Raw genomic sequence first — 57,671 nt, 5'->3', positions numbered from 1 at the left:
CACCGCGCCCATCGAGTTCTCCGGCAGCCCCGCGAGCTCCTCCCGGGTCAGCACACCGTAGGACAGGGTGGACACCGCCACCAGAAGAAACAGCACCGACAGGAAACCGACCACGGTGGCGCGGCCGACGTCGCGGCGCGTCTTCGACTGCTTCGAGTACACCGAGGCACCCTCGATACCGATGAACACCCACACCGTAAACAACATGATGCCCTGCAGCTGCTGGCTCAACGCGATACCGGAGTTCTCCCCCCAGAAGTCCAGAGTGAACCTGTCCCAGGAGAAGCCGAGGAACGCCACCAGCACGATGAAGCTGATGATCGGGACGAGCTTGGCGATCGTGGTGACCAGGTTCATCACCGCCGCCTGCCGGATCCCGCGCGACAGCCCGGCGAAGATCAGCCACGTCAGCATCGACACCGCCACCGCCAGCACCCACTGGTTGTGCAGCACCGGAACGTAGTAGCCCAACGTGCGGAAAAACAGGGTGGCATAACCCACCTGCGCCATCACCGAGCCCAGCCAGTAGCCCCACCCCGAGGTGAAACCGATGAAGTCACCCAAACCGGCGCGCACGTAGGAATACACACCCGAATCCAGGTGCGGCTCACGCCGGGCCAGCACCTGGAAGACGAACGCAATGGAGAGCATGCCCACACCCGCGATCACCCAGCCGACGAGCATCGCGCCCGGGCTGGCCACCGAGGCGATGTTCTGCGGCAACGCGAAAATGCCCGACCCGATCGTCGAGCCGATAATCAGCGACACCAACGTCCACATGGTCACCGTGTGCTTTTTATGTACGGTCGTCATGAGATCAGTTCCATCGGATCGGTGCAGGTTTGAGCGGCGCTTCGGTGACACCCGGGATTCCTTCGTCAAACTCGTAGCTCACGCTCGACGCGGTATCTTCCGGGGCCGCCCCTGTATCCACCACTCCGACAGCGCCCCGTGCGTAGGGGTAACCCACTTCCAGCATGCTCTCGGTGGTCGGAAGCTTCGATATGTCCGGAATGCCGCAGGCGTTGTCCGCCCCGCCGACGAGGGACTTCGCTACCGCTCCATCGAAATTCGCGGGCACCATTGTGGGCGGAGTGACCGCAGTGTTCACGACGTCGGGCACCCCTTTCAGAACCATGGGGTCGTAAATGGGCTTCGACACTGCCCCCAGGAACGTGATGTCGTAGGCGTAGCAGAAGAAGTGGCTGACGTTGACGGCGCGCTCTGGTTCGAGAAGCTCCACATTCTCGCGCGGCACAAAAACCCCGTCATGCGCGACGATCGACCAGACGAGCAGGCGGCCTTCAGTGTCTGAGGTCGCTACTGTGGCGGGTTCACCGAACGGGATGACCGTCCCCGGGGCAGTGAGGGCCACTTCAAAGCCGTTGGGGTACAAAAAGGTGGGCAGGGGAACCACCGGCGGGGGAGGACTCTGCTCAATTTGGGGAGCATCGGAAGGTTCTTCGCTTTCGCTGAGGGCATCGAAGTCTTCAACCTCGTCCGGTTCGGTCTTTTTCGTCAGGGCGAGCGTCGAAGGCTTGGGCCGGAACCCCTCGGTTTCGACCTCACCGCACGCTGTCGTGCTGAGCACCACCGCCAGAGCCAGGCCGACGGTTCCCAGCGATCGCGCCGTGGATCGGCGTGACGGACATGTGTTCATGGGTACATCACTCCTTTGGTATTTTTCCTTTTCACGAACACGGCTTACTGGTCCGCTTCCTGCTTTACGACGACCGGCTCCGGCGGTTCCGGAACGAACACGTAGCCGGCACGCTTGCAGAACCTCGAGACGAGAGCCTCCAGCGGGCCCCTTCCCCGCGCCAGCTGCCAGGCGCTGGCAAACATGACAGCCACGATCACCTGCGCGAAAAACCAGGTGACAGGGTAGGTATCTACCGAGTCCGCAAAGGCGGAGTAGACGATCAGGTGCGCCACGTACAGCGTCAACGTCATCGACCCTGCGGCGATCAACGGGTAGAGCAGGTCATTGAGCATCCTCGTCACCACCAGGAGGGCGCCGATGGCGAACATCGCCAAACCTATCGACGTGAGCAGGTCCGCGGTGGTGTCCGTGTGCGGGCCGTTTACGGCCAGCCACCACAGAGTGTCGGTGGGCAGGTGGCCGTCCGGGCCGTAATCGAGGACGTCGACAATGTCCTCGGCCTCGAACCCGTCGGTGTAGTAGTACAGTTCCGCGAACCCCCCGAGGTAGTCGATGAGAATCGTTGAGAGGAAGGAGCCGAGGAATGCGAGTCCCGCACCGAAGACGATGAGCCGAACGTGTGTCAGCAGCCACCGCAGGTTCAGGCGCCCAATTGCGATCCCGACGCACAGGTAGCTCATCCAGGTGACCAGAGGGTAAGTCCCGCCGACCAGCAAGGTCAGCAGGGTGTCCGCCGGCATGGAGAACAACGAAGTGAAATTCGGGTTGTACGTCGTCGTGTAGTCGATCCTCGCGTTGGTGAAAAACACTGCCACAGGGCCGAACACGATGAAGGCGGCTGCCCACGCGAGCAGGGTGCGGATGCGCGCACCCGTCAGCGGGATGGCCGCGAGGAACATCAACCCGTAATAGGGGAGAATGTCATAAACCGGAAACGCCAGTTCGTCGATGGCCAGGCCGATGAGAAGGATCAGCACCGCGCGCGCGGCGAGCGACACCCGCGCCCGCCGCATCTTACGCCCGGAATAGGGGTTGTTGGAGCCCGTGACGAGTGCGACAGTGACGCCGGCGAGCACCGCGAAAAGCGCTGCGGCGTGCCCGGCGACCATTTGCCACACGAAAGTGGGGCGTCCCGTGTACTCGTTGTACGGCGGCAGCACGTGGACGGCAATCATGCCGAGCAGCGCACAGCCGCGCGCGGCGTCCAAACCAGTGATCCGCTTCGGATTGCGTGCCGGACCGAATGCGAGGTCCTTGCTCCACTGCGAAGCGGTCGGTTCCGGCGGCGGTGTGTACACCGGCGGCGGCGCGGCCTTCTCGCCGTCCCAGATGGGGCGGACGCCTGCCGGGCCCGGGGCGGGCCTGGTTGTCTCGATGTGCGGGCCAGATGTGGGCGATTCCATTTTTATCCTTTCACTGGAACTCGGCGGGGCGGGTTGTTCACGTAGGCAACCGGGTTTCCGGACCACACGGTGTCTGCGGGGATCGCGTCCTGCCGCAGGACGAGCGAGCCCGGGTGCACCGTTGTCCTTTCGCCGAGGGAGGAGCCGGGGAGCATGAAACTGTTCGGGCCGAGTGTGGCTCCAGCTTCCGCAGTGACCGGTTCGAGGGCCATGACTCTGTCATGGAAGAGGTGCGTCTGCATCACGGTGCCGCGGTTGATCGTGGCCCGGTCTGCGATTTTGATCAGATCGAATTCAGGCAGCCACCATGTCTCACACCAGACGCTCCGCCCGATCGATGTTCCCATCATCCGGGCCCACAGGTTATACATCGGCGAACCGAGGGACATACGGATGAGCGAAGGCACTGCGAGCAGTTCCGTGAAGTTGTCCACGAGTTCCCCGCGCCACACGAAGGTGGAGAACAGGGTGTGGTTTCCTGCCTTGAAACGCCCAATGATGAGCCATTTCAGAAGGATCGGGATCAGGCTGGCGATGATGCCCGCCGCGAGAACGATGGGGAACGACCAGAGGAACACGGCTTTCATCCCGCTCCAGCCGAGACCGTGGCGCATGTAGACGGTCGTGCCGGCCCAGACGATGAAGAGGTCGAGGTAGGCGACGATGATAACGGGGACAAGGCGGAGAGCTTCGACGAAGGCGCGCGCAAGCTGGAGGTAGCTCGGCGGATTGAACGTGTGCCTGATGTCGGCGTCGACATGGGTGCGGGGGATCTGCCGCGTGGATCGCCCGAGCCACGACGTCCCTTTTCCGGGGCGCTCCGGGGTCGAGGACAAAACTGCGATGAGGGAGTCTTCCGGCAGGTCGTGATCTGGTCCCACGATTCCGGAATTGCCGACGAAGGAACCGTCGCCGATCACCGTTGTACCCAGGTGGACCCACCCGCCGCGGAAACGGGCGGCAGCGCAGAGAGAGTGATCCGCCAGAAAGCATCGATCACCGATCGAGGTGAGGTGGGGGATCGTCTCTACTGTCGAGATTTCCGTGTCATTGCCCACCCGGGCACCCAACAGCCTGAGGAACGCAGGGGTCATCCCTCCCGCGTACATGAAATACGTTGAGGTGAGGGTCTTTTGCAGCATCGTGTGAGTCATCCACACTGCCCACCCCGTCGATGATTGCGTGGGGAAATAACCCGGCCGGATGAGCGTGGCGCAGAAGCGGACCGTGAGGATGACCAGGGTGAGCCACGTCACCACCGTCAGGACGCTGAACAGCGGAACCCACGCAGCAAGAATGGGGAAGACTTCCTGGTACCGCGAGCGGGCGATGACGCGCGGCAGGACAATTGCGATGCCCGGCAGGAGGGCCAAGACGGGTAACAGGGTGCCCCAGGCCCGCCCGACCAGGAAGAGAGACTTGAACTGGAAGGACCCGAGGGCGTTCACGCTTCCTGCTGCTGTCGCCGCTTCCGGTGTTTCACAGGGCCAGGTCGTGCCTGCCTCGCCGCGATGCACGAGCGGTGAACCGCCGAAGCGCTGTCCGTTGGGGATGCTGCCCGTCACGCACGAGCCGGGGAGGATTTCCGCGTCATCACCGATGCGCGCCCCCGGAGAAACGAAGGTCCTCAGTCCGATACGCACCCGGTCGCCGACGAGGATGTGGCCCACGTGGAACGTGTCGCCGTCAATCCAGTGGCCGTTGATGTCCACTTCCTGCTCCAGCGCGGCCCTTTCACCGATCGTCGCCAGGCCAGTGACGGGCGGCATCGTCGCTAGCTCCGCATCGCGTCCCACCCGGCAGCCGAACAATCTGTAAAGCAAGGGCGTCGTCGGGGTGCCGAGCACGGATTCGAGCCGGAGATACGTCACATACCGCTCGGCCGCCCACACCCGCAGGTGCGTCCACCCTCCGCGCAGATACTGGCCCGGGCGGACACCTGCAGTCAGGAGACGCACCACGAGTGTCGCCTGGAAGATCTTGCCCGGCACGGAAAAGAGAAGGAACCAGCCGGCCAGCAGTGGCCAGAACGGCACAGCCGGGACCCAGCCCGCGTCGAAGAAGAACCCGAGCGCCCACACAACCAGAAGTGAGCCGACAATGTAGCGCGCTGCGTTCACGACATAGATGCCGCACACGGTGAGGAACTGGAAGATACCGGACCACCAGGGGATTTTCGCGGGAGTCGGGCGGTGCGCCCGTTCCTCGGTGAGTGTGTCCACATACTCGGCCATCGCGGCGAGCGTCGGGTTATCGTACAGCGCGCCGATGTCCAACGCCGGGTGGGAGGCTCGCAGCTCTACCGCAAGCTTGGCGATCGCCACCGAGGATCCTCCCAGCTCGAAGAAGTTGGACTCCGGCTCGAACGGGATCGGTCCAAGCTGGTCGGCCCATTTTCCGGCGAGCCAGTGCAGGTCCTCGGGGAGGGCGGCGAGGGACTCGCCTGAATCCGGCAGTGGCCACGGGAGGGCTTTGCGGTCGACCTTGCCCGATGTCTTCATCGGCAGTTCATCGACGACGCACAGCGTCGGTGCGATGCCACCGGGAAGGACTGTGGAAAGGTGACTGCGGACGTCGGCAAGCTCGAGCGGACCTTCTGCGACGATGTAGCCGACAATGACGTCGGAACCGGCCACCGTTTTCTGCTTGGCAGCGGCGGCGGCGGACACGCCGGGAGTGCTGGCCAGGGCGCGGTCAATCTCGCCGAGCTCCATGCGTCGCCCGCCGAACTTGATCTGGTCATCGGTTCTGCCGGAAAAGATCAGGCCCTCTCGCTCGGCGACGACCAGGTCACCCGTCCGGTACGCTCGCTCCCAGCCCAGGGCTGGCAGAGACGCATAAGCTTCCGCGTCCTTCGCCGCGTCGAGGTAGCGGCCGAGACCGACGCCCGTGACGATCAGCTCGCCGGTTTCTCCCCAGCAGACCGGTTCCCCGGACTCGGGGTCGACGACGGCGAGTTGCCAGCCCGGCGTCGCCCGTCCGATCCGGACAGGATCCTCGTCGCCCAACGGCTGCATCAGCTGCCCGGAGCAGATGACGGTGGTTTCGGTCGGCCCGTACGTGTTCCACAACTCGCGGCCGGGCGCCGCCAACCGGTTGATCAGGCCCTTCGGCAGGGCCTCTCCGCCGAAGATGAGCAGCCGGACGGCGCTCAGCGATTCCGTCGGCCAGAAGGAGGCCAGCGTCGGCACCGTTGACACGGCCGTGATCCGTTGCTCAGTGATCCATTTGCCGAGCTCGTCGGCGGAACGAACGATCTCGCGGGGCGCAGCGATGAGGGCCGCACCGTAGCGCCAGGCCAGCCACATCTCTTCGCAGGACGCGTCGAAGGCAACGGAAAGACCCGCCATGACACGGTCGCCGGGGCCAAGCGGCTGGTCCACAAGGTACATGCGCGACTCGGCGTCGACAAGCGCCGCCGCGGACCTGTGGGTGATCGCGACTCCCTTGGGTTTTCCTGTCGACCCCGAGGTGAAAATGATCCAGGCATCGTCCGTGAGCTCCGGTTCCGCCTCGGCCACAGGATCCCTGTGTGCACCCCGCGTGCCTATGGAGAGGTCTTCGCCGTAGACGGCGGCGACGTCCGCTTCCTCCCACACGGTCTCGGCGCGGCTGTCCGGGTCATCCCAGTCGACGGGAACATAGGCTGCTCCGGCACAGATGGTGGAGAGGATCGCAACATAGAGGTCGGTGGTGCCCGACGGAACCCGAATCCCGATCCGGTCGCCTTTCCCGATGCCAAGCTGCGCGAGGCGCCCCACTTCGGCATGAATGCGTTCCGCTAGTTCTCGGTAAGTGAGTGTCCCGTTTGATCCTTCGAGCGCCAGAGCATCCGGGAATTCCTCAACCGTTGCTGAGAAAATGTCAACAAGCGTGCGGGGCGGCGGCACGTCGTCGACTCCGAAAATCGCATAAGTTTCGTCATCGTGTCTCTTCGGAGAAATAATGGAATCCATTGCTACTTGTTTCTTCTAGGAGATGGGGACCGCTTTCCTGCGCTTCTCCCGGTCCGCCCAAGCAGTGCTTGGCCTAGGCGACGGGGGTCCCGTGGCAAAGCATAAAGATCGTATAACGATTAGATTTCAAAGAAACCTTTTTGGCTTTTTCTTCGCATTCCTCAACAATGGTTCCGGCCGACGTCCGTTTGCCCCCCGATCGTAAGGCACTCCCACCTTTCGCACAGGTTTCACCCAAACTCATCTTTGTGCCTGATGAGCATATGTTTATAGGGCGGCCAGATTTCCCTCAGCTTACGCCACTCTCATTAAGTGAATGAGACGTTCTCTTCACTGGCGCGTTCCTATGAAATCGGTCACCTCTGCGCTCCTGCCGCCTGCTCCGGGAGCGTGCCCTCAGCATCGCTTCTGAGTCACGCGTGCCCAAGCCCGGGAGAATCGAGACGCTTCTTGTCACCCCAGCGAGCCCACGGTCCACCGCATGGCTGCGGTCCCCGGGGTGGTGCCGGACTGAGACCCTGCCGTTCATTCTGCGCGCTGCTTGTGGCGCCCCTGGATACGAAAAAGCTGCACGAGCCCTTCCGGACTGTGCAGCTTGAGAGTGCGGATGAGGTGGGCGGAGCCCTGCTCACCGTGGGAGTTGCTTCTAGGCCTCCGCGGGAACCGGGCCGCCGGAGACCTGGCGGTAGGCGTACGCCTGGGCCAGGGTCGAGGCCGGGACGACCACCACGAGGCCGAGGCCGAACAGGAGCGCGCCGACGACGGTGACAACGACGCCGATCAGCGAGAACAGCAGCAGCTGGCCGTAGTTGCGCGCGCCGGCGGAGATGCCCTCCTTCAGGGAGCCGCCGAAGTCCGCCGCGTTGTCCGCCGCGTACCACACCGGGAAAACGAAGAACGGCGCGAGGAAGAACATGATCAGCCCGGTCAGGCCGATGACCTTCATCATGGAGAGGATCAGCGGCATCATCTCCTCGATGTCGCCGGATTCCAGGGCAGCCTGGTCGAGGGTGCCGGCGGTGTCCATGATCGGCTGGCCGAAGACGGCGAGCGCGATGAGCAGGACGATGACGCCGATGAGCATGGCAATGAGGCTGATCACCACGAGCACGCCGAGGGAGAGCCCGTAGCGCGGCGCGTTGAGGCCGTTGAACTTCCAGTGCTTGGCCAGGGTGCTCATCAGGGCGAAGGAGTAAATCACCGGGTAGACGAAGAGCATCGCGAAGGAGAGCAGGTTGCCCACCACCGGGACGACGTAGCTCAGGGCGAAGATGCCCACGGTAGCGAGCAGGCCGTAGGTGATCCAGACCTGCCAGTTGGCAAAGGTCGCCTTGAAGCCGAAGCCCCACGCCTCCACCGCGTTCATCTTGCCGGTGCCGCGGCGGTGCACCCAGCCGTTCGTCGCCGGGTCGTTGATGGGGTGGAGCTGCTGGCCGTCGCCGTAGGTGCCGTCGACAAGCGTGGTGCCGTGGTGGCGCAGGGCGCCGTGGCTCGCGTTCACGTCGAAGGCGTCGGCGCTGTAATCACCCGTGCCGTAGTCACCTGTTCCGTAGTCGTCGTTGGGGTAGTTGGCACCCCCGTTGTAGGAAGTAGTCATAGATCACACTTTCTCGCGACAGCATGGACCCCCGCGACGCTAGCAGAAGCCGCGCCGTCCTTCCTGCCGTGTTACCGGATCGATACGGCTCAATACACCTTCTTTACCCTGCCGGGGTCGCCGAGCCGCTCGCCCGCGAGCGCCAGTCCGAGGAACACAAGCGCGACCGCGTAGCCGAGGCCCACCCACAGCGGGTGAAACCTGGGGCCAAACAGCTTCGCGACGCCAACCCCGACCGCAGCCCCGAGCGTGTTCATGATCAGGTCGTCGATGTCCGTCAGCCCGAGGGCGAAGACGTACTGGCCCGCCTCCATCGCCAGGCTGAGCGCCGCCCCGAAGGCGACGGCTTTCCAGGCCCGCCCGAACACCACGTAGGCGAGAACTCCCACCGGGACGAAGAAGGCGATGTTGCCGCCGTAGCCGAAGAGGGGAGCGAAGAGGGACTGGGCGTCGGAAAGCTCGCCGAGGGGGACCAGGGACAGCCCCCGGCGCGACTGGTTCGCCGGATCCCACAGGTAGCCGATCCGGTAGAAGGACTTGAGCATGGTCAGGGCCACGACCACGCAACAGTAGGCTGCCAGCGAACCCGCGCGCACTACTTCACCACGAGGTTGACCATGCGGCCCGGCACGGCGATGACCTTGACCACGTTCTTGCCCTCGATGAGCTCGGCGATGCGGCCATCGGACAGAGCAGCCGCCTCCATGTCCTCGCGCGAGGCGTCGGCGGCGACGCGGACGCGGGCGCGGACCTTGCCGTTGATCTGCACCGGGATCTCCACGGTGTCGTCGACAAGCAGTGCCTCGTCGAAGGTGGGGAAGGGCTCGAAGGTGATCGTGCCGGGGTGGCCGAGCTTGGACCACAGCTCCTCCGCGATGTGCGGGGCGAGCGGGGAGACCATCTGTACCAGGGGCTCGACCGCGGCGCGGGGCACCTCGTTCGGGTACGTCTTGGTGAGGTAGTTGACGTACTCGATGAGCTTGGCCACCACGGTGTTGTCGCGCAGGTGGCCGTAGTCCTCGCGCACACCCGCGATGGTGCGGTGGAGCTGCTTGGCGTCGTCCTCGGTCAGCTCAGTGTTGCGGGCGAGCACCTCGCCGGTCTCCTCGTCGACCACCAGGCGCCACAGGCGCTGGAGGAAGCGGTGCGAACCGACGACGTCCTTCGTCGCCCACGGCCGGGAGGTGTCCAGCGGGCCCATCGCCATCTCGTAGACGCGCAGGGTGTCGGCGCCGAAGTCGCGGGCGATGTCGTCGGGGGCGACGGCGTTCTTCAGCGACTTGCCCATCTTGCCGTACTCCTGGTTGACCTCCTCTCCGTTGTAGAAGAAGCGGCCGTCCTTCTCCTCCACCTCGGCGGCCGGGACGTACACGCCGCGGGCGTCGGTGTAGGCGTAGGCCTGGATGTAGCCCTGGTTGTAGAGGCGGCGGTAGGGCTCGCGCGAGGTGACGAAGCCCAGGTCATAAAGCACCTTGTGCCAGAAGCGGGAGTAGAGCAGGTGCAGCACGGCGTGCTCGACGCCGCCGACGTAGAGGTCCACGCCGCCCGGGTCGTTCTCGCCGCGCGGGCCCGTCCAGTAGCGCTCGTTCTCGATGTTGCAGAACTCCTCGGAGTTCGTCGGGTCGATGTAGCGCAGCTGGTACCAGGAGGAACCGGCCCACTGGGGCATGACGTTGGTGTCGCGGCGGTACTTCTGCTTGCCGTGGCCCAGGTCGAGCTCGACCTCCACCCAGTCGGTGGCCTTGGCCAGCGGGGGAGCGGGCTCGGAGTCGGCGTCGTCCGGGTCGAAGGAGACGGGGTTGTAGTCCTCGATCTGCGGCAGCTCCACCGGGAGCATCTCCTCGGGCAGGGAGTGCGCCTGGCCGTTTTCGTCGTAGACGATGGGGAAGGGCTCGCCCCAGTAACGCTGGCGGGCGAACAGCCAGTCGCGCAGCTTGTACTGGATCTTTTCCTCGCCGACGCCCTTGTCCTGCAGCCAGGCGATCGCCTTCTCGATCGCCTCGCCCTTGCCCAGGCCGTTAAGGTCCAGCCCGTCGTCGTTGGCGGAGTTGATGTGGGCGCCGTCGCCGGTGAACGCTTCCTCCGTCACGTCCCCGCCCTCGAGCACCGGCAGGATGGGCAGGCCGAATGTGCTGGCGAACTCGTGGTCGCGCTCGTCGTGGGCCGGCACCGCCATGATGGCGCCGGTGCCGTAGCCGGTCAGGACGTAGTCGGCGATGAACACCGGCACCTGCTCCCCGCTGACGGGGTTCGTGGCGTACGTGCCGAGGAAGACACCGGTCTTGTCTTTGTTCTCCTGGCGTTCCACGTCGGACTTCGCCGCGATCGCCTGCCTGTAGGCGGCCACAGCCTCCGCCGGGCTGTTCTCACCAAATGTCCAGCGCTTGTCGACGCCACCTTCGTACGCGTCGGCGGTGAGGGCGTCGACAAGCTCGTGCTCGGGGGCGAGCACCATGTAGCTCGCGCCGAAGAGCGTGTCCGGGCGGGTGGTGAACACCTCGATCGGGCCTTCGGGGGAGGCGAACGCCACCTGGGCGCCGCGGGAGCGGCCGATCCAGTTGCGCTGCATGGACTTGACCTTCTCGGGCCAGTCCAAAAGCTCCAGGTCCTCGAGGAGGCGGTCCGAGTAGGCGGTGATGCGCATCATCCACTGGCGCAGGCGCTTGCGGAAGACCGGGTAGTTGCCGCGCTCCGAGCGCCCGTCCGCGGTGACCTCCTCGTTGGCCAGCACCGTGCCCAGGCCGGGGCACCAGTTGACCATGGAGTCGGAGAGGTAGACCAGGCGGAACTCGTCGATCGCCTTGTGCTTCTCCTCGGTGGTCAAAGAGAGGAACTCGCGGCCGTCCTTGCAGGTCCGCGCGCCCGTCATGAGGTCGCGCACCAGGTCCTCGATCGGGCGGGCCTTCTGCTGCTCCTCGTCGAACCAGGCGTTGTAGATCTGCAGGAAGATCCACTGCGTCCAGCGGTAGAACTCCGGGTCCGTCGTGGCCACGGAGCGGCGGCGGTCGTGGCCCAGGCCCAGCGCGTCGAGCTGGCGGGTCATGTTGGCGATGTTCGCCTCCGTCGTCGTCCGCGGGTGTGTGCCCGTCTGGATCGCGTACTGCTCCGCCGGCAGGCCGAAGGAGTCGTAACCGAGGGTGTGCAGCACGTTCTTGCCCAGCATGCGGTTGTAGCGGGCGTAGACGTCGGTGGCGATGTAGCCCAGCGGGTGGCCCACGTGCAGGCCCGCACCCGAGGGGTAGGGGAACATGTCCTGGACGTTGAGCTTGTCCTCCGGAAGCACCTCACCGGTGGCGAGGTCACCCACCGGGTTCGGCGCGTTGAACGTGCCGTTGTCCACCCAGTAGCGCTGCCACTTCTGCTCGATCTCATTCGCCAGCCCCGCCGTGTAGCGGAAGGCGGGCCCCTCGGTCGCGTTAGTCATGCTTAGACAGTGTAGTGGGTGGCCACCGGGTCCTCGGACCCGAGGAGCCAGGTCACCACGATCGCGCCGGGGTCCGGCACGTCCTTCGTGGACTCGCCGAGGTAGGAGGCGCGGCCCTTCTTCGCCGAGATCTCGCGGGTGTGCGCCACGCCCTCGACGGCCGCCTCGCGGGCGGCGGCCATGGCCTCCTCGAGCGGGGTGCCGGGGTCGATCTCCGCCAGCGCGCGGGCAGCCGGGTAGAGGGCGTCCACCATCGTCTTGTCACCGTACTCCGCCCCGCCGAGCTCGTGGATGGCCTCGTACGCGCTGCTCAGCCCGGCCGCGAGCGACTCCGTGGTGAGGCGGTCCTCCACGGCGTGGGAGAGCTCGGTGAACAGGGTGCCGAAGACGGCGCCCGAGGTTCCCCCGGAGCGCACGAGGCAGCGGTGGGCGAGGCCCTCGAGGATGTCGCCGTCGCGGCCGCGCAGGGGCAGCTCGATGTCGCCGAAGGCGGCGTCGATATTGGCGCCGAAGTCGCCGTCGCCGGCAATGCGGTCCAGCTCGGTGAGGTCGTCCACGCCCGCCTGGGCCCGCTCGATGAAGCCCGTCAGCCAGGGGTTCTCCTCGCCGGTCTCCGGCAGCTTGTCGGCGAAGCTCATCTCCGCCGGGGCAAAGGTCGCCTCGGTTCCGATGGCGGCGGGCCAGGCCGGGGCGGCCGTGGGGGCGTCGAGAAGCTCGGCGATCTCGTCGGTGCAGCGCGTGAGCGTCACGGACACGCCGTGCATGTTGACGGAGGTGACGAAGGTGCCGTTGAGGCTGCGGCGCACGGTGATGCCGCGCTCGGCGAGCCAGGTGAGCACCTCGCCGAACACGAGGTGGATCTCGAGCAGGGTGGTGCCGCCGAGCCCGTTGGTCAGGCAGACGACCTCGTCGCCCTCGGTGAGCCCGAGCGCCTCGACGAGGCCGGGCAGGATCGCCTCGACGATGTCGCGCGCCGACTTGATCTTCTCGCGGGCCACGCCACGCTCGCCGTGGATGCCCACGCCGACCTCCATGTCGCCGCTGTCCAGGTCGAAGGTGTCGCGGCCCGAGGTGGGCAGGTAGCCCGGCGCGAGCGCCACGGCCATGCTGCGGGAGTTGTCGGCGACCCACTGGGCCTTCTCCCGCACCGTCTCGAGGTCGTCTCCGCGGCGGGCGGCGGCGCCGGCGACCTTCTCCACGAGGATGGTGGCGGCGGTGCCGCGCCGGCCGGGGCCGTCCTCGTCGTCGCGCTCGGTGGCGATGTCCTCTTTGACCACCACGGTGGCGGTCTCCACCTCCGGGGTCATGCGGCAGGCGACGGAGAAGTTCATCACGTCGCCGGTGTAGTTCTTCACCACGTGCAGCACGCCGCGGCCCTGGTCCGCCCACGCGGTCGCCTCCGCAATCTGCACGGCGTTGGGGGAGGTGAACAGGTGCCCGGGGCACGCCGCGGCGAGCATGCCCCGGCCGATGAAGCCGCTGTGCATGGGCTCGTGGCCCGAGCCGCCGCCCGAGATCACGGCGACGGCGGGCTCGCCGCTGTCGGTGACCACCGGAGAGGCCTGGTGGATGAAGCCCGCCGCGTTCCACTCCGCATCCGGGTGGGCCGCGATGGTGCCTCCGACCGCCTCCGCCGAGAAATCGTGCGGGTTGTTGCGGAAGGAGCGCAGGGACGGTGAGGACTGTTCGTTGTCGGCCATGCCCCCAGGATAGTGAAACGGGCGAATCTCATATAAGTCTTTGTGCGCCTATGGTGGGCCACAGAGGAAGCCTCCGAGCGAAAGGAAAGACAATGACTGCCTCTCACACCCAGGACAAGATGTACACCGGCCCCTCCCGCTACGTGCAGGGCATTGACCTCATCGACCGCGCCGCGCACTACATCGCACCGCTCGGCTCGGCCCCGCTGATCATCGCCGACGAGATCGTCTGGGACATCGCGGGCCAGAAGCTGCAGGACAGCCTGCGCGGCGACGGCATGGAGGCCACCCACGAGGTCTTCGGCGGCGAGGCCTCGATGAACGAGATCGGCCGCATCGCCGACAAGGCGCAGTCGGGCGAGACCGACGTGATCATCGGCCTCGGCGGCGGCAAGACCATCGACACCGCCCGCGCCGTGGCCGACAAGCTCTCCCTGCCCGTGGCCATCTTCCCCACCGCTGTCTCCGCCGACGCGCCGACCGCCCGCGTCTCCGTGATCTACACCGACGAGGGCGTGTTCGACTCCTACCTCTTCTACGACCGCAACCCGGACCTCGTCGCGGTGGACACCCGCGTCATCGCCAACGCGCCCGTGCGCACGCTTCGCTCCGGGCTTGGCGACGCCCTCGCCACCCTCGTGGAGGCCCGTTCAGTCCACCGCGCCAACGGCCGCCGCATGGACGACTCCTCCCGCCCCACCCTCGCCGGCCTGGCGCTGGCCGAGAAGTGTGAGGAGGTGCTCTTCGCCTACGCCCACCAGGCCCTCAAGGACAACGAGGAGCACATCGTGTCCCCGGCGCTCGAGGCCATCTGCGAGGCGAACACGCTGCTGTCCGGCCTGGGCTTCGAGAACGGCGGGCTGGCTGCCGTCCACGCGATCCACAACGGCTTCACCGCCCTCGACGGCGACATTCACCACATGTCCCACGGCGAAAAGGTGGCCTTCGGCATCGGCGTGCAACTCATGCTCACCGGCGCCACCCGCGAGGAGGCGGACCGCTACTTCGGCTTCCTCCAGTCCGTCGGCCTGCCGACCACCCTGGAGGAGATCCACCTCGCCGACGCCACCGACGACGACCTGTACAAGATCGCCGAACTCGCCTGCTCCAGCGAGGAGACGCTGAAGCAGATGCCGGGCGAGCACACCCCGACCGACGTCGTGCAGGCGATCCGCGCGGCCGACCTCTACGCCCGCTCTCTGCGCGAGCGCGCCTAGCCGCGGGGGCGCTGCTCCCAGCGCAGCTCGCAGCCCAGCGCGTCGAGCACCTCGAACGCCTCGTCGGTGCCGTCCTCGAGGCTCTCGGCGGCGTCCTGGCCGCCGGAGGTGATGTCCACGACAACCTCCTCCGGCGCGGACGTGACCTCCTGGACCATCCAGCCGCCGCGCCCGCGCGTGCCGAGGGGGTCGGCGGGCAGGTCGTCGAGCCAGTCGAGGACCGCCTGGCGCGCGTGCGCCCCGGTGACCGTGAGGCGCACGGTCGCGGGCGAATCGTCGGGGGCCAGCCAGTCGTGGTCGATCTCGTAGCGTTCGCTCATGCGGACCAGGGTAGCGGGCGCGTTGCGTGGCGGAGGTTTGGCAAGGCTTGCCTTACCTAAATCGCGGCGAGCGTGTAGCGTGGTGCCCAGTATGCGTTACCTCTACCTCGCCGCCGGGCTCGTCGCCGCGGGCTTCGGCGCCCTCGGCGCCTTCCTGCCCCTCCTGCCCGCCACCCCGTTCCTGCTGACCGCGCTGTTCTTCTTCACCCGCAGCTCGCCTCGCCTCGAGCACAGGCTGCTGCACCACTCCGTCTTCGGCGAGTACATCACCGACTATTACGTCGGCGAGCTCAGCCGGGCCCGTAAGGTACAGATCATCGGGCTGATGTGGACGTCGATGGCCGTGTCCATGCTCATCGTGCGCGAGCTCTGGTTCACCGTCATGCTCACCGCCATCGCCCTCGGTGTGGCCGTCCACATCGCGCTGCTCACCCCCAACCCGGCGCGCGCGGCGAAATTCCGGGCCCGCTACAGCCTCCCGGCTACAGCATCTGCCACACAGTGATGGCCATGATGACCACGCCCATCACACCCACGAAGAGTATGTCCGGCCGGTTGGCGTAGTGCCTGAACGCCGTGGCCTTGCGGAACAGCAGCGTGGGGACGAGGTAGACGAGGAAGGTCATGAACAGCCCGCCGACCACCGAGATGAGGTCCAGGATGGACGGGTTGATGCCGGCGACGACCACCCCGGTGACGAACACGAAGAGGTAGACGGCGTAGTCGAGGAGTCGGTCGTCGATCCGCTTCGCGGTCTCGGGGGCGACGACGCGGATCAGGTAGGCGGTGCCCTCCTCCGCGCCGAGCATGTGCCCGAAGTAGGAGGACGCGATGGCGCAGATCGCGACGATCGGGGTCATGATCGCCATGAACGGCGTGTTCGTGACGTTGGCGAAGTAGCTCAGCACCGGGATGTTCTGGGCGCGGGCCTCCTCGAGCCCGTCGGCGCCCAGCGTGAGGGTGCAGGACCACACGAAGAACATCGTGAACACCACCAGCAGCGTCGCCGTGATCAGCTCGATCTTCGACACCTGCCGCTCCGTGGCGGCGACGTCCCCCTTGCGCGCCTTCTGGACGTCGAGAGCAAACTGCGACACCGCCGCCATGTGGCTGAAGGAGAACACCAGCACCGGCAGGATGAGCAGCAGCGACTGCCACAGCGGGGTCGGCGACTCGTAGGCGCGGAAGCCCGCCAAGTCCCACTTGGGCACCAGGTAGAGCGACACCGCGGCCAGGGCCACGATCAGCGGGTAGACGAGGATGTTCGCGAACCACAGCGTCGCCTTTTTGCCCAGCGCGAAGGCGCCGGTGAGCACGCCGATGCACAGGGTGGCCAGCACCGCCCGGGGCAGCTGCGGGCCGTGGAGCTGGTTGACGATGAAGCTGTCCATCGTGTTGGTGATCGAGATGCCGTAGATCAGCACCGTGGGGAAGATCGCCAGCCAGTAGATCACCGCCGTTGACACGCCCCGCTTGCGGCCCGTCAGGGCCGTGACCACCTGCAGCACGTCCAGCCCTTTCTCCGGAGAGGCGCTGACGATGCGCGCGTAGGTCCGGTGGGAGAAGAACACCAGCGGGCCGATGAAGAGCGTCGCGATGACCAGCGGCCAGAAGCCGAAGCTGCCGGCGTCGATGGGCAGGAAGAGGATGCCCGCGCCGACCGCCGTGCCGAACAGCGTGATCACCCACGACAGGAACGTGCCGTTGGGGGCGTCGCCGCTGCGGTTGAGGCGGATCTGGTCGGCGTCGGCCTCGGTGAGGTTCTCGAAGTGGAACTCCTCGCGCGACTGCTCCAGGTGCTCGGGCGAATAGGGGGCCGGTGAATCGTTTCCCTTCTCGTGGGATGTTGACATGGGTACCTTGCTGTGACGTTGTGTACGGGCGTACCGGGCCATCTTAGTGGCCGAGCGCTACCCGCACGTATCGTCTCAGGCCGCGGTGGCGTGCAGCAGCCACTCGTAATCCCGTGGGTCGGGGACCGTGTCGGTGCTTTCGGGAGGCGCGTCGACGGGCTCCGGGGGCAGCCAGGAGTGGTCCTCGCCCGCGGGGGTGAACTCGAAGCGCAGGCCGAACTCCTCCTCCAGCTCCGCTATCCCGGCGAGGCAGGCCTCGAGGTCTCCGCCCGCCTCAAAGGCGTCGCACAGCGCGTGGCATTTCGCGTTGAAGCGGGCCGCGTGCGCGCGGCTGGCCCGGTTGCCGTCCAGGGTGCTCACCCACCGTGGCGCGGTGGGCGTGGCGTAGGCGCCGAGGATGCCGTTGTCCTCCGACACCGCCCACCTCCCGTTGGAGAACAGCCACACGATTTCCCCGGTGACCGGGTCGGGGATGTAGAACGTCCTGCGATCGGTCTTCAGGTTGTGGTGGTGTTGGCACAGGGCGAAAAGGTTGCCGGGGGTCGTTCCGCCGCCGTCCCCGTACGGGATGCGGTGGTCGAGCTGGCAGGACTCCGCCGCGCGGTGGCAGCCCGGGAACACGCACGTGCCGTCGCGGGCGCGGACGTAATCGGCCATCTTCGGCGCGGGCGCGTAGCCCGCCACGCGGGATCCGGCGACGTCATCGAGGTCCACGACATCGGGCGGGCAGTCCCTGAGCAGGTCGTCGAGGACCGCGCCGCTCTCCGCCCCCGTCCAACCGAAGCCGGGCAGGTAGCTGGAGGGCGCGCGGCCCTTCGGGGAGAAGATGTGCAGCACCGGGCGCGCCACGGGCGTGGTAGCGCCCGTGAGCAGGGCGATCGCCGCTTCGGCCAGGCCCAGCTTCTTCTCCCGGGCGGCGCCGGTGACCGCGGCGCGCAGGCAGGCCATCGTCGCGGAGTCGGCGGTCAGCGTCATATAGGCGGAGGCGCCCGTGCAGTCCCCGGACCAGAAGTCCAGGCTCGGGGCGGCCGCGGCGCCCTCGCGCTTCGCCCGCTTCCTGCGGTCGAAGCTCACCGAGGCATCGATGGTGGCGACGAGGCGGCGCGGCCTCCGGGTGATGGACCAGGGGCTCGGCAGCGCCTCTCCCGCGAACATGCCGACCAGCTCGTTGTCGAAGACCTCCCACGCCTCGGCGGGGGTGTCGGGAGGCAGCAGCATGAGGGTCTTGTCGATGGCGGAGAGCCGTGGGACGTCGAGAAGCTTGCGTTGTCTCTGCAGGTCGCGCAGCTGCGGGAGGTCGTACAGGCGGGCGTAGCCGTCGATGCCCGTCTCCACGAAGCGTTTGCCGCGTTGGGTCTCGCACATGATCTCGGTGACTTCCATCGCGTAGTCGCTGTCGCGCCTGCGCCACGCGAAGCGGCCGAAGATGAGGTACTCGGCCTCGATCATCAGTCGGGCGCCGTCGCGGTGCTCCTGTTCGATTGCCTCGTAGAACTCGTCGCCGGGTGGCCCCAGCGTCGCCACCTCTACCTTCATGGGTGGTCCCCCTTTCCCCTCTGCCACTCACCATATCGAACACCCATTCGTTACGCAAGACCAAAAGCGAGACAATCCCAAAATAAATGGAATGAACGTTCTAGAGCAGGCAGCGGAGGAGCGCGCGCAGGCCCAGCTCGAAGGCCTGGTCCGCGTAGGGGTTCGCACCGGAAGAGCCGAGACCAGAAGAGTGACCAGCACCCGGACGCGCGGCGATGGCGCGGCGCAGGGTGGGGGCGTCGATAGGCGAGGACTCGGGGATGTCGAAGATGTCGGCGGGGGCCGCGACGTCGTAGGCCGAGCCGAAGATGAAGGACTCGAGGGCGACGATGGTGTCCATGACCGCCCCCTCCGGCACCCCCGCCGCGACGCAGACGCGGGCGAGGAACTCGTACATCTCCACCGTGTCGCGCGTGCCTGTGATCGGCATCGTCGCGATCTGCGCGATCAGCGGGACATGGGCGGAGAAGACGTCGCGGTAGGAGTGCGCCCACGCAGAGAGGGCCTCGGCGGCGGGCAGCTCACCGGCGAGGCAAGCCTCGAGGGCGGAGGTGTCCACCTGGGCCATCACGGCATCCTCGACGAGGAGGAGCAGCTCCTCCTTGCCCGAGACGTGGTTGTAGAGGGCGCTGGGGGAGACGCCGAGGCCGCGGGCGACGGCGGACATCGTGAGCTTCTCGTAGCCCGCCTCGGCCACCACGCCGAGGGCCACGGAGGCGATTTTTGCGGGCGTGACCACGGCTTTCGACGGCCGACCGCGCGATCGTTGGTGGGCCATGGGCACGTACCTCGTTCCTCTTTCACAACAAACAATGTATTGTGACCTACGACGCATAATGAATACCGTTCATTTTGCACCCGGAAACAACACCTGAAGGAGTGCGCACCCGTGAAGAAACTAGAGCGCGACGTAGTGATTGTAGGCGCCGGCCCCGCCGGCCTCACCGCAGCCCGCACGCTGAAGAAGAAGGGCCTGAGCGTGGCCGTCCTTGAGGCGCGCGACCGCGTCGGCGGACGCACCTGGAGCGGCAAGGTCGCCGACGACAACGGGGTCGAGCACTTCATCGAGCTCGGCGGCCAGTGGATCTCCCCGGACCAGACCCGCCTCACCGAGCTCGTCGAGGAGCTCGGCCTGACCACCTTCCAGCGCTACCGCGAGGGCACCTCCATCTACGTCTCCCCGGACGGCACCCGCCACGAGTACGAGGGCACCGTCTTCCCGGCCTCTGAGAAGACGATCGCCGAGATGGAGAAGCTCACCGCCCACCTCGACGAGCTCGCCGCCGAGATCGACCCGGCCGCACCGTGGGAGCACCCGCGCGCCCACGAGCTCGACCGCATCTCCTTCCGCGACTGGCTGGAGGGGCTCTCCGACGACCCGGAGGCCATCGACAACATCTCCATCTACGTCGCCTCGGGCATGCTGACCAAGCCCTCCTACACCTTCTCCGCCCTCCAGGCGCTGCTCATGGCCGCCTCCGCCGGCTCCTTCTCCAACCTGGTGGACGAGGACTTCATCCTCGACCGCCGCGTGGTCGGCGGCATGCAGTCCGTCTCCCTGACCATGGCGGCCGAGCTCGGCGAGGACGTCTTCCTCTCCAACCCGGTTCGCTCCATCACCTGGGCCGAGGTCGACCCCGACACCGCCGACGACCTCAACAACGTGCGCGCCGACGTGCGCAACGGCGTGCCGAACAACGGCGAGGCCGGCAACGTCGTGGTCTGCTCCGGCGAGCTCGAGGTGCACGCCCGCTTCGTCGTCCTGGCCGTCCCGCCGAACCTCTACAGCCGCATCAGCTACAACCCGCCGCTGCCGCGCGAGCAGCACGTCGCCCACCAGCACATCTCGATGGGCCTGGTGATCAAGGTCCACGCCGTCTACGACACCCCGTTCTGGCGCGAGGAGGGCCTCTCCGGCACCGGCTTCGGCGGCGGCCGCCTCGTGCAGGAGGTCTACGACAACACCAACTACCTCGAGGAAGGCGAGGACCCCTACGGCACGCTGGTGGGCTTCGTCTCCGACGTCTACGCCGAGCAGATGTGGGCCCTGCCCGCCGACGAGCGCAAGGAGGCCATCCTCGACGCCATGGCCACCTACCTCGGCCCGAAGACCAAGGAGCCGATCGCCTTCTACCTCTCCGACATGGCCGCCGAGGAGTGGACCCGCGGCGCCTACGCCACCAGCTACGACCTCGGCGGCCTGTCGCGCTGGGGCCACCTGCAGAACCAGCCCACCGGCCCGATCTACTACGCCTGCTCCGACATCGCCGGGGCCGGCTACCAGCACGTCGACGGCGCGGTGCGCATGGGCGAGGCGGTCGCCCTGGAGATCGCGGAGCGCAGCGGGAAGCAGGCGTAGGTCATGGCGTCGCAAAGCCGAGCCAACGGCCGGATCATGGTCTCCTACATCGCCACCGACGGCGGCATCGACGCGCTGCGCTTCGCCGTCGCCCTGGCGAAGGAGCGCGGCATGGCCGTCGACATCGTCATGGCCCGCGCCGCCGGCGAGGTCACCCCGGGCCTCTACCCGAAGATGCGCGGCTACGACTCCATCCTCGAGCGCCAGCTCGCGGGCTGGCTCGACGACGCCCGCGCCGAGGTCTCCGGGGACATCGAGGTGACCACCCGCGTCGCGGTGGGGGAGTCCATCGCGGAGACCCTCATCGAGCAGGCCACCGAGCTGGGCTCCGAGATGCTGGTGGCGGGCTCGCGCGGCGGGGGCTTCTTCCGCCGCGTCAGCCTGGGCAGCGTGGTCAACACCCTGCTGCACAGCTGCCCGGTCCCCCTCGCCATCGCGCCCCGCGGTTACAACCACCCCGGGCCGATCGAGCGTGCCACGGTGCTCTTCGGAACCCGCCCCGGCGCGACGGACATCATCGCCCTCGGCCTGGACTACGCGGAGCGCTTCGGCATTCCCCTGCGCTTCGTCTCCCTCAACATCGACGGTGACAAGCCCGCCAACCCCGACGCCCTCGAGGCCATGGAGCACACGGCCAGCCCCGAGCTCGCGGAGAGGGCACGCGCGCTTATCGACGCCACCTCAGCCACCGCGGAGGTCGTCGACGCGCCCTCCATCGAGGCCGCCGTCGCGCAGCTCGACTGGCTGCCGGGCGAGATCGCCTGCATGGGCTCCTCCCGCATCGCCCCGGAGGGGCGGCTGTTCGTGGGCAGCACCGCAACCCAGATCATGCGCTACACCCCCGTGCCCGCGGTGGTGATCCCGAACGGGTACATGAACAACGCCTAAGACACATTCACTAAGGAGGTGAAGCTTGTCATGAGCACCACCACGAGCACCACCACGTCGTCCAAGGGCCTGCGGGCCGGCAGCGTCGGCCTCATCGGGGCCGTCGTCATCGGCATCAGCTGCATCGCCCCGACCTACACGCTCACCTCGGGCCTCGGCCCGACGATCTCGGCGGTGGGGCAGCACGTCCCCGCAATCCTCATCCTCGGCTTCATCCCCATGCTCCTCGTGGCCTTCGCCTACCGCGAGCTGAACACGGCGGTGCCCGACTCGGGCACCAGCTTCACGTGGGCCACGAAGGCCTTCGGCCCCTACGTCGGCTGGATGGGCGGCTGGGGCCTCATCACGGCGACGATCCTCGTGCTGTCCAACCTGGCGGCGGTGGCGGTGGACTTCTTCTACCTGCTGCTCGCCCAGCTGCTGCGCAACCCCGGGATCGCGGAGTGGACGTCGAACCTCTGGATCAACATCCCCACCACCTTCGTCTTCATCGCGATTGCGGCGTGGATCTCCTACCGCGGGATGGACTCCACGAAGAACCTCCAGTACGTGCTGGTGGCGCTGCAGATCGCCGCCGTGGTGGTCTTCGACGTCGTCGCCCTGCGCCGCGCCTACTCCGGGGAGGGCTTCGACTTCACCCCGTTCTCGCTGAGCTGGTTCAACCCGCTCGACATCGGCGGCTTCTCCATGGTCGCCGCGGGCATCTCCCTCTCCATCTTCATGTTCTGGGGCTGGGACGTCACGCTCACCATGAACGAGGAGACGAAGGACTCGGAGCGCACCCCAGGCCGCGCGGCGACGATCACCGTGCTGGTCATCATCGCCCTGTACATCCTCACCGCGGTGTCCATCGTGGTGTGGGCCGGCACCGGCGAGACGGGGCTCGGCGCAGGCAACCCGGACAACCAGGAGTCGATCTTCGCGGCGCTGTCCTACCCGGTGCTCGGGCCCATCGCCATCCTCATCTACATCGCGGTGCTGGCCAGCTCGTTCGCCTCTCTGCAGTCGACGATGGTCGGCCCCGCCCGCACCCTGCTGGCCATGGGCCACTACCGGGCGCTGCCGCCCGTCTTCGCCAAGATCTCGCCGCGCTACCTCACCCCGAACACCGCCACCGTCGCCTCGGCTGTTGCCGCCGGCGTGTTCTACGCGGTGACGCGGCTCATCTCGGAGAACGCCCTGTGGGACACGATCACCGCCCTCGGCCTGATGATCTGCTTCTACTACGGCATCACCGCGGTCGCCTGCATCTGGTACTTCCGCGACGACCTGTTCTCCAGCCCCCGCAACATCCTGTTCCGCTTCCTCTGCCCCGCCCTCGGCGGCGGCTTCCTGCTGCTGATGTTCGGGGTCACCGCCTACGACTCGCTCGACCCCAGCTACGGCTCGGGGTCCTCCATTCTGGGGGTCGGCGCGGTGTTCGTGCTCGGCATGGGCGTGCTCGGCCTCGGGCTCGCGTTGATGCTGTTCACGCGCGTCGCCCACCCGGCCTTTTTCCGGGGCGAGACCCTGCCGCGCATCACTTCCGCGGACGATCACCAGCACGCCCTGACCGATTAGCTACGTAGCATCGATTGAAGAACCACAACGAAAAGGAGAATTCCCATGTCCCTTGAGTACCGCGTTCAAAGCCCCATCGACAACGAAATCCTCGAGACCTTCGACACCGCCACCGACGAGGAGATCCAGTCGGTCATCGCCAAGGCCACCTCGGCTTACGACGACTGGTCCGCCCTCACCCTCGCCCAGCGCGGCGAGGCCCTGGGCCGCCTCGCCCAGCTCTTCCGCGACAACAAGGAGGAGCTGGCGAAGATCTCCTGCATCGAGATGGGCAAACCCCTGGCCGAGATGATCGAGGAGACGGAGTTCTCCGCCGACATCATCCAGTACTACGCCGACAACGGCGAGAAGTTCGCCGCCGAGCAGACCATCGACACCCCGGACGGCGACGCCGTCGTGCGCCGCCTGCCCATCGGCCCGCTCGTCGGCGTCATGCCGTGGAACTTCCCCTACTACCAGGTCGCCCGCTTCATCGGCCCGAACCTGATGCTGGGCAACACCATCATCCTGAAGCACGCAGAGATCTGCCCGCGCAGCGCTTTGGCCGTCGAGAAGCTGGTGCGCGAGGCTGGGCTGCCCGAGGGCGTGTACAACCACGTCTTCGCCAACCACCACCAGATCGCCGACATCATCGCCGACGACCGCATCCAGGGCGTGTCTCTGACCGGCTCCGAGCGCGCCGGCGCAGCCGTCGCCGCGCAGGCTGGCAAGCACCTGAAGAAGTCCGTCCTCGAGCTCGGCGGCACCGACCCCTACGTCATCCTCGACACCGACGACGTCGCCGCCGCCGCGAAGCAGGCGTGGGAGACGCGCATGGTCAACACCGGCCAGGCCTGCAACTCCAACAAGCGCCTCATCGTCATGGACGACATCTACGACGAGTTCGTCGCCGAGCTGGTCACACTCGCCGAGGCCATGAAGCCCGCCACCTGGGAGACCCACGAGGAGGGCACCTACACCCCGCTGTCCTCGCGCAACGCCGCCGAGAAGCTGCGGAGGCAGCTTGACGACGCCATCGCCGCCGGCGCCACCCTCCACGCCGGCGGGGAGCTGGCCGAGAAGGGCGCCTACCTTTCCCCGGCCGTCATCACGGGCATCCCGCGCGGCAGCGAGTCCTACTACGACGAGTTCTTCGGCCCCGTCGCCGAGGTGTACAAGGTGTCCTCCGACGAGGAGGCCCTCGAGGTGGCCAACGACTCCCGCTACGGCCTCGGCGGTGCCGTGCTCTCCACCGACGAGGACCGCGCCAAGGCCCTGGCCGCCAAGCTGAAGGTCGGCATGGCCAACGTCAACACCCCGGCCGGTGAGGGCGCCGAGCTGCCCTTCGGCGGCGTGAAGCGCTCCGGCTACGGCCGCGAGCTCGGCCCGCTGGGCATGGACGAGTTCGTGAACAAGCAGCTGTACTACGTGGCCAAGTAGGGCGGATGCGAAAAGGAGGGAGAATTCTCCCTCCTTTTCTTGTGCCCTGAAACGCCAAATGCTCGTTAGTAAATGCGTGTTAGTCGAGTAGATGGACCGACTGACAATGCCGGTACTCGACTAACGAGCATTTGCAGGGACGAGTGGCTACTGCCATCCCGCCGGCACGAGCCCGAGGATCGTGCCCACCGAGTACAGCCCGGCGAGACCGTAGACGAGGATGATGAGCCACTGCATCACCGGGTGGGCGCTCCACCCCACCGTCCAGGCGGGCTCGCGGTCGCCGCGCTTGCGGGCGGTGTTGAGCAGGAGGACCGGGACGATCGACATGATCACGCCCGCGATGCCGCCGGCGTAGCTCAGCGCGGAGACGAACCCGCCCAGGCCCGCGAAGGAGATGGCGAGCGGGATGAGCACCGTGATTCCCACGGCCACGCCGCGCTGCCAGCCGTGCTGCGGCCAGTGGAAGATGTCGATGACGTTGCGCATCGTCGTGTAGCCGATGGCCATGAACGAGGTGAACATGGCCAGCAGGGCGAAGACGTTGGCCATGTAGTACGCCGAGCGGCCGAGCTCTTCGCCCCAGGAGATGGTGACAACCTCGGAGACGGACTCGCCAAGCAGGCCGAGCGCCGCGAAGGGGACCAGGGCGAGCACGAAACCGGTGACGGACATGCCCGCGATGATCGACTTCGAGATCGCGGCGGTGTGCTCGCGCTCCATGCCGCGCGCCAGCTCGGGGACGACGTACTGGGCCATGAAAGTGAACACGGCCAGGTTCATGATCGGGACGATGAAGTAGGGGTGGAGCACCCACACGTTGGACAGCGAGATGCCCGGGCCGACGAAGGTCCAGCCGCAGAGGATGAGGATGATCGCGGCCATCGCGGCAGTGATGAGCATCTCGGACACGCCGGTGGCCTCGAGGCCCTTGTACATGATGAACGTGCCGATGGCGAAGAAGATCAGCGTGCCCCACAGCGGCGGCATGCCCACGAGGTTGTGCAGCAGCTCGCCGGAGCCCGCGGCGTAGGCGATGAGGGCTCCGGTGCCGTTGACCAGGATCGCGGCGAAGACGGCCCAGCGGCCCCAGTTGCCCAGGTACTGCTCGGCGAGCCCAGACAGCTGCAGCGGCCGCTTCGTGCGCAGGGAGACCTCGGCGACGTAGAGCATCGAGATCGTGGTGAGCACGCCCGCCACCGCCAGGGCGATGACGAGGGCGAGGAAGCCGCCGTTGCGCCCGGCGTAAGGCAGGCTGAGGATGCCGGCCCCGATGTTGGTGCCGAAGATGAGCGCCACGCCCTGCAGCGGGGTGAGCTGGCTCTCCTCGCGGGTGTCGGGGCTCGGGGTGGGGGAGAGGGTAGTCATATGCAGTTCTTTCTGAGAGACGGACAGGGACAGCCCCGCTACAGGGCGACGTAGCGCACGTCGAGGTACTCCTCGATGCCCTCGGTGCCGCCCTCGCGGCCGAAGCCGGAGTGCTTGATGCCGCCGAAGGGCGCGGCGGCATCCGAGATGGCGCCACGGTTGATGCCCACCATGCCGGCGTGGAGCTCGGCCGCGAAGCGGCGGCAGACGTGGACGTTTTCGCTGAAGCCGTAGGCGGCGAGGCCGAACTCGGTGTCGTTGGCCAGGGCGATCGCCTCGTCGAGGGTGGCGAAGGTGGTCACGGTTGCGACGGGCCCAAAGATCTCCTCGCGCAGGATGCGGGCGCCGGCGGGGACGTCGGCGAGCACCGTGGCGGGGTAGAAGTAGCCTGCCGACTCCGGGACGGTGCCGCCGCACAGGACGGTGGCGCCGGAGGCGCGGGCGTCGTCGACAAGCGAGGCGATGCGATCGCGCTGACCTGCCGTGATGACGGGGCCGAGGGTGACCCCCTCGTCGAGGCCGTGGCCCATCGTCACCGCGGACATCGCCTCGGTGAGGCGGCGGGTGAACTCGCCTGCGATCGCCTCGTGGACGATAAACCGGTTCGCCGCGATGCAGGCCTCGCCGCCGTTGCGCATCTTCGCCTGTATGGCGCAGGTGAGCACCAGATCGAGGTCGGCGTCCTCGTGGACGACGAAGGGCGCATTGCCGCCGAGCTCCATAGAGGTGCGCAGCAGGTTGTCGGCCGCCTGACGCACGAGCAGCTTGCCGACGCCCGTCGAGCCCGTGAAGGTCACCTTCCGCAGCCTCGGATCGGCCATGAGCGTGGACGACAGCCCGGCGGCGTCGGTGGCGGGCAGGATCTGCACCAGCTCGCGCGGCGCGCCGTGCCTCTCGCACACCTCGGCGATGACCTTGCCCGCCAGGAGCATGGTCAGCGGGGTCTCCGCCGCCGGCTTGACCAGGACGGGGCAGCCCGCGGCGAGCGCCGGGGCGATCTTGCGCGTGGCCATGGCCAGCGGGAAGTTCCACGGCGTGATGGCCAGGACGGGCCCGACGGGGGTGCGGGTGACCAGGATGTCCCCCGCGCCGGACGGGGAGGAGCCCGCGCGGCCGGGGAGGCGGACGGCCTCCTCGGCGAACCAGCGGAAGTACTCGGCGCCGTAGGCGACCTCCCCGCGGGCCTCGGCGAGCGGCTTGCCCATCTCGAGGGTCATCGTGCGGGCAAAGTCCTCGATGCGGCGCGTGAGCTCGGCAAAGATGTCGCGCAGCACCTCGGAGCGCTGGCGCGGGCTGAACGCGGACCAGGCCTCCTGCGCCGCGACGGCGCGGTCCAGGGCGGCGACCCACTCGTCCCAGCCCGTGTCGCGCACCCGCGCGATGGTGGCTTCGGTGGCGGGGTCGAGGACGTCGAAAAGCGCTGCCCCGGTGCCGGTGGGAATGTCGGCGGGCAGGTGGTCGGACAGGAGCATTTAGGCGAGCTTCTCCTTGATCGCCGAGGTGAGGATCTCCAGGCCCTCGACGAGGAGGTTCTCCGTGATGACCAGGGAGGGCAGCAGGCGGATCACGTTGCCGTCCATGCCGCAGGTGAGGATGAGCACGTCCTGCTGCTTGCAGGCGGCGGCGACGTCGGCGGTCACGGCGGCGTCGGCGAGCTCGATGGCGACCATCGCGCCGCGGCCGCGCACCTCGCGCACGCCGTCGAGCTCGAGCAGCGGCTCGAGGTGGCTGCGGACGATGCCCTCGATCTCGCGGGCGCGGCCCGCCAGGTCGTTGTCCTGCATCTCCTCAATCGCGGCGAGGGAGGCGGCGCAGGCGACGGGGTTGCCGCCGTAGGTGCCGCCGAGCGCGCCGGGGATGGGGGCGTCCATGATCTCGGCGCGGCCGGTCACGGCGGACAGCGGCATGCCGCCGGCGATGCCCTTCGCGGTGGTGATCACGTCGGGCACGACGCCCTCGTGGTCCACGGAGAACCACTCACCCGTGCGGCAGAAGCCGGCCTGGATCTCGTCGGCGACGAAGACGACGTCGTTGTCGCGGCACCACTGGGCGATGGCGGGCAGGAAGCCCTCGGCCGGGACGATGAAGCCGCCCTCGCCCTGGATCGGCTCGATGACCACGCAGGCCAGGTTCTCGGCGCCGATCTGCTGCTCCAGGACCTCGATGGAGCGCGCGGCCGCCTCCGCGCCGGTCAGGCCGTCGCGCAGCGGGTAGGAGCCGGGGACGTTGTAGATGTCGGAGGCGAACGGGCCGAACTTCGTCTTGTAGGGCTTGTTCTTCGCCGTCATGGCCATCGTGAGGTTGGTGCGGCCGTGGTAGGAGCGGTCGAACACGGCGACGGCGGGCTTGCCGGTGTAGGAGCGCGACACCTTCACGGCGTTCTCCACGGCCTCGGCACCGGAGTTGAACAGGGCGGATTTTTTCTCGTGGTCACCCGGGGTCAGCTCGTTGAGCTTCTCGCACACGGCCACGTAGGACTCGTAGGGCGAGACCATGAAGCTGGTGTGGGTGAAGTTCGCGGCGGCGTCGGCGACGGCCTTGGCCACGCGCGGGTTGGAGGCGCCCACGGAGGTCACGGCGATGCCGGAGGCGAAGTCGATGTAGGAGTTGTTGTCGGCGTCGACGAGGACGCCGCCGTCGGCGGCGACGACGTAGCCCGGCAGGCCCGGCGCGAGCGCACGGGCGACGGCGTTCTGGCGGCGCTGGTCCAGGGCCGAGCTTTCCGGGCCCATCCCCTCGGTGGCCTGGCGGCGTTCCTGCGGAAGGTGGTACTCGAGGTCCTTCATGATGCGCTCCTTCGCGATCGTTTTCGTGTGTCCCGCACAGTATGGGGCCCGTGCTGTGTCGCGCGCCATGTACGCTAGGGCGATATTGCAGATATTTTTTGTACGTGAGGGCGAGTGAACGCGGTGGATTTGAACTTCTCCTGGCTGCTGAACAAGCGGTCCCTGGTGCTGCGGCAGGTGGTGGCGCCAGCGGCGGCGTCGTTTAGCGTGGTGCAGCCGAGCGAGCTGGAGGACGCCTCCGAGTTCATCCAGCCGCACTCCCTCGTGCTCACCGTGGGCATCGCCTTCCGCGAGCGCGAGCACGAGCTGGGCCGCTACATCGACCACCTCGCCGACGCGGGGGCCGTGGCCGTGGGATTCGGCACCGGGCTGATCTTCCCCACCATTCCCCCGGTGGTTGTGGAAACCGCGCGGCTGCGCGGCATCGGCCTGTTCGAGGTGCCGCGTCGCATCCCCTTCATCTCCATCGTCACCGCCGCGCACCAGGAGCAGCGCCGCCGCTCGCACGCAGAGCAGCAGAAGCTTTTCGACGCCCAAGAGCGCCTCACAGCCACCGCCACCGCCGGCTCCCTCGATGCGTTGTTGGTGCAGGCCTCGGCGCTGCTGGAGGCCCGGGTGAGCATCAGCACTGCCGAGGGCGCGGTGGTGGGCGTGGCCTCCGCGGACACCGACGGGGAGAAGCAGTACTACTCCTCCTACAAGATGGCGGCGCGCGCCGGGCGCCACCACGTCATCGAGGTCCACGCGGCGTGGCCGCTCTCCGCGTCGTCGCGCTCGCTGGTGCGACACTGCGCCGGCCTGGCGGACATGCTGCTGGCCCGCCCGCGCGAGCTGCGCGCCGCGCGCAACGAGCTGAATTCCTTTGCCCTGTCCGTGCGGTTGGGGCTGGGCGGGGAGACCTCGCTGCTGCCGCCGCAGTTCGACTCGCCCATCGACGAGGCGGGCCTGACCAGGCCGATGGTCGTCTCCGCGGACGGGCAGCGCGACCTCGACAGAGCGCTCGCCGCGCTCGACGACGCCGCCGAGGCCAACGGCCACTTCCTCTACGCCGCGCCCCTCGCGCGCGGCAGCGCGCTTGTGCTGGTGCGTGCGGACCAGCCCGTCTCCGAGGTCCTCGCGGCCTTCGGCGCCAGCGCGCGGCGCGTCCGGGTCGCGGTGGGCCGGGTGGTGACGGCCGAGGACCTGGACGCCGACGTCATCGGCGTGCTCGCGGCGGACGCAGGCCTGCTGGCTCTCGGGGAGCACTCGCTGCCCGGCAGCACCCAGCTGCCCTGGCTGCACGAACCCGCCGTCGAGCGCGCCCTGGCGGCCCGGCGCGCGGAGGTGTTCGGGCGGCTGGGGCTGGAGGACGAGCGCACGCTCACCGTTTACCTGCGCCACGGCGGGCAGCTCGCCCAGACTGCCGAGGCGCTGGGCATCCACCGCCACACCGCGCGCAACCGCATCGCCCGGATCCAGGAGCTCTGCGAGGTGGACCTGTCCGACCCGGCAACCTTCGCCGAGATCTTCTTCGCCAGCCTCTCCGGTTAGGTGGTGTTTGGTGTGCGCTCCGCCGGGTGGATCTTTGGGGCTTAGTGCCAAACTTTTCCGAGCTCGCCGCCCGACCTGCGAAAACGCTTGCCCGCACCGGCCCAAAGGCAAACTTTGGCACCGGCCAGTGCCAAAGTATCGGAAGCTCGCCGCCCGAGCTGGGCAAAGTGACAACATTGGCGGCGCGAGCCCCAGATCTGCCACCGGGGATGCCTGCCGCTACGACACACTCGCCGTCACCTACCGGGCCAGAGAAACACGCCCTAGGCGGTCAGGTCGACCAGAGCGGCGTCGGAGGCCGCGCGCTGCACCGCCTGGGTGCCCTTGACGGCGGCGGACTTGGACTCGTAGGCCTCGCCCACGGCGACGACCTCGCCGTTGCCCGCCTTCAGGCGGAAGCGGAACTTGCCCGCCTTGTCCTCGTACACTTCAAACTTCCCGGCCATGGCCAGCTCCTTTCGTGGATGCGGATATGTAGGCGCTTACGCTACGCCCCCGCGGGCTGTTTCGGTGCGCCGTTCCTGGGAATTCGGCGGGAACTCTCCACCCGGATGTCACCGGGGCGACATGACTCCCGGATCCCATTTCAGCCTGGGGGTTTCGCGAGGATCGCGGGGCTTCGAACATGCGGTTTGCCACCCTCCCGGCGGTCCACACCAGGCGGGGAATCGCTGCAATCGAAAAAGGAGGTGCCTGAGATGCCGCGCAGATAGGGCAAACGGGGCCCGCCACATGCTCATTGCTCCGGCGCCGTTGGATGAGCTAAGCCGCGAATTGGCAGGTCTTTACCTGGCGGGCCAACATGCGTTCACCGGAGTTTTCGCTTCCACCGCTCGGCCAACTCCCGTAGGATGAACCTCTAATGTGATCTCAAACACAGTGGAGGTATCTCATGAGCGGCAGCACATCCATCACCGGCGGAAAAGGTTTGCGCAAGTCCGGCTGGCTGGGACCCGGCCTCCTGATCAGCGCATCCTTCATCGGCCCGGGCACCGTCACCACCGCCACAGTGACGGGCGCGAGCTACGGCTTCGCACTGACTTGGGCAGTGGTCTTCTCCATTGCCGCCACCATCATCCTCCAGGAAATGTCTGTCCGCCTCGGCCTCGCCGCCCGCCTGAGCACCGGCGAAGCTTTGCGTGAGACCTTTGGCAACCCGGCCGCAAGGCTCGCCATGATCGCACTGGTCGTCGCCGCTATCGGGGTGGGTGGGGCTGCCTACGCGGGTGGCGACACCACGGGGACCTCGCTGGCCCTGAGCTCGGTGACGGGCCTGCCGGTGCCCGTCCTGGCTGGCATTGTCGCGGCGATCATCATCATCCTGCTACTTTCCGGCAGCTACAAGCTGCTGGAAAAGGTCATGTCGGTGTTGGTCGTCCTGCTGGCGGCGGTCTTCATTGTCACCGTCGTGGCGGTGAAGCCCGATGTCGGAGCCCTGCTGCGCGGCACCTTCGCGCCGACGATTGCCGACGGCTCACTGCTTACAGCTATTGCCTTGATCGGCACCACGGTGGTGCCCTACAACATCTTTCTGCACTCCAACCTGGTGCGGGAGAAGTGGGGCGACGAGTACCCGGAGCGGGCACTGAAGAAGGGACGGTTTGACAACGCGGTCTCCATTACCGTGGGCGGCCTCATTACCCTGGCTATCCTGTCGACCGCGGCCGCCGTCATGTTCACTCAAGGCCTTGCGGCGGAGTCAGCTGCGGACCTCGCCGAGCCGCTGCGGCCCACGCTCGGTGCATTCGCCCCGTGGGCACTGGCGATCGGGCTGTTCGCAGCAGGTCTGACCTCGGCTATCGCCGGACCCCTCGGCGCCGCCTACGCCATCACTGGGGTCCTCGGCTGGTCTTCCGATTTGAAGGATCCGAGGTTCCGCGCCATCTTCCTCACGGTGGTGATCGTCGGAGCAATCATCGCGATCACCGGAGCCAACCCGATCCAGGTGATCATCCTTGCGCAGGCCGCCAACGGCATCCTCCTACCTGTGATCGCGTTCTTCCTGCTGATTACGATGAACAACCGACGCCTGCTCGGCGAGCACGCCAACGGTCCCGTCGCGAACCTCCTCGGCGGCGCGGTATTCCTGATCACGCTCGTGCTCGGCGGAATCACCCTCGTCGACCTGCTATGACGGGGCGGAGGCTCAGTAGGAGCTGAAGCCGTCCTCGCTCAGGGAGTGCTTCTCCTCGCCGGTGATAGCCGGGTTGAACACGCTCACCAGCACCAGATCTTCATCCTTACCCCCGCGCAGGATGTGCGGGTCGTGCTCGTCGAGCACGTAAATGGTGCCCGGGGTGATCGGGTATACGGTGCCGTCGGTGTCCTCCACCTCCCCGGAACCGGCGATGCAGTAGCAGGCCTCCAGGTGGTTCCGGTACTGCAGGCGGGACTCCGACCCGGCGCGCACCACGGTATGCGCCACCGCGAAGCCCATGTTGTCCTTGGCAGTCAAAAGACGCTCGCTGGTGCCGCCACCCCACTCGACGGCGGGCACATCATCTCGGGAACGGGTGAACATTGCTTGCCTCCTTGCAGTTGCTTTTGGTGTACACACGAGCGTACGCACATTGCTTGGCGGCGGTAGGCAGCTAGATGAGTCTAAATCATGGCCACTAGGTTGGACGTCTGTGCATTTCCCTCGACGGGTGCCTGACATCTAGCCGTTATCCGCCCCTTAGCGACCCGAATGATCGCCCTCGGTCACACAAGCGGTACGAGGGAGCGGCCCCGACCCTTGTGGATGTCTCAACCCGCAGTGCCCTACCCGGGGTGCCCTTCCAGCACCGCAATCCAATAACCGGCTAGGAGTCGATCTCGGGGCGCTCGGAGGGGGCGTCGGCAAGCGAGCGCACCACCCGGCCCGGCACGCCCATGACCAGGGAGTCGTCGGGGATGTCCTTGGTCACGACGGTGCCGGCGGCCAGCACGCAGCGGTCGCCGATGGTCACGCCCGGCATGACGAGCACGCCGGCGCCGAGCCAGCAGTCGTCGCCGATGGTGATGGGGGTGGCCTTCTCCCACAGGTCGCGGCGCATCCGGGCGTCGTTTACGGGGTGGCCGACGGTGATGAGCTGGCAGGCCGGGCCGATGAGCGTGCCGGCGCCGATGGTGACGGGGGCGCAGTCGAGGATGGTGGTGCCGGTGTTGACGAAGCAGTCCGGGCCGAACGTTGTGTTCACCCCGTACTCGATGAACACGGGGCCGAAGGTCTCCGGGGCGTGGGAGCCCGGCGCGAGGATGGAACGCAGCCCCTCCGGGTCGATCTCGCCCGCCCTGTTGATGCGGTTGAGCACCTCCCAGCAGCGCTCGTGCTGCGCGTCCATCTCCGGGCCGGGGATGTACCACTTGCCGGAGATCATGCGGTTCAAGGTCTGGTAGCGGGGATCAGGCATGGGGCCCATTATGGCGGAGACATCGCCCACACCGGCCCCGCTTTTCCAGGCGGAACACAGGAAACGCGATAACCTGGGGATATGTTGTACATCCTTATCGCAGTGTTAGCCATCATCGCGGTCGGCTACTTCATCTACAAAAGGGTCCACGCGGCGTCGGCGATCTTCGCCGTCGGCGTCCTGCTGCTCATGATTGCCGCGGCGACCGGGCGCGTCGACTACACGGCGGCGAAGATCGAGCCGAGCGGCAACGCCTTCTACGACGAGCTGCTGGTCATCGAGTCGCTGTTCAAGTCGCGCTTCTCCGGCACCGGCATGGCGATCATGGTGCTGTTCGGCTTCGTCGGCTACATGCGCCACATCGGGGCGGACGCGAAGACGGTGGTGGTGCTGTCGCGGCCGCTGCAGCGCTTCCACGGCTCCTACTGGCTCGTCCCGCTGGGGTTCGTCGTGGGGACTTTGTTGTCGCTGGTGGTGCCGTCGGCAAGCGCCCTGTCCCTGCTGCTGGTGGCGACGCTGCTGCCGGCGCTCATCGCGGCGGGGCTGAGCCCGCTGACGGTCGGCGCGATCATCGTGACGGCCTCGACGATCGTGCCCACCCCGCTCGAGGCCGGGCTCATCCAGGGCGCGGACCTGGCGGGGATGTCGGTGACCGAGTTCGTCTTCGGCAGCGTTGCGAAGGCGACGATCCCGGCGCTCGTGGTCACCGCGTTCGTGCACATGTGGTGGCAGTGGCGCTGCGACAAGAAGGACGCCGAGCGCGCGCTCGAGGCACCGCTTGACGACGCCACAACCCCCGCCAACCCCGACGACCGCGTCGCCGACGCCATGCGCCGCGCCGAGGGCCTGCCCGGGTTCTACGCGCTGCTGCCGCTTCTGCCGCTGGTGCTCATCATCGCCTCGGCGATCCTCAACCGCGCCGGGGTGGTCTCCTTCGAGGCGGACATTCTGCCGGTCACGGTGGTCTCGCTGATGGTGACGATGATCATCGAGGCGGTGCGCCGCCGCACCATCAACGATGCCGTCGAGGACCTCAACCACTTCTTCCGCGGCCTCGGCGAGGGCGCCGGCGGGGTGGTGGCGCTCATCGTGGCGGCCGCGATCCTGGTGGAGGGCATCACGCAGATGGGCGTCATCGACGCCCTGACGTCGCTGGCAGGGGAGTCCTCGGGCGGCGCGGCGATCATCGTGCTCATCTTCGTGGTGGCCACCGGCCTCATGGCCATGCTCACCGGCTCCGGCGTGGCGCCCTACTTCGCCTTCTCCGAGATGGTGCCCGGGCTCGCCGAGAGCTCCTCGATCCACGCGCCGCAGATGCTCACCTCGATCTGGGCCACGTCCAACACGATGCGCCAGGCCTCCCCGGTCAACGCCGCCGTGCTCATCGTGGCCGGGGCGCTGGACGTCAACCCTGTGGAGATCGTCCGCCGCACCATCGTGCCCATGGCCGCCGCCACGGTTGTCAGCGTGGTGTGCGCGTTTCTGTTTGTGTAGGAAACCCATAAACGCCATGCCCGGGCCCCGGCTCGGGTAGTGTCCGCCTCATGCGCCGTTTCCCCGCCCTTCTCGCCGCCGCGCTCGTGGCCACCGCCACCCTCGCGCCCGCGGCCTCCGCCCAGCAGCTTCTCGACGGAGGCCGCCTCGGCGGGGCCTCCTCCCAACTCATCCCGCGCGGCTCCTCCCTCCCCGGCGGCGAGCTGCCCGAGGGCGGCACCGCCGTTGACCTCGAGCGCTACGCCGGCACCTGGTACCAGGTCGCCGCCGTGCCGCAGCCCTACACCCTGCAGTGCGTGCGCGACACCACCGCGCAGTACGCAGTTGTGGACGCGACCACCATCTCCGTGCTGAACTCCTGCGGCACCCTGAACGGCGGGACGTCCGCCATCGAGGGCACCGCCACCGTGCGTTCCGACGCCTCCCTGCGCGTCAACTTCCCCGGCGTGCCCTTCCAGGACCCGAACGGCCCCGTCAACTACCGGGTGACCTGGCTTGCCGAGGACTACTCCCTGGCCGTGGTCGGCGACCCGAACCGCCTCTCCGGCTTCGTGCTCTCCCGCACCCCCAACCTCACCGCCGAGCAGTGGAAGCAGATCCGCGGCGTGGTGGAGAACCGCGGCTGGTGGTCCTGCGCCTTTATCACCCAGCCCGTGGCCGGCGGCCGCCAGGACTACGCGCCGCTGTGCACGCTCTAGGCGTTTTCTTCCGAGGGTGGGCAGGATCGCCAAATAAACGAAACTCTGGGTCATCATCGCCGGCATCGTGCCGGCGATGTGGGGCTCGGGATGCTCTCCCTGATCGCGGCGGACACCGTCTCCGACGACGCCTCCTACGCCTTCGGCTTCGGCGGGATCTTCCTGTTCATCGGGGGGTTCTAGCTCTCGTTCGCCACAGTCCCCCTGTGCACGTACATCTGCATCCGGCTGCTGCGCACGCACGCGGTGGCGGGCGCCGTGGTCCTCGCGCTGCAGGTTGTCACCGTTCTTTGCGGGTGCTGGGCTTATTTCAGCATGGCGTGAAGTCTCAGGGCTGCTGGTGGCTAAAGCGCTTGTCGACGCCCACCGCTGGCCGCAAACTCGTCCAGCAGCGCCAGGACTTCGACCGCCCGCCACGCGCGGGTGCGATTGTCCAGCATTGCGGAGGCTAGGATGCCCGCCTCTTCGAGAGAGTTCAGAGCATGCCGGGCACTGACCTGGATACGAGAGGGGCCGTAAACCCCTCGGCAAAATGTCATCAATTTCTACATCGTCTGAACGTCGAATCCGCGTCGCGCTGTCGAGGACACGCCCATGCCCCGCCGGAGGCAGGTGGAAAAGGCTGAGATCGAATTCCGGTTGAACCTCTGAGGCAACTGGTAAACATGAAGGCAACCGTGTGACCAGGAGGCAATCGTGGCAGGACCCGTCCCCCACCGCGCGCTTTGTTTCGCCGAGGCAGCCGACGGGTGGGCGAGCAAGCGCAGTTCGGAAGCGCGGAGCCTGTGGGCAAAATCCGGAGACGAGTCAGGTTTTCTCCCCCTGCCGCAGCACCTGGTCGACACGGCATGCGTAGCCGCTGCGGTGTACGACTCGTGGCTCGCGGAGCCGGTAAAAGAATCATTGGCGATTCGGCTTGGGGTGGGAGAAGAGGGATTGCGCTCCCTCATTCTCTGGCTAGCCGGGACTCACGACATCGGGAAAGCCTGCAAGACATTCCAGACCCAGGTCGAGGATCAAACTGAGTTTTCTTATCTTGTGACCAACCTTGATGACGCGGGCATTCCGCGCACCCGAGACCACCGGGAGCTGGAACACAAGATGCCTCATGGAGTTGTTTCAGCTGCAATCATCCAGTGTTGGCTCGAGAGTAGAGGGCTACCCGGCCCCGTTGCTCTCCACCTTTCAGAGGTAGCCGGGGCGCACCACGGTATTGCCTCGCCCCTCGGAGACTACAAACCGGTCAAGACAATTCTCAACGGCTACGAAGATCAGTGGTCATCCATTCATCAGGAATTGCTCGACGCGATGGCTGAACTCACCGCCGTTCTCCCCGCCCTGGAGGCTCTTCGCTTCCGCCCGGCGCCCTCCGCAGGATCCCTGCAAGTTCTCACCGGGATCGTTGTCTTGTCGGACTGGATAGCCTCCAACCCTGAAGCGTTCCCGATGAGCGTTGAAGGCTCGCAGCGCCAACGCCTCATCAGCGGGATGGAGGCCACCGACCTCACGGCACCGTGGACACCCACCGCGCAAGTGGAGAACATCGAAGCTTTCTTCCGTCATTCCTTCGGCTGGCCTGAAGAGTTCGGGCCTCGAGCTATCCAGCGTTCCATGGTGGAGGCGGCCGATTCGATCGGTGAACCCACGCTCCTCATCCTCGAAGCCGGGACAGGCCTCGGGAAGACGGAGGCCGCCCTCGCGGCAGCCCAGGTGATCGGCCGAAAGACAGAAGCACAGGGTATCTACTTCGCCGCGCCCACAATGGCCACCGCGAACGGTTTGCTGGAGCGGACAATGCAATGGGCGGCCCGAACCGCAGAAGCACAATCCGTCGCATCGCTGTATTTGGCGCATTCCAAGAACCAGCTTTCGCAGCCCTACCAGCAGCTGCGCGTCCGTGGGATCGAGCCCGACCGTCCCGGAGGCGCTGGCACAGTGGTGGCCAGTTCATGGATGACTGGACGCCGCCGGGGGATGCTGTCCAACATCGTCGTAGGCACCGTTGACCAGGTGCTTATGATGGCTCTTCAACAACGCTACTCGATGCTTCGGCACGTCGCACTCGCGGGAAAAATCGTCATCTTCGACGAAGTGCACAGCTTCGACACCTATACCTCCGAGTACCTCGAAACCACCCTCGAGTGGCTCGCGTACTACGGAGTGAGCGTGATCATGATGTCCGCGACGTTACCGAAAGGGCGTCGAGAAGCATTGATCGAGGCTTACACGGGCGCGGCCCCCTCCGAATCGAGCGATGCTTACCCGCTTATCACCGTGGCCAATGAGTCGAGCGCCAGCTATATCGAGCCCCTGCCTTCGCCGACGGATCTAGTTACCAGCGTCCGCACGCTTGACGACGACCTCACAACCCTGAATAGGACGCTGACCGACCTCCTTACCGAGGGCGGGTGTGCGTTGGTCATCTGCAACACCATCGCACGAGCCCAGGACACTTTCCTCGCGGTGACCGAAGTGTTTCCAGGGGAAGCCGAGCTCCACCATGCAGGATTCATGGCGTGGGAACGAGCACAGCGGGAAGACGCACTTCGGGACAAGCTTGGACCGACCTCGCACTGCGGGGCGGGGCGCCCGGAGCGCCTGGTGGTGGTAGCCACTCAGGTTGCGGAGCAAAGCCTGGATATCGATGCCGACGTGCTCATCACCGACATTGCCCCAATGGATCTTCTCATCCAGCGAGCGGGCCGCATCCACCGGCATCAACGTCCTGACAGTGACAGACCGACGAAGCTGCGTGACCCCCAGGTGTACGTGCGCGGCATCCTCGAGAGGGGGCCGGTACCGGAATTCGACAGTGGTGCAGAGGCGATCTACGGCCGCTACCTCCTGATGTCCACGCTTCACCACCTCCCCAGTACGTTCCGCCGTCCGGACGATGTCGCCGAACTTGTGCAAGCAGTCTATGCAGAGGAGCAGGACGCTCCCGCTGGTTGGGAGGACACATGGGGGGATGCGCGGAGGGAGGAAAAGGAACGGGCCGAAAGTGCTCGACGGCGCTCTTCGACGTTCCGTATACCTAGTCCTTTCCAGATGCAGCCCTTGGCAAACCTGTTCGCGGAATGCGCGGGGGCATCCATCGCTCTCTCCGACGAGGAACGTGGGGCAGCGCAGGTTCGCGACGCGGAACCGACCGTGGAGGTCATCCCCATTATCTGCTCTGAGAATGGGTACAAGCCCCTCGGTGCGGACTATGAGCTCACAAAGGCCGGAGAGCTAACCTACGCCCAAGCATTTCGCCTCGCATCCAGCACAGTTCGCCTACCAGCCAGAATGACCCGCCGAAATCGAGATTTCGAGGAGGTCGTGAGCACCCTGGAGCAGTCAACACCATCTCACTGGCAGCAACATTTCCTTCTCAAGGGGCAACTCGCGCTTCCGCTCGAAGCAGACGGGACTCTCGACCTCGGCCCCGCCAGAGTGCGCTACAGCTCTGAGCTCGGCCTCGAATCCCGATTCGAAAAGGCGGCTCACGTGTCCCCACCGTGAGCTAACTTCAGGTTTGCAGCACCAGGATGGTGTGTTCTCCAGGTGCTTCTTGCTTTGACCCCAACGATTCCGGAAAGGAGATGATCATGAGTGACCCCGGTGCAGAGGCTCCGTCGTTCAACCTTGTCGACGAACCGTGGATACTGTGCCAGACCCGAAACGGCCCCGCGTCATTGAGCATTCGCCAGATATTCGATGGAAGTACGGTTCCGCTCAAGATCGTCGGAGATGCGCCCACCCAGGACTACGCCGTCCTGCGCCTGCTGCTGGCGATATTCTGGCGCGCCCACCAGCTCGACATCGCCACACATGCCACCGGCCGACGGGCGAAAGAGAGTTTTTCCTGGCCCGAGTGGTTCCGCTGCGCACTGGAGAACGCACGCGCGACAAACCGCGACGATGTCGTCCTCCGCTATCTCGACAAGGTGGTTGATCGCTTCGACCTCCTCCACTCTGAAGCGCCCTTCATGCAGGTTGCGGATCTCCACACCGCAACAGGCAGCCACTCGGAGATCTCGCGTATCATCCCGGAGGCCGAGCACGAGTATTTCACCATGCGCACCGCACGGGGTAGAGAAGAGCTCAGCCTGGGAGAAGCAGCACGCTGGCTCGTGCACGCGCAAGCGTACGACTACTCGGGAATCAAGTCAGGTGCCCTCGGTGATCCGCGTGTGAAAGGTGGCAAAGGCTACCCGATCGGAACCGGATGGACAGGGATGACGGGAGGTACCGTCGTGCGCGGCGAGACTCTCCTCGAGACCCTTGTTCTCAACTCCACGCCTTCCGCACTCTCGGCCTCCGGGCAGGACGATGCCCCACCCTGGGAACGTGAGCCGGACACCGCTGCACAGCGTTCGGTCGGTGATCCCCAGCCGACCGGGGCGGTCGATCTGGCGACCTGGCAATCTCGACGGATCCGTCTCTTCTTCGAAGGTGACAAGGCGACAGGCGTGCTGGTCAGCAACGGCGACCGCATACCCGACGCGGGGAAGAACGTTCTCGACGACCCGATGACCCCCTACAGGTTCAGCCCAAACCAGACGAAGAAGGGTGTCCTCGCTTATTACCCACTGCCGTACGACACGAATCGCACCATGTGGCGTGCCCTCGATGCACTCATTGTCACGGAGAGCGACCAGGGGTTCAGCGAGAAGACGCGGGCGCCCATCCGCCCCGGCACCCTGTCTCACCTCGCCGAGCTTTCCGCCTACGGAGTCATCGACGGCGTCCTTGATGTCAGTCTCGTCTCGATGGAATATGGCGCCCAAGCGTCCTCGGTCGCGACCACCACGAAGGCGGAGATAGGGATCCCACTCCACATCCTGCGCTCCGACGAGGTCAGTGACGAACTGCGTCAAGATGTACGCGACGCGGCCAGCGCTACCGCTGGAGCGGCAACCTCGCTGGGGTGGTTTGCGGGCCAGCTCCACGTCGCGGCCGGTGGCGCTTACGAATTCGGGAGCGACGCAGCGGATCGACTTTACACATTGTTGGAGCCCAAGTTCATCGCGTGGATTCGTCAAGTTGAAACCGGTGACCCGGGGGAGCATGCGTCTGTGTGGCAACACACTGTGCGCCGAAGCGTTTTCGCCATCGCTGACGAACTGGTTCGAGGCGCGGGACCGAAGGCTCTGATCGGCCGTCTCGACGGTGGTGAGGACGGGGGACGCCTCGTCACAGCCGGCACGCTCTACCGGCAGCTCGAGTTCAAGATCAATAAGAACCTGCCCCTCACGGAAAGAAAGGCAGCACCCCAAGAGAGGAGAAAGTCCTGATGTCTTCATCGCCCAACGTGAACGGGCCCGCACCGCATGCGGGTTTGATGTCATGTGTCGGCGCGACGGCCAACCGCCTGCAGCACAACTACCTGGATCGCAGTCACACACCCGCGGGCGCTGAGGCGCGCGCGCATCTGGCTGAGCTCCGAAAATTCTCGTCCTTTGATGTCGCAACATCGCCAATCGCGCTCGAACACATCCTGATGCTGATGCAGCCCCCGCTCAACGAACAAGAGCTGGGCCGCGGGCAAGAGCCTTCCCCCTCCGAGCGAGCAGCGTTCCACGCTCTGTCTCTGTTCGGCTTACACATGCAGAGTGCAACGAAACCTATGCATGAAACTGGTACTTCGTTCGCCGTGGCCTGCGGAAAGCTGTTCGCCAACAGCACGTCCCGCTCGATCAAGCCTCGCTTCGACGCCATGCAGGCAGCGGGCGACGAAGTCTCCCGGATCACTCACCTCCGCTCCCTCGTCTCCCTTCTCCGGTCCCAGGGTATTGCGTTTGATTACGGCCGTTTCGCCTCCGACCTGCGGGCTCTCGATTACCCGGCGAAACGGAACGGTGTATTGCTCCGTTGGGGCCGCGACTTCGCGCGCGGTGCATACAGGGCAGCCCAGGAACACACGACGGACACCCCCAACTAACTCTTCGTAGAAAGGAAAGACCATGTCTCTCATCATCGATATCCACGCCCTCCAGACCGTCCCTCCCTCGCTGATCAACCGTGATGACACCGGAGCCCCGAAGTCGGCGATCTTCGGCGGAGTGCCACGCCAACGCGTCTCCTCCCAGTCGTGGAAGCGCGCCATCCGTGACTACTTCGAGGACAACTTCGACTCTGAGACCATCGGGGATCGGTCGCGCCGACTTCCCGAGAAGATCGCGCAGCGATTGGAGGAGGAAGGCCTCGAGCAGGCTGAGGCGATCGCACGGACCGAGTCGCTGTTCAAAGCCGCGGGAATCAAGACAGCCCTCGAGAAGCCCTCCAAGAACGCTGACCCCGACGGCGCCGAGGTTTCGCCCTACCCGAGGACCGGTTACCTGCTCTTCCTCAGCCAGCAGCAGGTGGACAGGGCCGTTCGGGAACTGCTCGCCCGGAATGGCGAGAAACCGACAAAGGCCGAAGCGAAGGACATTCTCGACACCGACCACTCCGTCGACATGGCGATGTTCGGTCGCATGGTCGCCGATGACGCCGCATACAACGTGGATGCGGCGGTACAGGTGGCACACGCGCTGGGGATCCACGCCTCCGCTCCTGAGTTCGATTACTTCACCGCCGTCGATGACCTCGCCGAGGACGGTGAAGAGACCGGTGCCGGAATGATCGGCACCGTGCAGATGATGTCCTCGACCCTGTACCGCTACGCCACAGTCAACGTGGAGGGGATGGCAGAGAACCTGGGCTCGACGGAAATGGCGAAGCAGGCGGTCCCGCACTTCATTGAGGCCTTCGTCAAGTCAATGCCGACCGGCAAGATCAACACTTTCGCCAACCAGACACTCCCGGAACTCTTGCTTGTCACGGTTCGAGACACCCGGCCGGTTTCGCTGGTTAACGCGTTCGAGACGCCTGTCGACGCCACCGACACCGAGGATCGACGCACCGTCGCGGCGCGCCGCCTCGCCCAAGAAGCCCGAGACGTCGAAGAAGTCTACGGATTCAAACCCGTCGCGTCGTTTGTCATGGCCCTGGGTGGACTTGCGTCGTCCTTCGATGGCCTCGCCGAAACGGTCACTCTGCCTACCCTGACAGAAAAGATTGGTGCCGAGCTGGATCGTGCGCTGGGTGATAGCTAATGACCCATTCACTCCTGCTGCTTCTGAAAGGGCCCCTGCAGTCGTGGGGAGACGAGTCCCGATTCAAAACCCGCGCCACCGCAACCACTCCGACCAAATCCGGTGTAGTGGGACTCATCGCCGCCGCGCAGGGCAGGCGGCGCACAGACCCTGTGGAAGACCTCGCGGCGCTCAGCATGGCGGTCCGCGTCGACCAATCCGGCAGTCTGCTGCGTGACTACCAGACTGCACAACGCTGGCAGAAAGATCCGAAAGCGTCCGCCCAGCTGGTGACCAGGTACTTTCTGTCCGACGCAGCCTTCGTTGTCGCCCTGGAGGCCGACAGCCGCGGACTGCTCGAGGGATTTGCCACCGCACTGCGAAATCCCGCGTTCCCCTTGTTTATGGGGCGTCGCTCCTGTCCCGTCCACCCTGGTCTTGTGATCGGCGTTGTTGATGCGCCCGCTGAAGAGGCGCTCCGCGGGCACTCGACGTGGTACGCCTCTGAGGCTCATAAGGCAGAGTGCCCGACGACAGTCAGTCTCGCGATCTACCGCGATGCGCAACCGAATGAACCTGGGGCCGTCCCGCGCCAGGACGTACCGGTGTCTTTCAACCCCGAACACCGCAAGTACGGGTGGCGCGATGTTGTCAGAGCAGATGACCTTGAGATGGACAATCCCGACGGCCGAGCCATGGAGTCTCACGGCGACATCTTTTTCGACACGGTGGTGAGAGCATGACCACTCTGACAAAGATCCTGCTCAACCCGCGAACCCGCGGCGGCAGAAAGCTGATCACTGACCCCCAGTCAATGCACGCAGCGGTGCGGGCTTGTTTTCCCCCGGACATCGACGAATCCGAATCCCGCGTCCTGTGGCGTGTGGACACGCGCGACCAGGAGACAATTCTCTACATTGCCGGCCCCGAAAAGCCCACGTGCCAGCACGTGGTCGACCAGGCTGGGTGGGAGTCCCGCCCAGCACAGTCAGCGGACTACGACCGGTTCCTGAACACCCTTATGCGCGGTCAGCGCTGGCACTTCGAAATGGTGGCCAACCCGACCTATTCGGAATGGAAGAAGGGGGAGAGGGGGAAAGTGAAGGCCCACGTCTCCATAGCCCACCAGATTTCGTGGTTGTACAAGAAAGCCGAGACCTCAGGCTTTGCACTCGCACCCCGCATCGATGACACAACCAGTGACGCGGAGCGATCTCGATGGTCCGCGCACGACGAACCTCAAGTTCTCGAGCGATGGACGGACACTTTCCGTCGCGGTGGCAGCCAACGCCCCGTACGAATTGCGAAGGCACGCTTCGCGGGAACCCTGGAGGTGACAGATCCCGACGCACTCCGGCGGTCGCTCACACTCGGCATCGGCCGCGCCCGCGGGTACGGCTGTGGAATGCTCACTCTGGCGAGAATCGGTTAGCGATGTCTACTCCCAGCGAGGTACCCATCACCCGGCAAGCTCTGGCGCGTCTCAGTGACCGCCTCTCGTTCCTCTACGTGGAACGAGCGGTAGTCAACCGTGACGGGAATGCTTTGACGATCACTGATCAACGCGGTACCGCTCACGTTCCAGCCACCATGCTGGCGGCACTTCTCCTGGGGCCGGGCACCAGAATTACCTACGCGGCCATGGCCCTACTCGGCGACGCCGGTGTCAGCACAGTGTGGGTGGGGGAGAGGGGCGTGCGGTACTACGCCAGCGGCAGACCCCCGGCCAAATCCTCGCGCATGGCAGAGATCCAGGCGGCGGTTGTCACCCACCAGCGAAAGCGGCTCAACTGCGCGCGAAAAATGTACAGTCTCCGCTTCCCCGGAGAAGACGTATCTCAGCTGACGATGGCCCAGCTGCGCGGGCGTGAGGGCGCACGAATGAAGAAGGTCTATGCCGCTGAGGCGGCACGCACTGGCGTGTACTGGGATAGGCGGAGTACGACCCCAACGACTTCGAATCGTCCACGCCCATTAACCAAGCTCTCACCGCTGCCAGCGCCGCCCTGTACGGAATCGCGCATGCAGTTGTGGCTGGCCTCGGGTTCGTTCCTGCACTCGGAATCATCCACACCGGGACCGACAGGGCATTCGTCTACGACATCGCAGACATTTACAAGGCAGAAATCGCCATCCCTGCCGCGTTCGACGCGGTCGCGGAGGCGACGGGAAACCCGAACGTGGAGGTGCGTCGTAAAGTGCGGAACTTGGTCGTCGAAAAGCGATTAATGCAGCGCATGGTGGGAGACCTCAAATATCTGATGGACGTCCCCGAACACGAGCTTTACTCAGACGCGGAACTGATGCTATGGAGCGAACTCGAAGTAATCGCATCCGGTGTCAACTGGGCCGAAGAAACGGCCGCGCCGTGATCGTTCTCGTAGTCACAGCATGTCCCGCTGGTCTGCGGGGCGATCTTACGAAATGGTTGCTGGAGATCGCACCCGGCACTTTCGTGGGGAACCCGACAGCACGGATCCGCGACCTCCTCTGGGAAAGGACAGTCGAACTCTGCAAAGACGGGCAGGCGCTGCTGGTGCACAGTTCAGACTGTGAGCAGGGCATGCAATTTCGCACCCACCGGCACCAATGGGAGCCAACCGACTTCGACGGGGTCACACTTATGATCCGCAGGAACAAATCTGCTCAAGCTGGTCGGCGAACTGGATGGAGCCGGGCACGGCAACAACGACGAAAGTACTACGGCCGCTAACAACAGGAGTTGAATCTGAATCATGGAGACCAGTAATATTCCTGCTGCTCAGCGAGAGTGCTCCCCGCGCAGGCGGGGATGAGCCCCGAACTCACGCTCGTCAGGCAGCTCCTCCTCCGTGCTCCCCGCGCAGGCGGGGATGAGCCGCTTGCCGAGGCTGCGTGGAACACGATCAAGTCGTGCTCCCCGCGCAGGCGGGGATGAGCCCACCTTCCACCAGTTCTGGCCTTGCTGGGCCTGGTGCTCCCCGCGCAGGCGGGGATGAGCCGACGATGCAGGCGAGCAGCGATACCTCCGCGTTGTGCTCCCCGCGCAGGCGGGGATGAGCCCTGATGGTGACCGGGGCGGACATGCTTGTGTTCGTGCTCCCCGCGCAGGCGGGGATGAGCCCTCAAACGACGAGCACGCTCCCGCATCGCCCGCGTGCTCCCCGCGCAGGCGGGGATGAGCCCTGGGAGTTCAACGCACCCACCGCTTCGACAGCGTGCTCCCCGCGCAGGCGGGGATGAGCCGTGGTACTGGGAGAATGTTACCAAGCCGACGTGGTGCTCCCCGCGCAGGCGGGGATGAGCCTACATCCCAGGGGAATCCGGCCCCCGGGTCTGTGTGCTCCCCGCGCAGGCGGGGATGAGCCGGCCACTGGCCCCGTGTTCGGCGCGATTACCGAGTGCTCCCCGCGCAGGCGGGGATGAGCCCTTCAACAAGCTCGACCTGCTGACCAAGCAGATGTGCTCCCCGCGCAGGCGGGGATGAGCCCTGCTGCTCCAACGGATGGCGGGTGAAAATGTTGTGCTCCCCGCGCAGGCGGGGATGAGCCCCGTCTGCCACAACCAGTTAGCGGCGGCGGCGAGTGCTCCCCGCGCAGGCGGGGATGAGCCCCTCCGATTCCAGACCTACCGATTCTTCTACCGGTGCTCCCCGCGCAGGCGGGGATGAGCCTATCGAAACCGATAGGGCCGTGACGGAAAGTAGGTGCTCCCCGCGCAGGCGGGGATGAGCCCGTGATCCGCTCGATGTTGGTTAACGCCTAGTCGTGCTCCCCGCGCAGGCGGGGATGAGCCCTGTCCGGCCTGTATATTCAATCGCCCCATGTTGTGCTCCCCGCGCAGGCGGGGATGAGCCCCCCGTGGACAACATCCAAGAATCAATTAGCCAGTGCTCCCCGCGCAGGCGGGGATGAGCCCGAACACACAACCCGTGGGCAACTTATCCACGGGTGCTCCCCGCGCAGGCGGGGATGAGCCCCCGTGGCGTGGCTGTAAAGACGCGCTTAGGAAGTGCTCCCCGCGCAGGCGGGGATGAGCCCCAGTACACCAACCAGCGCAGCATCGGTATCGAGTGCTCCCCGCGCAGGCGGGGATGAGCCGACTCTGACCATTCTCAACAACCTGCCGTTCGCGTGCTCCCCGCGCAGGCGGGGATGAGCCCGCGACGCGCACAAGATCCTCAACAATGTGCTGGTGCTCCCCGCGCAGGCGGGGATGAGCCGGCGTGGACAATGCTAGCTGGTAATGCAGATGAGTGCTCCCCGCGCAGGCGGGGATGAGCCCGACTTGCCGGGCTTGTAGGTGATCTCGGGGTGGTGCTCCCCGCGCAGGCGGGGATGAGCCGATCAGCGTCCCCCCCGGCTTGAGTACGCGGAAGTGCTCCCCGCGCAGGCGGGGATGAGCCGTGTGCAGGGGATACCCCGCGCGGTGATGGTGTGTGCTCCCCGCGCAGGCAGGGATGAGCCGACCCCACGCGGCAGCGGCACCGCCGATGGTTGGTGCTCCCCGCGCAGGCGGGGATGAGCCGTCAACGAGCTCATCGACCGATTCAACCGCTACGTGCTCCCCGCGCAGGCGGGGATGAGCCCGCAGTTGTAAGTCGCTGACACTCGCCCCGCTTGTGCTCCCCGCGCAGGCGGGGATGAGCCCTTGGCAACTGCGTTCCACGCAGAGCGGATGCCGTGCTCCCCGCGCAGGCGGGGATGAGCCCGTACGGCGGAAATGCTCCTCAGTCGGCCCATCGTGCTCCCCGCGCAGGCGGGGATGAGCCCGCTCGGGCGGGCTGGGCCAGGACGTGGGAGGCGTGCTCCCCGCGCAGGCGGGGATGAGCCCTCCGTGATCCGCGCCGACCGGGTGCCGTTCCAGTGCTCCCCGCGCAGGCGGGGATGAGCCGCAATGATGGGAGAAGGAATGACTACTAAGGTTGTGCTCCCCGCGCAGGCGGGGATGAGCCCTCCTGGCCGACGACGCTGCTTGTCGACGGGCGGTGCTCCCCGCGCAGGCGGGGATGAGCCCCACGCGGCGGCGTCCTGGGTGCGCGCCGCGGCGTGCTCCCCGCGCAGGCGGGGATGAGCCCAGTTGACCAACCTGACCGAGCACTTCGACTACGTGCTCCCCGCGCAGGCGGGGATGAGCCCAAGATCACCCTCATCAAAATCACGCCCAGGGAGTGCTCCCCGCGCAGGCGGGGATGAGCCCTGAACGAGTCCTCAAGGATCTTCATGACGGGCGTGCTCCCCGCGCAGGCGGGGATGAGCCCTCGGCCGCCCCGTCTCCGGCAACAACGTCCGCGTGCTCCCCGCGCAGGCGGGGATGAGCCCGATTGGGTCTTGCCCGTGAGCGCGTCCAGGTCGTGCTCCCCGCGCAGGCGGGGATGAGCCCCGTCGATCCCTACCTGCACTGTCCACACGGTCGTGCTCCCCGCGCAGGCGGGGATGAGCCCCCGTGTGGGTGTCGCCGTCTTCCGTGAGGATAGTGCTCCCCGCGCAGGCGGGGATGAGCCCTTGGCAACTGCGTTCCACGCCGGGCGGATGCCGTGCTCCCCGCGCAGGCGGGGATGAGCCCACGCTCCCCCCGTCACCACAGACAACGGGCCAGGTGCTCCCCGCGCAGGCGGGGATGAGCCGGAGGAACCGGAGATGGTGATGGTGCGTCCGCCGTGCTCCCCGCGCAGGCGGGGATGAGCCCAACCTGCCGTTCGCGGGCGCGTAAGGAGATACGTGCTCCCCGCGCAGGCGGGGATGAGCCCATAACCCTATACTTGGCCCCGCAATCAACACCGTGCTCCCCGCGCAGGCGGGGATGAGCCCAGTTCGTAGGTGTCACGGTCGAGGGAAATAGTGTGCTCCCCGCGCAGGCGGGGATGAGCCCTGCAGGTGCGCCGTACTCCTCCTCGGGGTGGAGTGCTCCCCGCGCAGGCGGGGATGAGCCGGAGCATTGAGTGCAGCAGCAACATCCGATAGCGTGCTCCCCGCGCAGGCGGGGATGAGCCCGTTCCAGGGATGATCTGCAGCAAACCAACACCGTGCTCCCCGCGCAGGCGGGGATGAGCCCGGGCCGCCGTTGAGGATGTTCGTCCACCCATCGTGCTCCCCGCGCAGGCGGGGATGAGCCCGTTGCGCCCCGCGAGGTACACCGGCACACCCGGTGCTCCCCGCGCAGGCGGGGATGAGCCCGCCGCGGCGAGCGTACTTGTCCATCTCGGAGGGTGCTCCCCGCGCAGGCGGGGATGAGCCGTTGGAGGCGGAGCGTCGGCGTGTCGCTAAGGCGTGCTCCCCGCGCAGGCGGGGATGAGCCCGTCGGCGGCCTGCTCGTGGCCTCGGGCCGCGCGTGCTCCCCGCGCAGGCGGGGATGAGCCGTGGCGCGGCATGGAAGATGATCCGATTCGGGCGTGCTCCCCGCGCAGGCGGGGATGAGCCTGCCACTGCCGGGCTGATCGATTTCGTATCGCAGTGCTCCCCGCGCAGGCGGGGATGAGCCCGGGACTTCCTTACCGGCGTTCTTCCACGTCCAGTGCTCCCCGCGCAGGCGGGGATGAGCCCCGCACATCGACAAGATCGCCCTCATCAAAATCGTGCTCCCCGCGCAGGCGGGGATGAGCCCGGCCCGCCTCATCAAACCGGCCCAAATCAGGGGTGCTCCCCGCGCAGGCGGGGATGAGCCTAGCCAGGCGCGCGTCGGGGGTTGTCAGCGCCCGTGCTCCCCGCGCAGGCGGGGATGAGCCCTCCGGAGTCGTCACCGCAGCACCGGCGGTGACGTGCTCCCCGCGCAGGCGGGGATGAGCCCGTTCCGGCGTTGATTGCCGCGAGGATCCGGTCGTGCTCCCCGCGCAGGCGGGGATGAGCCCGAAATCAGTTCGTCGTGGCACGTCACACCCAGGTGCTCCCCGCGCAGGCGGGGATGAGCCGATGCCGCACCCACCGAAACAGCGAAATCTCACGTGCTCCCCGCGCAGGCGGGGATGAGCCCGCGGCCCTATCGGACTCGGTAGGTTCGCCAGTGGTGCTCCCCGCGCAGGCGGGGATGAGCCCGCCACCGTCGTGGTCGATCACTGGAACTAGGCGTGCTCCCCGCGCAGGCGGGGATGAGCCCACCGAGGTACCCTGCCACGTGCTGTCACGCTGGTGCTCCCCGCGCAGGCGGGGATGAGCCCCGTTGGTTCGCTAGGCGTGCTCCTTCCGCGATGTGCTCCCCGCGCAGGCGGGGATGAGCCCCATCAACCGGGACATAGCACACGCAATCCTCAGTGCTCCCCGCGCAGGCGGGGATGAGCCCATTCTCGACATGTCCGTGACCTTGCTGGTGTCGTGCTCCCCGCGCAGGCGGGGATGAGCCCAAGTACATGTCGTGGGGCCGGGAACGTGAACCGTGCTCCCCGCGCAGGCGGGGATGAGCCCTCGTGCCCGTTCTTGCAGTGCGTCTTTAGCTTGTGCTCCCCGCGCAGGCGGGGATGAGCCCGCACGCCAGCATTACCGCCGACAAGGACAGCCGTGCTCCCCGCGCAGGCGGGGATGAGCCCACAATGACCGCAGCCAGTCCGACTACGGCCTCGTGCTCCCCGCGCAGGCGGGGATGAGCCGAAGCGGTGAACGTCGCGGCCAGGGGTGAACCCGTGCTCCCCGCGCAGGCGGGGATGAGCCTCATTCGTCTCTCCTAGCAGGTCAAAAATGCTGGTGCTCCCCGCGCAGGCGGGGATGAGCCCACCACCGCCGAATACATCCGCTACAACCCCGGGTGCTCCCCGCGCAGGCGGGGATGAACCCGACCTGGCGGCCAAGATTGACCGCATTCACCAGTGCTCCCCGCGCAGGCGGGGATGAGCCGGCCGGGTGGAACGTGGCGACGATGTTCGCCCCGTGCTCCCCGCGCAGGCGGGGATGAGCCTCGGTCCGGGTTTGTGTAGAGGCGGCGCGCCGCGTGCCCCCCGCGCAGGCGGGGATGAGCCCTCGATGGGGTCGACGGTGACGCGGCCCGTGACTTGCTCCCCGCGCAGGCGGGGATGAGCCGGAGTCCACGAAACGGAGCGGCTCTTCACGCCAGTGCTCCCCGCGCAAGCAGGGTGAATCCAAACGGCAAGGTAGAGCATGGATCCTCTTTCACAGTGACCAAGCTGGCATGATGTCGCCTTCTACCGGGACAAGGCACCGTCATTCTCATCTGGACGGTCGTGTCTCGTTCCCAGCCCCTCCATGCATTCACGCCACACCCTCGTCGCTTTTAGTACAGCATCCCCGGACGCAGCCCATCTCTTTCTACTTGGCCTCCTTAGCCGCTATCAGTGCCTTTCGGAGCGCATCATCAACTGCGTAAATGTAAAGTCCCTTGACGCCGCGAGTGAGGAGAACGTTGAGTTCGTTGTTTATTAGCTCCTCACCAAAGGATTCTTTTCGCCCGTCGGAAAGTGTTCGGCGTTGAGTCTTCTTCCCGTGCGCGGACTTCGTCGGATCGATCACGACCCGGCCGTCCCGGTACGTGATTGAGGGTCCTAGAATCACCCCCGCGTAGTTCAGGTCAAATCCTTGAATCGTGAAGGTGGATCCCACTTCATTAATCGTTTGGGTATTTTCAGACCAAGCTTTGGAATGGGAGACCTGACGAACACCGTCGTCGGTCTTGACCTGCAAGTTCCATGGCTTCTTGAAGGTGGTTCCGTGGTGGACAATGTCGACGTACCAGAGCCCATCGTCTTCGGTGCCGTTCTCCTTGCCGGCACTGTACTTCCAGTCGTAGGTAGCGATGATTCGAGAAAGGTTATTCTCGATTTCCGAGTCTTTGTCGCGGATTGCCCTGTCTAGAGATTTCGGGTCGTCGAAGATCCGCAGATCGTACCCCTCTTCGTCATCATGCAGGGGCAGGATGACGCCGTCGTCGACTAAAGCACGGATCCACTCCACAGTCTTATCATCAGCACGTAGACGCATTTGGTTGGTAAGTCGGATTGGAGGCTGGGCGAGCGACGCTGCAAAGTATTCCTCCAACGGGGTTTCCCAGTGTTGAGAGGTCTCCAGCGACTGTTTGGCGTCGTAAACCGCGACGACGACCTTGGCCCGCCTGAGGATTGCTTCAATTTGTGGCATATCCTCCCGGTATCCCTGCGACTTCTGGGTGAGAAGCAGGTGCGCCTCGTCGATCAGGACGACGTCCGCTGGGTCATCCTCGGTGAATTGATTTATGAAGGATGTTGGGCTGTACACGCGACTTTGACGGACCCCCTTCCGTGAGTGAGGAATTCCGGCCTTACTGACTATTTCCTGGTAAACGGCGAGCTGTCCGCCGTCGTTCTTGTGCCCGGAGACCAGGTAACCGTCAATCTCCGTGCCCTCGTCATCGAGACCGGCCACCAAGCGGCGGAATCGTTCGTCCTCGTCTTCCACCCCCATCATCAAGCCATTGAAGATACTGCTGATGAGAACCGTCTTCCCCGAACCTGCTTCGCCGGAAACGATGATTAACTTGTGCTCGTCGCTTTCCTGTTCCAACGCGTCATTGACAGCTTCGAAAACTGCGTTCTGGGCTTGGAGCTGTTGTTCGTTCAATTTTTGGAATGGGGAGGCCTTGAAGATCGCGGACGACGTAATCGATTCTTTCGGCTCAAACAGCTCAGGCTCCTCTTCATGCAGCTCCCGCCAAACTGCGTCGAAAAGGGGATCGAGGTGCTCGAGCGTGTAATAGTTGCGCTGTTCATTGGTTCGCCGATTGTTTCGTCGTTCCACCGAGTGGCACGACTCCAGGTAGTGCAGAAATCTGTTCTCGACATCCAGGGTCAAGGATTTATTGAAGAAGGGATGTCCGATGACATACATTTCCGCATCTGGAGCGCTGCGGAATTCGGCCCAGTCTTTGCGATTATGCGGATCCTGGTAGAGGTGCTGGCGTGTTCGGTTCTTGATGTCGTTGGTTTCTCCAACGTAGACCTTGAAACGCGGGCCGTCCGCCAACTCCCGTCTGCTCCGGACGATATACACGGTCGGGAATCGGAGCTGATGAGTCACAAAGGCCTCCCGATCCTTCTCTTCCAGAGAACTGTAGAAAGTTTCCAGGTTGCCGAGAAAACCTTCGTCGTACGGAACCCTCTTGATGAAGGGGCGCGGAAAATCACTCACGTCACATCTCGCATTCTGCTTGGTGCGGGGTGAGGACGTGTCCTGTTGAGCGGAAGTCCGTTGGGCCCTGGGAAGTCTGTCTAGTTAATTGAGTAGCATTCTTAGCGCTGAGCGCGTCTCAGCATCGGGGGAGTAGAGAATTGTGCCTACCATTCCCCGTGTGAGAAGAACTTTGTAAATCTGTCGAACTAGCAGGTCAAAGTCCTTATCTGGCACAGCAGCCCGGGATCGAAAGTGGGGATCCTTGTTGTGGTTTCGCTGGCTGACAAATCGTCCGTTCCGCCAGACCAGATCCGGTCCAATGATGACCCCCGCCCAATCGAATTCGAACCCCTGCGCTGTATAGACGCATCCAACCTGATCAAATCCACCTTCTTGGGTCGCCCATAAGGCTGACGGAGGCGCATTCCCGACCCGCCGCTCCAGCTTGTTGTTCCACGGACGAGCCCAGTCCTCAATCACCACGTCGTTGATGAGGCCATGTTTCGTGGCATCGGACCACCGCCAGCAGTACCCCGCTGCCGTGCGCGCTGTATAACCCTGCCTTTGTTTGTCTCGTAACAGGTGCTCCAGTTCCCACGGGTTGTCAGCCACTTCGATTTCAAAAGTGTCATCCGCGGGGATCGATGCTTTCGCAGGCTCTCCTTGGCGAAGTCCGAGGATCTGCTCTACCCATTCGACATATGCAGCCGACCCACCGCACCTGAATTGCTCCCCCAGCGGCACATGCAGGACATCAAGTCCCTGTGATGCCGCATAAGCAGTGATGTCTCGAACCGATCCCAGTTCCCCCTTGCGCACGACCTGTTTGTCGTCGAGAAGAAAGACCGGAACCCTGGCAGCCGAAATGAGCTCATCAATCTGCAGTCGATCGCTGCGATTACTTGCGCTGGTAAAGCGATTATTGGACGTCTCGCGTATTCGGTGCGCTTCATCCGCGATCAGGACATCAATTCCGTTTTCTTGCGCCTGCGTGAAGTTGTTGAAGTATTTGAACAAGCTTTGCGTCTCCCGGCTTCGGTATCCAGCAACGCGACGCATGGTCTGCGTAAATGACCGCGACCCGGTGGCGTGGAGGGCGCTGTAGCCACTCCGCCCGAGCTCACCCAGCAGGCTTAGCGCCACCACAGACTTCCCGCTGCCGGGCCCGCCCGAGACAACAATGACGCGCTTTCGATTCTGCTCGTGGGCGTTCTCGACCTCGTGCCGGACGAGATCCACGGCCAGTTGCTGATTGCCCAAAAGGACAAACTGCTCGCGACGGCGAACCTCGTCGGCCGCCACCGACATCAGCTTGGTGGAGGGCCGTACAGCCGAGTTCACCAAGATATCGCCGGTTCCGCTGCCGTCCTCGGAACTGAGCCTCTCGCGAAGGAACGAGCGGAAAGCATCCCGCTCCCGCCCGATGAAGAGTTCGGCCCCCTCCATTTCGACGAGCTCGCTAATGGCCGATCGATCACCCACCCCGTGCAAGTAAGCTACGGCGTTTACCCACTCACTATTTTCCTCAAGGGCGGCCAGGTAGTTGACCAAATAGCGGCTGTAGCCACCCACCTGGCGGACAGGATGAATCCGCGGATCCGGTGTTCCCGGGACAACCACCAAGTTCTCGTCATCCTCATACGATTTAGCGGAGGACCACTGCTTCAGTTCAACAACCACAAACGACGGGTCACCGGTCCGGGGATTTGTGCCAGCCAGTACGGCATCAACCCGCTGGGACGTAAGCGGCAGCCCATACTCGAGGAAAACATCTATTCCCTCCAGCCCGGCTGCTGCGATATCTTCCGCGAGGACCGGGAGACTGTTGCGCCACGACTGTTGCTCCGATGGGCCGACAATTTGGCGGTGTTCCTCGAGGAGGTTTGAGAGCATGCGGTTGACCAAAGATTCCGAGTCGACGACAGCTTCGTGGAACTCTCTACCGGTCATCCGCAGATAGGTCATGGCTCCTCCGTGCACGAAAAATCGTGCGACGTGGAGGCCTATCTGCGTGGCTCGTTGCCCGTTGCAGAAGCCTGTCGGTGTCGCGCTGTTGCAGGTGTAACTCTACCAAGAGAAATGCGCCCTCCGGCCGTCGGGATTAACCCTCGAAACTGGTCCGGATTCCAAGCGCTCCCCCGGCTACCGAAAGACGTTCTAGAGTGGTCACAGGGCGTATCAGAGATTCATCGCGGGGAACGTCCCATAACGAAACTGGGGAAATTTTCCCACCTCCATACCCCCTACACCTGGCATACTCCCAGGTATGAAAACGTCGCACCGGAAAGTTGCACTGCCTGCGGCGATGGCTGCCGCGGCGCTGACCCTTCCGGCCTGCTCCACGTCGCCCGAACCGGCACCGGTGGAGACCACCACTGAGACGAGGGTGGCGGCTGATGGGGGCGTCGAGAAGCAAACTCCCAGCTCAACGGCCACCTCGTCTGCACCTGCCGGCGTGCGGACCGTGGATTACAGCCAGCTGCAGCAGGTGAGCAGGCAGACGTTCACATCGGGGGACTTTGTTTCCTTCAGGCACGTCAACGGCACCGCCACCGGCGAGTGCTTCGTCAACGAGGTGGTCATGTGCACGGGCTCGGCCGACAGCTCCGTGCCCGACGTGGACATGCCGCCGTTCAGCGGGCGGCCGGGCGCCATTCAGATCGGGCCCGCCGGCCTGGCGTACGCGATCCTCGAGGGTGTGCCACCGGCCCAGAACGAGCTGAAACCCGGCCAGTGGGTGGATTTTGGCGTCGCCAAGTGTGCGAAGCCCGACGGCGAGTCCCTGGTGTGTAGCAACGACACCGCCGCGTTCGAGGTGGCGGGGGAGAAGCGGCGCATCGTCACCGAGGGGCCCGTCCTGACCGACCAGGAGCTCGCGGAGCAGACCAAGGCGGAGCCGGCGACGGAGTACCGCACCGGAACGGACGTGCTCGTGCAGGGGCCGATCATGTGCGGCGCGATGGAGGGGCACCGCCTCGCGGAGGTCATCGAGGGGGAGATCACCTGCGCCGAGGCCATGGATGTGCTGGACCGCTACGACGCGAAGACGCAGACGGAGGGCGGCGGCAACACGCTCGCGGTGTCGTTCGACGGATGGAACTGCAGCTCGCCGACGTACGGCCGGGCCACGGAGCTGCGGGCCTCAACGGTGTGCAACCACCCTGGGCGCGGGATTGAGGTTCGCGCGCCGTGGACCGGGGGAGCGCAGCCCTAGAGTTCTGCAAATGTTTCACGTGAAACGTAGCCTCGGCGGGGACAGCACCCACCTCCCAGACCGAAAGGAACGGACATGAACGCCAGGCCCGCCATCCTCGCCGCCGCCGCGCTCGCGACCCTCGCCCTCGGCGCCTGCGGCGGGCAGGACCAGGGAACGCCCGAAACACCCACGCCGAGCACGACCACAGCGACCGTGACCAAAGAAAGCTCCTCCACTCAGTCGATGACACAGCAACCGACGTCGTCGCCGTCCACGCCGACCGCGGCAACTGCGGCGTCTATCGCCGATGGCACCGTGGACGTCGGCAAGCAGGTCGACGTGTTCGGCCAACCCGCCACCGTGTGCGTCTACGGTGACGGCTACGGGCTCAACACCGTCGCGGCCGGCGCGAACACGAGCTGCGAGTTCGCCACCGAGACGCTGCACCAGCTCACCGAGGGGCTCAACCCGACATCCGAGAACGTCCGCTCAACCCTGCCCGCGACCGTCACCGCGCACAGCCCCGCCACGGGCCAGGACTACGAGATAAACTGCAGCGTCGATGCCAACAAGCTGGTCACCTGCCGGGGCGGCAACGACGCTGCGGTGTACATGTACTGAATCTCTCTGGTTGTGGGACTAGTCCGTCTCCACTTGCGATCTCAGGCATTTGAGGTATATTGAGGGCATTGTTCCTCGCTGTTCCCTCGTAGAGGGGATTAGCGAGGTTTTTTTGATTTTCGAGGAGTAGGTATGCTGCCATCGAACATGCCGGCTAAGATTAGTGCAGGCGAAAAAGACCTGCAATCCGATCGGTCTGAATCGCCGAATCGCGTGGCAGTCTTTATCGACTACGAAAACGCTCGACAAAACGCTAGGGAAGCCTTCCTCCCTTTTAGCTCCCCCTCCCACGTCGGGGTTTTTGACCCCGTTGCGTTAGCGACACATATTGTCAGCCTGCGTAACTTTCCCTCGAAACTCGCGAAAGTTTACGTCTTCCGCGGGCGTCCTAATCCGAAACATCAACCGGAGGCCGCAAGTGCCTTCGACAAGTACGCCGCCAAATGGAAGCAATCTGAGGTGTGCGAGCTCAGATCGCGGGATTTGAAATACCGCCATTATGATGACGGCACTTTCAGCGCACAGGAAAAGGGCATCGACGTGGACTTGGCGGTACAGGCGAT

At 65.7% G+C, this 57,671-nt stretch carries 40 protein-coding genes, 1 pseudogene and 1 CRISPR repeat array (2 of these 42 cut by a window edge); of the genes and pseudogenes, 21 read left to right on the top strand and 20 right to left on the bottom strand.

Going from position 1 to position 57,671, the window contains the following annotated elements; translation table 11 throughout:
- From DYZ02_RS11370 to DYZ02_RS07190, 8 genes are all read right to left on the bottom strand, one after another.
- Positions 1-813 carry the 5' portion of an amino acid permease gene (locus tag DYZ02_RS11370; protein ID WP_181896919.1) on the bottom strand. 765 nt of this gene lie to the left of the window's left edge, so 813 of the gene's 1,578 nt are visible here — the first part of the coding sequence; the start codon lies at positions 811-813; its stop codon lies beyond the left edge, outside the window.
- Between the two features lie 4 nt (positions 814-817).
- Positions 818-1,660 (bottom strand): hypothetical protein, encoded by an 843-nt coding sequence (locus DYZ02_RS07220; protein ID WP_115685635.1) that lies wholly within the window; start codon positions 1,658-1,660, stop codon positions 818-820.
- Positions 1,661-1,704: 44 nt separating this feature from the next.
- Entirely contained in the window at positions 1,705-3,066 is a 1,362-nt protein-coding gene (locus tag DYZ02_RS07215) for a DUF418 domain-containing protein (protein ID WP_115685634.1), read from the bottom strand.
- Positions 3,067-3,068: 2 nt separating this feature from the next.
- Positions 3,069-7,013 carry a Pls/PosA family non-ribosomal peptide synthetase gene (locus DYZ02_RS07210; RefSeq protein WP_425451041.1) on the bottom strand — a complete coding sequence of 1,315 codons (3,945 nt, stop codon included), beginning with the start codon at positions 7,011-7,013 and terminating at the stop codon, positions 3,069-3,071.
- A gap of 655 nt (positions 7,014-7,668) precedes the next feature.
- Complete coding sequence (locus DYZ02_RS07205) at positions 7,669-8,619, bottom strand: DUF2189 domain-containing protein (protein WP_115685632.1); 951 nt, start codon at positions 8,617-8,619, stop codon at positions 7,669-7,671.
- Between the two features lie 89 nt (positions 8,620-8,708).
- Positions 8,709-9,215, bottom strand: coding sequence for a VanZ family protein (locus DYZ02_RS07200; protein ID WP_115685631.1), 507 nt, complete (start codon positions 9,213-9,215; stop codon positions 8,709-8,711).
- Positions 9,215-12,043, bottom strand: a complete 2,829-nt coding sequence (gene leuS / locus DYZ02_RS07195; RefSeq protein WP_115685630.1) for a leucine--tRNA ligase — start codon at positions 12,041-12,043, stop codon at positions 9,215-9,217. The genes DYZ02_RS07200 and leuS overlap by 1 nt, the downstream gene beginning before the upstream one ends.
- A 2-nt stretch (positions 12,044-12,045) precedes the next feature.
- Complete coding sequence (locus DYZ02_RS07190; protein WP_115685629.1) at positions 12,046-13,743, bottom strand: dihydroxyacetone kinase family protein; 1,698 nt, start codon at positions 13,741-13,743, stop codon at positions 12,046-12,048.
- Between the two features lie 92 nt (positions 13,744-13,835).
- Between DYZ02_RS07190 and DYZ02_RS07185 the strand changes: the two genes are divergently transcribed.
- Positions 13,836-14,960 (top strand): glycerol dehydrogenase, encoded by a 1,125-nt coding sequence (locus DYZ02_RS07185; RefSeq protein WP_115685628.1) that lies wholly within the window; start codon positions 13,836-13,838, stop codon positions 14,958-14,960.
- Here DYZ02_RS07185 and DYZ02_RS07180 read toward each other — a convergent pair.
- Positions 14,957-15,280, bottom strand: coding sequence for a hypothetical protein (locus DYZ02_RS07180; RefSeq protein ID WP_115685627.1), 324 nt, complete (start codon positions 15,278-15,280; stop codon positions 14,957-14,959). The genes DYZ02_RS07185 and DYZ02_RS07180 overlap by 4 nt on opposite strands.
- Positions 15,281-15,371: 91 nt before the next feature.
- Here DYZ02_RS07180 and DYZ02_RS07175 point away from each other — a divergent pair, with 91 nt between their 5' ends.
- Positions 15,372-15,785, top strand: coding sequence for a YbaN family protein (locus DYZ02_RS07175; protein WP_115685626.1), 414 nt, complete (start codon positions 15,372-15,374; stop codon positions 15,783-15,785).
- Here the strand turns inward: DYZ02_RS07175 and DYZ02_RS07170 are convergent.
- The 3 genes from DYZ02_RS07170 to DYZ02_RS07160 all read right to left on the bottom strand — a co-directional run bounded on the left by DYZ02_RS07170 (position 15,763) and on the right by DYZ02_RS07160 (position 19,447).
- Entirely contained in the window at positions 15,763-17,133 is a 1,371-nt protein-coding gene (locus DYZ02_RS07170; protein WP_115685625.1) for an amino acid permease, read from the bottom strand. The two genes, DYZ02_RS07175 and DYZ02_RS07170, sit on opposite strands and share 23 nt — an antisense overlap.
- Positions 17,134-17,208: 75 nt before the next feature.
- The gene (locus DYZ02_RS07165; protein WP_115685624.1) at positions 17,209-18,669 is read right to left on the bottom strand and encodes an HNH endonuclease signature motif containing protein; all 1,461 of its coding nucleotides are present in this window, start codon (positions 18,667-18,669) and stop codon (positions 17,209-17,211) included.
- Between the two features lie 100 nt (positions 18,670-18,769).
- Entirely contained in the window at positions 18,770-19,447 is a 678-nt protein-coding gene (locus tag DYZ02_RS07160) for a TetR/AcrR family transcriptional regulator (protein WP_181896918.1), read from the bottom strand.
- A 111-nt stretch (positions 19,448-19,558) separates the two neighbouring features.
- On the opposite strand from DYZ02_RS07160, the gene DYZ02_RS07155 reads away from it, so the two are divergent.
- Genes DYZ02_RS07155 through DYZ02_RS07140 form a run of 4 tightly spaced genes read left to right on the top strand, consistent with a single transcriptional unit; the run spans position 19,559 to position 24,895 of the window.
- Entirely contained in the window at positions 19,559-21,028 is a 1,470-nt protein-coding gene (locus DYZ02_RS07155) for a flavin monoamine oxidase family protein (protein ID WP_115685622.1), read from the top strand.
- Between the two features lie 3 nt (positions 21,029-21,031).
- A complete protein-coding gene (locus DYZ02_RS07150; RefSeq protein WP_115685621.1) occupies positions 21,032-21,916 on the top strand; it encodes a universal stress protein in 885 nt (294 codons plus the stop codon).
- Between the two features lie 30 nt (positions 21,917-21,946).
- Entirely contained in the window at positions 21,947-23,476 is a 1,530-nt protein-coding gene (locus DYZ02_RS07145; protein WP_115685620.1) for an APC family permease, read from the top strand.
- Between the two features lie 45 nt (positions 23,477-23,521).
- Entirely contained in the window at positions 23,522-24,895 is a 1,374-nt protein-coding gene (locus DYZ02_RS07140; protein WP_115685619.1) for an NAD-dependent succinate-semialdehyde dehydrogenase, read from the top strand.
- A gap of 147 nt (positions 24,896-25,042) precedes the next feature.
- On the opposite strand, the gene DYZ02_RS07135 is transcribed toward DYZ02_RS07140, so the two are convergent.
- The 3 genes from DYZ02_RS07135 to gabT are packed head-to-tail and all read right to left on the bottom strand — an operon-like array spanning position 25,043 to position 29,049.
- Positions 25,043-26,263: an aromatic amino acid transport family protein gene (locus DYZ02_RS07135; RefSeq protein WP_115685618.1), complete on the bottom strand. Its 1,221-nt coding sequence runs from the start codon at positions 26,261-26,263 to the stop codon at positions 25,043-25,045.
- A 38-nt stretch (positions 26,264-26,301) separates the two neighbouring features.
- Positions 26,302-27,735 (bottom strand): NAD-dependent succinate-semialdehyde dehydrogenase, encoded by a 1,434-nt coding sequence (locus DYZ02_RS07130; protein WP_115685617.1) that lies wholly within the window; start codon positions 27,733-27,735, stop codon positions 26,302-26,304.
- On the bottom strand, positions 27,736-29,049 hold the full coding sequence (gene gabT, locus DYZ02_RS07125) for a 4-aminobutyrate--2-oxoglutarate transaminase (RefSeq protein ID WP_115685616.1): 1,314 nt from the start codon (positions 29,047-29,049) through the stop codon (positions 27,736-27,738).
- Between the two features lie 123 nt (positions 29,050-29,172).
- Between gabT and DYZ02_RS07120 the strand changes: the two genes are divergently transcribed.
- On the top strand, positions 29,173-30,579 hold the full coding sequence (locus tag DYZ02_RS07120) for a PucR family transcriptional regulator (protein WP_245945700.1): 1,407 nt from the start codon (positions 29,173-29,175) through the stop codon (positions 30,577-30,579).
- Positions 30,580-30,842: 263 nt separating this feature from the next.
- On the opposite strand, the gene DYZ02_RS07115 is transcribed toward DYZ02_RS07120, so the two are convergent.
- Positions 30,843-31,025, bottom strand: coding sequence for a YegP family protein (locus DYZ02_RS07115; protein WP_115685615.1), 183 nt, complete (start codon positions 31,023-31,025; stop codon positions 30,843-30,845).
- A gap of 446 nt (positions 31,026-31,471) precedes the next feature.
- On the opposite strand from DYZ02_RS07115, the gene DYZ02_RS07110 reads away from it, so the two are divergent.
- Positions 31,472-32,713 carry an Nramp family divalent metal transporter gene (locus DYZ02_RS07110; RefSeq protein ID WP_115685614.1) on the top strand — a complete coding sequence of 414 codons (1,242 nt, stop codon included), beginning with the start codon at positions 31,472-31,474 and terminating at the stop codon, positions 32,711-32,713.
- Positions 32,714-32,725: 12 nt separating this feature from the next.
- Here the strand turns inward: DYZ02_RS07110 and DYZ02_RS07105 are convergent, their stop codons facing one another.
- Positions 32,726-33,100 carry an ectoine synthase gene (locus tag DYZ02_RS07105; protein ID WP_115685613.1) on the bottom strand — a complete coding sequence of 125 codons (375 nt, stop codon included), beginning with the start codon at positions 33,098-33,100 and terminating at the stop codon, positions 32,726-32,728.
- Between the two features lie 283 nt (positions 33,101-33,383).
- Positions 33,384-33,974 carry a sugar O-acetyltransferase gene (locus DYZ02_RS07100; RefSeq protein ID WP_245945699.1) on the bottom strand — a complete coding sequence of 197 codons (591 nt, stop codon included), beginning with the start codon at positions 33,972-33,974 and terminating at the stop codon, positions 33,384-33,386.
- Between the two features lie 81 nt (positions 33,975-34,055).
- Between DYZ02_RS07100 and dcuC the strand changes: the two genes are divergently transcribed.
- From dcuC to cas2e, 10 genes and pseudogenes are all read left to right on the top strand, one after another.
- Positions 34,056-35,468 (top strand): C4-dicarboxylate transporter DcuC, encoded by a 1,413-nt coding sequence (gene dcuC / locus DYZ02_RS07095; protein ID WP_115685611.1) that lies wholly within the window; start codon positions 34,056-34,058, stop codon positions 35,466-35,468.
- Between the two features lie 50 nt (positions 35,469-35,518).
- Positions 35,519-36,166, top strand: coding sequence for a lipocalin family protein (locus DYZ02_RS07090; RefSeq protein ID WP_115685610.1), 648 nt, complete (start codon positions 35,519-35,521; stop codon positions 36,164-36,166).
- 696 nt (positions 36,167-36,862) lie between these two features.
- On the top strand, positions 36,863-39,670 hold the full coding sequence (gene cas3, locus DYZ02_RS07080; RefSeq protein WP_181896917.1) for a CRISPR-associated helicase Cas3': 2,808 nt from the start codon (positions 36,863-36,865) through the stop codon (positions 39,668-39,670).
- Positions 39,671-39,756: 86 nt separating this feature from the next.
- The gene (gene casA / locus DYZ02_RS07075; protein ID WP_115686414.1) at positions 39,757-41,445 is read left to right on the top strand and encodes a type I-E CRISPR-associated protein Cse1/CasA; all 1,689 of its coding nucleotides are present in this window, start codon (positions 39,757-39,759) and stop codon (positions 41,443-41,445) included.
- Positions 41,445-42,092 (top strand): type I-E CRISPR-associated protein Cse2/CasB, encoded by a 648-nt coding sequence (casB, locus tag DYZ02_RS07070; RefSeq protein ID WP_115685609.1) that lies wholly within the window; start codon positions 41,445-41,447, stop codon positions 42,090-42,092. Before casA ends, casB begins: the two co-directional genes overlap by 1 nt.
- Before the next feature lie 22 nt (positions 42,093-42,114).
- Positions 42,115-43,248 (top strand): type I-E CRISPR-associated protein Cas7/Cse4/CasC, encoded by a 1,134-nt coding sequence (gene cas7e / locus DYZ02_RS07065; protein WP_115685608.1) that lies wholly within the window; start codon positions 42,115-42,117, stop codon positions 43,246-43,248.
- Entirely contained in the window at positions 43,248-43,970 is a 723-nt protein-coding gene (gene cas5e, locus DYZ02_RS07060) for a type I-E CRISPR-associated protein Cas5/CasD (RefSeq protein ID WP_115685607.1), read from the top strand. Before cas7e ends, cas5e begins: the two co-directional genes overlap by 1 nt.
- Positions 43,967-44,659, top strand: a complete 693-nt coding sequence (gene cas6e / locus DYZ02_RS07055; protein WP_115685606.1) for a type I-E CRISPR-associated protein Cas6/Cse3/CasE — start codon at positions 43,967-43,969, stop codon at positions 44,657-44,659. The genes cas5e and cas6e overlap by 4 nt, the downstream gene beginning before the upstream one ends.
- Before the next feature lie 2 nt (positions 44,660-44,661).
- Positions 44,662-45,599, top strand: a pseudogene (gene cas1e / locus DYZ02_RS07050) (type I-E CRISPR-associated endonuclease Cas1e).
- Positions 45,596-45,940, top strand: coding sequence for a type I-E CRISPR-associated endoribonuclease Cas2e (gene cas2e, locus DYZ02_RS07045; RefSeq protein ID WP_115685605.1), 345 nt, complete (start codon positions 45,596-45,598; stop codon positions 45,938-45,940). The pseudogene cas1e and the gene cas2e overlap by 4 nt, the downstream one beginning before the upstream one ends.
- A 57-nt stretch (positions 45,941-45,997) precedes the next feature.
- Positions 45,998-51,212: direct repeats of the CRISPR family, unit length 28 nt; unit sequence GTGCTCCCCGCGCAGGCGGGGATGAGCC.
- A 246-nt stretch (positions 51,213-51,458) separates the two neighbouring features.
- Here the strand turns inward: cas2e and DYZ02_RS07040 are convergent.
- Together DYZ02_RS07040 and DYZ02_RS07035 are read right to left on the bottom strand one after the other, a co-directional pair.
- The gene (locus DYZ02_RS07040) at positions 51,459-53,309 is read right to left on the bottom strand and encodes a DUF2075 domain-containing protein (RefSeq protein WP_115685604.1); all 1,851 of its coding nucleotides are present in this window, start codon (positions 53,307-53,309) and stop codon (positions 51,459-51,461) included.
- Between the two features lie 84 nt (positions 53,310-53,393).
- Positions 53,394-55,256 carry a DUF2075 domain-containing protein gene (locus DYZ02_RS07035; RefSeq protein WP_115685603.1) on the bottom strand — a complete coding sequence of 621 codons (1,863 nt, stop codon included), beginning with the start codon at positions 55,254-55,256 and terminating at the stop codon, positions 53,394-53,396.
- Between the two features lie 301 nt (positions 55,257-55,557).
- On the opposite strand from DYZ02_RS07035, the gene DYZ02_RS07030 reads away from it, so the two are divergent.
- The 3 genes from DYZ02_RS07030 to DYZ02_RS07020 form a co-directional block, all read left to right on the top strand.
- Positions 55,558-56,505: a hypothetical protein gene (locus DYZ02_RS07030; protein ID WP_147291490.1), complete on the top strand. Its 948-nt coding sequence runs from the start codon at positions 55,558-55,560 to the stop codon at positions 56,503-56,505.
- A 75-nt stretch (positions 56,506-56,580) separates the two neighbouring features.
- On the top strand, positions 56,581-57,108 hold the full coding sequence (locus DYZ02_RS11575; RefSeq protein WP_245945698.1) for a hypothetical protein: 528 nt from the start codon (positions 56,581-56,583) through the stop codon (positions 57,106-57,108).
- A gap of 132 nt (positions 57,109-57,240) precedes the next feature.
- Positions 57,241-57,671: the 5' portion of an NYN domain-containing protein gene (locus DYZ02_RS07020; RefSeq protein ID WP_115685601.1), read on the top strand. It continues 232 nt past the right edge of the window; the window shows 431 of its 663 coding nt (coding positions 1-431); it begins with the start codon at positions 57,241-57,243; the stop codon falls past the right edge of the window.

This window comes from Corynebacterium senegalense (assembly GCF_900411315.1).
GTDB classification, from domain to species: domain Bacteria; phylum Actinomycetota; class Actinomycetes; order Mycobacteriales; family Mycobacteriaceae; genus Corynebacterium; species Corynebacterium senegalense.
The sequence above is the reverse complement of the archived record's forward strand: the minus strand, read 5'-3'. Positions and strand labels throughout refer to the sequence as shown.

What these genes read in the sequence shown, in the direction of transcription:
- DYZ02_RS07220 (WP_115685635.1), bottom strand. Translation starts at nt 1,660, where the DNA reads ATGAACACATGTCCGTCACGCCGATCCACGGCGCGATCGCTGGGAACC.
- DYZ02_RS07215 (WP_115685634.1), bottom strand. Translation starts at nt 3,066, where the DNA reads ATGGAATCGCCCACATCTGGCCCGCACATCGAGACAACCAGGCCCGCC.
- DYZ02_RS07205 (WP_115685632.1), bottom strand. Translation starts at nt 8,619, where the DNA reads ATGACTACTTCCTACAACGGGGGTGCCAACTACCCCAACGACGACTAC.
- leuS (WP_115685630.1), bottom strand. Translation starts at nt 12,043, where the DNA reads ATGACTAACGCGACCGAGGGGCCCGCCTTCCGCTACACGGCGGGGCTG.
- DYZ02_RS07190 (WP_115685629.1), bottom strand. Translation starts at nt 13,743, where the DNA reads ATGGCCGACAACGAACAGTCCTCACCGTCCCTGCGCTCCTTCCGCAAC.
- DYZ02_RS07185 (WP_115685628.1), top strand. Translation starts at nt 13,836, where the DNA reads ATGACTGCCTCTCACACCCAGGACAAGATGTACACCGGCCCCTCCCGC.
- DYZ02_RS07180 (WP_115685627.1), bottom strand. Translation starts at nt 15,280, where the DNA reads ATGAGCGAACGCTACGAGATCGACCACGACTGGCTGGCCCCCGACGAT.
- DYZ02_RS07175 (WP_115685626.1), top strand. Translation starts at nt 15,372, where the DNA reads ATGCGTTACCTCTACCTCGCCGCCGGGCTCGTCGCCGCGGGCTTCGGC.
- DYZ02_RS07170 (WP_115685625.1), bottom strand. Translation starts at nt 17,133, where the DNA reads ATGTCAACATCCCACGAGAAGGGAAACGATTCACCGGCCCCCTATTCG.
- DYZ02_RS07165 (WP_115685624.1), bottom strand. Translation starts at nt 18,669, where the DNA reads ATGAAGGTAGAGGTGGCGACGCTGGGGCCACCCGGCGACGAGTTCTAC.
- DYZ02_RS07160 (WP_181896918.1), bottom strand. Translation starts at nt 19,447, where the DNA reads ATGGCCCACCAACGATCGCGCGGTCGGCCGTCGAAAGCCGTGGTCACG.
- DYZ02_RS07150 (WP_115685621.1), top strand. Translation starts at nt 21,032, where the DNA reads ATGGCGTCGCAAAGCCGAGCCAACGGCCGGATCATGGTCTCCTACATC.
- DYZ02_RS07145 (WP_115685620.1), top strand. Translation starts at nt 21,947, where the DNA reads ATGAGCACCACCACGAGCACCACCACGTCGTCCAAGGGCCTGCGGGCC.
- DYZ02_RS07140 (WP_115685619.1), top strand. Translation starts at nt 23,522, where the DNA reads ATGTCCCTTGAGTACCGCGTTCAAAGCCCCATCGACAACGAAATCCTC.
- DYZ02_RS07135 (WP_115685618.1), bottom strand. Translation starts at nt 26,263, where the DNA reads ATGACTACCCTCTCCCCCACCCCGAGCCCCGACACCCGCGAGGAGAGC.
- DYZ02_RS07130 (WP_115685617.1), bottom strand. Translation starts at nt 27,735, where the DNA reads ATGCTCCTGTCCGACCACCTGCCCGCCGACATTCCCACCGGCACCGGG.
- gabT (WP_115685616.1), bottom strand. Translation starts at nt 29,049, where the DNA reads ATGAAGGACCTCGAGTACCACCTTCCGCAGGAACGCCGCCAGGCCACC.
- DYZ02_RS07115 (WP_115685615.1), bottom strand. Translation starts at nt 31,025, where the DNA reads ATGGCCGGGAAGTTTGAAGTGTACGAGGACAAGGCGGGCAAGTTCCGC.
- DYZ02_RS07110 (WP_115685614.1), top strand. Translation starts at nt 31,472, where the DNA reads ATGAGCGGCAGCACATCCATCACCGGCGGAAAAGGTTTGCGCAAGTCC.
- DYZ02_RS07105 (WP_115685613.1), bottom strand. Translation starts at nt 33,100, where the DNA reads ATGTTCACCCGTTCCCGAGATGATGTGCCCGCCGTCGAGTGGGGTGGC.
- DYZ02_RS07100 (WP_245945699.1), bottom strand. Translation starts at nt 33,974, where the DNA reads ATGCCTGATCCCCGCTACCAGACCTTGAACCGCATGATCTCCGGCAAG.
- dcuC (WP_115685611.1), top strand. Translation starts at nt 34,056, where the DNA reads ATGTTGTACATCCTTATCGCAGTGTTAGCCATCATCGCGGTCGGCTAC.
- DYZ02_RS07090 (WP_115685610.1), top strand. Translation starts at nt 35,519, where the DNA reads ATGCGCCGTTTCCCCGCCCTTCTCGCCGCCGCGCTCGTGGCCACCGCC.
- casA (WP_115686414.1), top strand. Translation starts at nt 39,757, where the DNA reads ATGAGTGACCCCGGTGCAGAGGCTCCGTCGTTCAACCTTGTCGACGAA.
- casB (WP_115685609.1), top strand. Translation starts at nt 41,445, where the DNA reads ATGTCTTCATCGCCCAACGTGAACGGGCCCGCACCGCATGCGGGTTTG.
- cas7e (WP_115685608.1), top strand. Translation starts at nt 42,115, where the DNA reads ATGTCTCTCATCATCGATATCCACGCCCTCCAGACCGTCCCTCCCTCG.
- cas5e (WP_115685607.1), top strand. Translation starts at nt 43,248, where the DNA reads ATGACCCATTCACTCCTGCTGCTTCTGAAAGGGCCCCTGCAGTCGTGG.
- cas6e (WP_115685606.1), top strand. Translation starts at nt 43,967, where the DNA reads ATGACCACTCTGACAAAGATCCTGCTCAACCCGCGAACCCGCGGCGGC.
- DYZ02_RS07035 (WP_115685603.1), bottom strand. Translation starts at nt 55,256, where the DNA reads ATGACCTATCTGCGGATGACCGGTAGAGAGTTCCACGAAGCTGTCGTC.
- DYZ02_RS07030 (WP_147291490.1), top strand. Translation starts at nt 55,558, where the DNA reads ATGAAAACGTCGCACCGGAAAGTTGCACTGCCTGCGGCGATGGCTGCC.
- DYZ02_RS11575 (WP_245945698.1), top strand. Translation starts at nt 56,581, where the DNA reads ATGAACGCCAGGCCCGCCATCCTCGCCGCCGCCGCGCTCGCGACCCTC.